Annotated in this window: 56 protein-coding genes, 1 tRNA gene and 1 pseudogene (1 of these 58 running past the window's edge); 32 read left to right on the top strand and 26 right to left on the bottom strand. The window is 71.7% G+C overall.

Features of this window, described 5'->3' with window-relative positions; all coding sequences use genetic code 11:
• The 3 genes from ACX6XY_RS11190 to ACX6XY_RS11180 form a co-directional block, all read left to right on the top strand.
• Positions 1-322, top strand: the 3' portion of a protein-coding gene (locus ACX6XY_RS11190) for a rodlin (RefSeq protein ID WP_460328791.1). It extends 89 nt beyond the left edge of the window; 322 of the gene's 411 nt are visible here — the last part of the coding sequence; the start codon falls outside the window, past its left edge; its stop codon occupies positions 320-322.
• Between the two features lie 101 nt (positions 323-423).
• Positions 424-924, top strand: a complete 501-nt coding sequence (locus tag ACX6XY_RS11185) for a chaplin (RefSeq protein WP_460328788.1) — start codon at positions 424-426, stop codon at positions 922-924.
• Between the two features lie 165 nt (positions 925-1,089).
• Positions 1,090-2,433, top strand: a complete 1,344-nt coding sequence (locus ACX6XY_RS11180) for a glycoside hydrolase family 26 protein (protein ID WP_460328786.1) — start codon at positions 1,090-1,092, stop codon at positions 2,431-2,433.
• A 57-nt stretch (positions 2,434-2,490) separates the two neighbouring features.
• Here the strand turns inward: ACX6XY_RS11180 and ACX6XY_RS11175 are convergent, their stop codons facing one another.
• The 8 genes from ACX6XY_RS11175 to ACX6XY_RS11140 all read right to left on the bottom strand — a co-directional run bounded on the left by ACX6XY_RS11175 (position 2,491) and on the right by ACX6XY_RS11140 (position 12,346).
• The gene (locus ACX6XY_RS11175; protein WP_460328784.1) at positions 2,491-3,636 is read right to left on the bottom strand and encodes a GNAT family N-acetyltransferase; all 1,146 of its coding nucleotides are present in this window, start codon (positions 3,634-3,636) and stop codon (positions 2,491-2,493) included.
• Positions 3,636-4,451, bottom strand: coding sequence for a YveK family protein (locus ACX6XY_RS11170; protein ID WP_460328782.1), 816 nt, complete (start codon positions 4,449-4,451; stop codon positions 3,636-3,638). Before ACX6XY_RS11170 ends, ACX6XY_RS11175 begins: the two co-directional genes overlap by 1 nt.
• On the bottom strand, positions 4,448-5,611 hold the full coding sequence (locus ACX6XY_RS11165) for a glycosyltransferase (RefSeq protein ID WP_460328780.1): 1,164 nt from the start codon (positions 5,609-5,611) through the stop codon (positions 4,448-4,450). Before ACX6XY_RS11165 ends, ACX6XY_RS11170 begins: the two co-directional genes overlap by 4 nt.
• The gene (locus ACX6XY_RS11160) at positions 5,608-6,336 is read right to left on the bottom strand and encodes a polysaccharide deacetylase family protein (RefSeq protein ID WP_460328871.1); all 729 of its coding nucleotides are present in this window, start codon (positions 6,334-6,336) and stop codon (positions 5,608-5,610) included. The genes ACX6XY_RS11165 and ACX6XY_RS11160 overlap by 4 nt, the downstream gene beginning before the upstream one ends.
• A 118-nt stretch (positions 6,337-6,454) precedes the next feature.
• Positions 6,455-8,212, bottom strand: a complete 1,758-nt coding sequence (gene murJ, locus ACX6XY_RS11155; RefSeq protein ID WP_460328778.1) for a murein biosynthesis integral membrane protein MurJ — start codon at positions 8,210-8,212, stop codon at positions 6,455-6,457.
• Entirely contained in the window at positions 8,209-9,669 is a 1,461-nt protein-coding gene (locus tag ACX6XY_RS11150; RefSeq protein ID WP_460328776.1) for an O-antigen ligase family protein, read from the bottom strand. Before ACX6XY_RS11150 ends, murJ begins: the two co-directional genes overlap by 4 nt.
• A 5-nt stretch (positions 9,670-9,674) precedes the next feature.
• Positions 9,675-11,159, bottom strand: a complete 1,485-nt coding sequence (locus ACX6XY_RS11145; protein ID WP_460328775.1) for a sugar transferase — start codon at positions 11,157-11,159, stop codon at positions 9,675-9,677.
• Positions 11,156-12,346 carry a glycosyltransferase gene (locus ACX6XY_RS11140; protein ID WP_460328773.1) on the bottom strand — a complete coding sequence of 397 codons (1,191 nt, stop codon included), beginning with the start codon at positions 12,344-12,346 and terminating at the stop codon, positions 11,156-11,158. The genes ACX6XY_RS11145 and ACX6XY_RS11140 overlap by 4 nt, the downstream gene beginning before the upstream one ends.
• Before the next feature lie 287 nt (positions 12,347-12,633).
• Here ACX6XY_RS11140 and ACX6XY_RS11135 point away from each other — a divergent pair, with 287 nt between their 5' ends.
• From ACX6XY_RS11135 to ACX6XY_RS11100, 8 genes are all read left to right on the top strand, one after another.
• Positions 12,634-12,873 carry a chaplin gene (locus ACX6XY_RS11135; protein WP_460328771.1) on the top strand — a complete coding sequence of 80 codons (240 nt, stop codon included), beginning with the start codon at positions 12,634-12,636 and terminating at the stop codon, positions 12,871-12,873.
• A gap of 159 nt (positions 12,874-13,032) precedes the next feature.
• On the top strand, positions 13,033-13,821 hold the full coding sequence (locus ACX6XY_RS11130) for a hypothetical protein (protein WP_460328768.1): 789 nt from the start codon (positions 13,033-13,035) through the stop codon (positions 13,819-13,821).
• A 222-nt stretch (positions 13,822-14,043) separates the two neighbouring features.
• Positions 14,044-14,331 (top strand): hypothetical protein, encoded by a 288-nt coding sequence (locus ACX6XY_RS11125; protein WP_460328766.1) that lies wholly within the window; start codon positions 14,044-14,046, stop codon positions 14,329-14,331.
• 103 nt (positions 14,332-14,434) lie between these two features.
• Entirely contained in the window at positions 14,435-14,674 is a 240-nt protein-coding gene (locus tag ACX6XY_RS11120) for a chaplin (protein ID WP_460328764.1), read from the top strand.
• 145 nt (positions 14,675-14,819) lie between these two features.
• The gene (locus tag ACX6XY_RS11115) at positions 14,820-15,323 is read left to right on the top strand and encodes a DUF5949 family protein (protein WP_460328762.1); all 504 of its coding nucleotides are present in this window, start codon (positions 14,820-14,822) and stop codon (positions 15,321-15,323) included.
• 146 nt (positions 15,324-15,469) lie between these two features.
• Entirely contained in the window at positions 15,470-15,973 is a 504-nt protein-coding gene (locus tag ACX6XY_RS11110) for a hypothetical protein (protein ID WP_460328760.1), read from the top strand.
• A gap of 146 nt (positions 15,974-16,119) precedes the next feature.
• Positions 16,120-16,581, top strand: coding sequence for a tyrosinase family oxidase copper chaperone (locus ACX6XY_RS11105; RefSeq protein WP_460328869.1), 462 nt, complete (start codon positions 16,120-16,122; stop codon positions 16,579-16,581).
• A gap of 25 nt (positions 16,582-16,606) precedes the next feature.
• The gene (locus tag ACX6XY_RS11100; RefSeq protein WP_460328758.1) at positions 16,607-17,479 is read left to right on the top strand and encodes a tyrosinase family protein; all 873 of its coding nucleotides are present in this window, start codon (positions 16,607-16,609) and stop codon (positions 17,477-17,479) included.
• Between the two features lie 166 nt (positions 17,480-17,645).
• Here ACX6XY_RS11100 and ACX6XY_RS11095 read toward each other — a convergent pair.
• A pseudogene (locus ACX6XY_RS11095) lies at positions 17,646-17,951 on the bottom strand (chaplin); the annotation flags it as partial.
• Between the two features lie 164 nt (positions 17,952-18,115).
• Entirely contained in the window at positions 18,116-18,829 is a 714-nt protein-coding gene (locus ACX6XY_RS11090; protein ID WP_460328756.1) for a DUF5324 family protein, read from the bottom strand.
• A 185-nt stretch (positions 18,830-19,014) separates the two neighbouring features.
• Here ACX6XY_RS11090 and ACX6XY_RS11085 point away from each other — a divergent pair, with 185 nt between their 5' ends.
• Entirely contained in the window at positions 19,015-19,548 is a 534-nt protein-coding gene (locus tag ACX6XY_RS11085) for a peptidylprolyl isomerase (RefSeq protein WP_460328754.1), read from the top strand.
• 110 nt (positions 19,549-19,658) lie between these two features.
• Positions 19,659-20,546 (top strand): rhomboid family intramembrane serine protease, encoded by an 888-nt coding sequence (locus ACX6XY_RS11080; RefSeq protein ID WP_460328752.1) that lies wholly within the window; start codon positions 19,659-19,661, stop codon positions 20,544-20,546.
• A 271-nt stretch (positions 20,547-20,817) separates the two neighbouring features.
• Here the strand turns inward: ACX6XY_RS11080 and crgA are convergent, their stop codons facing one another.
• Complete coding sequence (gene crgA, locus ACX6XY_RS11075; RefSeq protein WP_460328750.1) at positions 20,818-21,075, bottom strand: cell division protein CrgA; 258 nt, start codon at positions 21,073-21,075, stop codon at positions 20,818-20,820.
• Between the two features lie 156 nt (positions 21,076-21,231).
• Here crgA and ACX6XY_RS11070 point away from each other — a divergent pair, with 156 nt between their 5' ends.
• The 6 genes from ACX6XY_RS11070 to ACX6XY_RS11045 all read left to right on the top strand — a co-directional run bounded on the left by ACX6XY_RS11070 (position 21,232) and on the right by ACX6XY_RS11045 (position 25,542).
• Positions 21,232-22,011, top strand: coding sequence for a DUF881 domain-containing protein (locus ACX6XY_RS11070; RefSeq protein ID WP_460328748.1), 780 nt, complete (start codon positions 21,232-21,234; stop codon positions 22,009-22,011).
• Between the two features lie 36 nt (positions 22,012-22,047).
• Positions 22,048-22,752: a class E sortase gene (locus ACX6XY_RS11065; protein ID WP_460328867.1), complete on the top strand. Its 705-nt coding sequence runs from the start codon at positions 22,048-22,050 to the stop codon at positions 22,750-22,752.
• Positions 22,753-22,873: 121 nt separating this feature from the next.
• Positions 22,874-23,032: a hypothetical protein gene (locus tag ACX6XY_RS11060; protein WP_156727735.1), complete on the top strand. Its 159-nt coding sequence runs from the start codon at positions 22,874-22,876 to the stop codon at positions 23,030-23,032.
• On the top strand, positions 23,029-23,667 hold the full coding sequence (locus ACX6XY_RS11055; protein WP_460328746.1) for an aminodeoxychorismate/anthranilate synthase component II: 639 nt from the start codon (positions 23,029-23,031) through the stop codon (positions 23,665-23,667). Before ACX6XY_RS11060 ends, ACX6XY_RS11055 begins: the two co-directional genes overlap by 4 nt.
• Positions 23,664-24,764: a class E sortase gene (locus ACX6XY_RS11050; RefSeq protein ID WP_460328744.1), complete on the top strand. Its 1,101-nt coding sequence runs from the start codon at positions 23,664-23,666 to the stop codon at positions 24,762-24,764. The genes ACX6XY_RS11055 and ACX6XY_RS11050 overlap by 4 nt, the downstream gene beginning before the upstream one ends.
• A 40-nt stretch (positions 24,765-24,804) precedes the next feature.
• Positions 24,805-25,542: a class E sortase gene (locus tag ACX6XY_RS11045; protein ID WP_460328742.1), complete on the top strand. Its 738-nt coding sequence runs from the start codon at positions 24,805-24,807 to the stop codon at positions 25,540-25,542.
• Between the two features lie 73 nt (positions 25,543-25,615).
• On the opposite strand, the gene pknB is transcribed toward ACX6XY_RS11045, so the two are convergent.
• The 6 genes from pknB to ACX6XY_RS11015 form a co-directional block, all read right to left on the bottom strand.
• Positions 25,616-27,691 carry a Stk1 family PASTA domain-containing Ser/Thr kinase gene (gene pknB / locus ACX6XY_RS11040; protein WP_460328740.1) on the bottom strand — a complete coding sequence of 692 codons (2,076 nt, stop codon included), beginning with the start codon at positions 27,689-27,691 and terminating at the stop codon, positions 25,616-25,618.
• A 222-nt stretch (positions 27,692-27,913) separates the two neighbouring features.
• Positions 27,914-29,371: a peptidoglycan D,D-transpeptidase FtsI family protein gene (locus tag ACX6XY_RS11035; protein ID WP_460328738.1), complete on the bottom strand. Its 1,458-nt coding sequence runs from the start codon at positions 29,369-29,371 to the stop codon at positions 27,914-27,916.
• Entirely contained in the window at positions 29,368-30,777 is a 1,410-nt protein-coding gene (locus tag ACX6XY_RS11030) for an FtsW/RodA/SpoVE family cell cycle protein (RefSeq protein WP_460328736.1), read from the bottom strand. The genes ACX6XY_RS11035 and ACX6XY_RS11030 overlap by 4 nt, the downstream gene beginning before the upstream one ends.
• 23 nt (positions 30,778-30,800) lie before the next feature.
• Positions 30,801-32,351, bottom strand: coding sequence for a Stp1/IreP family PP2C-type Ser/Thr phosphatase (locus ACX6XY_RS11025; protein WP_460328865.1), 1,551 nt, complete (start codon positions 32,349-32,351; stop codon positions 30,801-30,803).
• Positions 32,352-32,449: 98 nt separating this feature from the next.
• The gene (locus ACX6XY_RS11020; RefSeq protein ID WP_460328734.1) at positions 32,450-32,956 is read right to left on the bottom strand and encodes an FHA domain-containing protein FhaB/FipA; all 507 of its coding nucleotides are present in this window, start codon (positions 32,954-32,956) and stop codon (positions 32,450-32,452) included.
• Between the two features lie 10 nt (positions 32,957-32,966).
• Positions 32,967-33,800 carry an FhaA domain-containing protein gene (locus ACX6XY_RS11015; protein WP_460328731.1) on the bottom strand — a complete coding sequence of 278 codons (834 nt, stop codon included), beginning with the start codon at positions 33,798-33,800 and terminating at the stop codon, positions 32,967-32,969.
• A gap of 406 nt (positions 33,801-34,206) precedes the next feature.
• Between ACX6XY_RS11015 and ACX6XY_RS11010 the strand changes: the two genes are divergently transcribed.
• From ACX6XY_RS11010 to ACX6XY_RS11000, 3 genes are all read left to right on the top strand, one after another.
• Positions 34,207-34,293 (top strand) — tRNA-Leu (locus ACX6XY_RS11010).
• A gap of 526 nt (positions 34,294-34,819) precedes the next feature.
• Positions 34,820-35,173 (top strand): hypothetical protein, encoded by a 354-nt coding sequence (locus tag ACX6XY_RS11005; protein ID WP_460328729.1) that lies wholly within the window; start codon positions 34,820-34,822, stop codon positions 35,171-35,173.
• 317 nt (positions 35,174-35,490) lie between these two features.
• Positions 35,491-36,114, top strand: coding sequence for a LysE family translocator (locus tag ACX6XY_RS11000; RefSeq protein ID WP_460328728.1), 624 nt, complete (start codon positions 35,491-35,493; stop codon positions 36,112-36,114).
• A 71-nt stretch (positions 36,115-36,185) separates the two neighbouring features.
• Here ACX6XY_RS11000 and ACX6XY_RS10995 read toward each other — a convergent pair whose 3' ends face one another.
• On the bottom strand, positions 36,186-38,600 hold the full coding sequence (locus ACX6XY_RS10995; RefSeq protein ID WP_460328726.1) for an ATP-binding SpoIIE family protein phosphatase: 2,415 nt from the start codon (positions 38,598-38,600) through the stop codon (positions 36,186-36,188).
• Positions 38,601-38,708: 108 nt separating this feature from the next.
• Here ACX6XY_RS10995 and ACX6XY_RS10990 point away from each other — a divergent pair, with 108 nt between their 5' ends.
• The gene (locus ACX6XY_RS10990; protein ID WP_460328724.1) at positions 38,709-39,548 is read left to right on the top strand and encodes a hypothetical protein; all 840 of its coding nucleotides are present in this window, start codon (positions 38,709-38,711) and stop codon (positions 39,546-39,548) included.
• Between the two features lie 73 nt (positions 39,549-39,621).
• A complete protein-coding gene (locus ACX6XY_RS10985; RefSeq protein WP_460328722.1) occupies positions 39,622-39,969 on the top strand; it encodes a rhodanese-like domain-containing protein in 348 nt (115 codons plus the stop codon).
• 40 nt (positions 39,970-40,009) lie between these two features.
• On the opposite strand, the gene ACX6XY_RS10980 is transcribed toward ACX6XY_RS10985, so the two are convergent.
• From ACX6XY_RS10980 to paaA, 6 genes are all read right to left on the bottom strand, one after another.
• Positions 40,010-41,143, bottom strand: coding sequence for an acyl-CoA dehydrogenase family protein (locus ACX6XY_RS10980; RefSeq protein WP_460328719.1), 1,134 nt, complete (start codon positions 41,141-41,143; stop codon positions 40,010-40,012).
• Between the two features lie 147 nt (positions 41,144-41,290).
• The gene (gene paaE / locus ACX6XY_RS10975; protein ID WP_460328717.1) at positions 41,291-42,367 is read right to left on the bottom strand and encodes a 1,2-phenylacetyl-CoA epoxidase subunit PaaE; all 1,077 of its coding nucleotides are present in this window, start codon (positions 42,365-42,367) and stop codon (positions 41,291-41,293) included.
• On the bottom strand, positions 42,367-42,942 hold the full coding sequence (paaD, locus tag ACX6XY_RS10970; protein ID WP_460328714.1) for a 1,2-phenylacetyl-CoA epoxidase subunit PaaD: 576 nt from the start codon (positions 42,940-42,942) through the stop codon (positions 42,367-42,369). The genes paaE and paaD overlap by 1 nt, the downstream gene beginning before the upstream one ends.
• Complete coding sequence (gene paaC / locus ACX6XY_RS10965; RefSeq protein ID WP_460328711.1) at positions 42,936-43,682, bottom strand: 1,2-phenylacetyl-CoA epoxidase subunit PaaC; 747 nt, start codon at positions 43,680-43,682, stop codon at positions 42,936-42,938. The genes paaD and paaC overlap by 7 nt, the downstream gene beginning before the upstream one ends.
• Positions 43,683-43,696: 14 nt before the next feature.
• On the bottom strand, positions 43,697-43,987 hold the full coding sequence (gene paaB / locus ACX6XY_RS10960; protein ID WP_460328710.1) for a 1,2-phenylacetyl-CoA epoxidase subunit PaaB: 291 nt from the start codon (positions 43,985-43,987) through the stop codon (positions 43,697-43,699).
• Positions 43,984-44,958, bottom strand: a complete 975-nt coding sequence (gene paaA, locus ACX6XY_RS10955) for a 1,2-phenylacetyl-CoA epoxidase subunit PaaA (protein WP_460328708.1) — start codon at positions 44,956-44,958, stop codon at positions 43,984-43,986. Before paaA ends, paaB begins: the two co-directional genes overlap by 4 nt.
• 200 nt (positions 44,959-45,158) lie before the next feature.
• Between paaA and ACX6XY_RS10950 the strand changes: the two genes are divergently transcribed.
• From ACX6XY_RS10950 to ACX6XY_RS10940, 3 genes are read left to right on the top strand one after another with little or no spacing between them, the layout of a single operon-like run.
• The gene (locus ACX6XY_RS10950) at positions 45,159-45,899 is read left to right on the top strand and encodes a DUF5819 family protein (protein WP_460328706.1); all 741 of its coding nucleotides are present in this window, start codon (positions 45,159-45,161) and stop codon (positions 45,897-45,899) included.
• The gene (locus ACX6XY_RS10945; protein ID WP_460328704.1) at positions 45,896-47,140 is read left to right on the top strand and encodes an HTTM domain-containing protein; all 1,245 of its coding nucleotides are present in this window, start codon (positions 45,896-45,898) and stop codon (positions 47,138-47,140) included. The genes ACX6XY_RS10950 and ACX6XY_RS10945 overlap by 4 nt, the downstream gene beginning before the upstream one ends.
• Positions 47,137-47,913, top strand: a complete 777-nt coding sequence (locus ACX6XY_RS10940; RefSeq protein WP_460328702.1) for a TrmH family RNA methyltransferase — start codon at positions 47,137-47,139, stop codon at positions 47,911-47,913. The genes ACX6XY_RS10945 and ACX6XY_RS10940 overlap by 4 nt, the downstream gene beginning before the upstream one ends.
• 65 nt (positions 47,914-47,978) lie before the next feature.
• On the opposite strand, the gene paaN is transcribed toward ACX6XY_RS10940, so the two are convergent.
• The gene (gene paaN, locus ACX6XY_RS10935; RefSeq protein WP_460328700.1) at positions 47,979-49,685 is read right to left on the bottom strand and encodes a phenylacetic acid degradation protein PaaN; all 1,707 of its coding nucleotides are present in this window, start codon (positions 49,683-49,685) and stop codon (positions 47,979-47,981) included.
• A 148-nt stretch (positions 49,686-49,833) separates the two neighbouring features.
• On the opposite strand from paaN, the gene ACX6XY_RS10930 reads away from it, so the two are divergent.
• Positions 49,834-51,351: a 3-hydroxyacyl-CoA dehydrogenase gene (locus tag ACX6XY_RS10930; RefSeq protein WP_460328699.1), complete on the top strand. Its 1,518-nt coding sequence runs from the start codon at positions 49,834-49,836 to the stop codon at positions 51,349-51,351.
• Positions 51,348-51,938: a TetR/AcrR family transcriptional regulator gene (locus ACX6XY_RS10925; RefSeq protein ID WP_460328696.1), complete on the top strand. Its 591-nt coding sequence runs from the start codon at positions 51,348-51,350 to the stop codon at positions 51,936-51,938. Before ACX6XY_RS10930 ends, ACX6XY_RS10925 begins: the two co-directional genes overlap by 4 nt.
• A gap of 36 nt (positions 51,939-51,974) precedes the next feature.
• Here ACX6XY_RS10925 and ACX6XY_RS10920 read toward each other — a convergent pair whose 3' ends face one another.
• Positions 51,975-52,529 (bottom strand): Lrp/AsnC family transcriptional regulator, encoded by a 555-nt coding sequence (locus tag ACX6XY_RS10920; RefSeq protein ID WP_460328694.1) that lies wholly within the window; start codon positions 52,527-52,529, stop codon positions 51,975-51,977.
• 174 nt (positions 52,530-52,703) lie between these two features.
• Here ACX6XY_RS10920 and pdhA point away from each other — a divergent pair, with 174 nt between their 5' ends.
• From pdhA to ACX6XY_RS10905, 3 genes are all read left to right on the top strand, one after another.
• Positions 52,704-53,846, top strand: coding sequence for a pyruvate dehydrogenase (acetyl-transferring) E1 component subunit alpha (gene pdhA, locus ACX6XY_RS10915; protein WP_460328863.1), 1,143 nt, complete (start codon positions 52,704-52,706; stop codon positions 53,844-53,846).
• A complete protein-coding gene (locus tag ACX6XY_RS10910) occupies positions 53,843-54,856 on the top strand; it encodes an alpha-ketoacid dehydrogenase subunit beta (RefSeq protein WP_460328692.1) in 1,014 nt (337 codons plus the stop codon). The genes pdhA and ACX6XY_RS10910 overlap by 4 nt, the downstream gene beginning before the upstream one ends.
• Positions 54,856-55,442 (top strand): biotin/lipoyl-containing protein (locus ACX6XY_RS10905; RefSeq protein ID WP_460328690.1); only part of this gene is annotated, 587 nt, incomplete at its 3' end. The genes ACX6XY_RS10910 and ACX6XY_RS10905, both read left to right, overlap by 1 nt.

The following is a 55,442-nucleotide window of genomic DNA, read 5'->3' as shown; positions in this document are numbered from 1 at the left end:
CAACGACGGCGGCACGACGTCCGCCAGCGGCAACGGCGCTATGCAGGCGTTCGGGAACTCCTCCACGTACGGCGACATGAGCCCGCAGCTCGGCCTCGTGCAGGGCTCGCTGAACAAGCCCTGCGTCGGCCTGCCGATCAAGGGCAACGCCGGTTCGATCGTCGGCCTCGTGCCGGTCACCGTCCAGGACATCAACGTCCTGTCCTCGCCGCAGAACCAGCAGTGCACCGAGAACTCCACCCAGGCCAAGGGCGACGAGCCGCTGTCGCACATCCTGGACGACCTCGCGCTGCTGTCCGGCAACGGCGCCGGCAACAGCTGATCCAGGACACCGACGGCTCGGGCCGCCCGCTTTCTCCAGTGCGGCGGTCCGGGCCCGTTTGGTTACCCGCTCATCCCTGAAGGAGAAGGAGAGGGACCGCTATGGCCCTGAAGACGAGTGCAACGTTGGTCGCCGGTGTGGTCGCGGGCCTCGGCATGGCAACACCGGCGTTCGCCGACTCCGGTGCCGACGGCGCGGCTTCCGACTCGCCGGGCATCCTGTCCGGGAACAGCCTGCAAGCCCCTGTCGAGGCGCCGGTCAACGCCTGCGGCAACACGGTTGACGCCGCCGCTCTGCTGAACCCGGCCTTCGGGAACGCCTGCGCCAACGCCTCCGACTCCACGGAAGAGGAACCGGGCGGCTACGGGGACGACGAGACCCCGCCCGCTCAGGAGCCGACCCCGCCCACAGAGCCCGAGCCGCAGTCGCCCCCGCCGGCCAGCCCGCCCGCGTCCGTACCGCCGCCCGAGCCCCAGCCGCAGGCGGAGCTGGCCGACACGGGCACGGACCCGCTCCTCATCGGCGCCACGGCCGCCGTCGGCGTCGCGTTGCTGGCCGGTGGCGGCGTTCTCTACCGCAGGGGGCGCACCACGTCGCGTTAGACGGAGGCGCGTGGTCGCCCGCCCGCGTCCGCGCCTCCCGCCGCGCCCGCCCTGTTCACTCGTTCGCGTCCTCTGTCGCCCTTTCAGATGGCGGCACCTCCATACATATGACTAAGTGTCAAGAATGGAGAGAGCGCGGTACAGAGGAACAGAGGAGTAGCGGGTATGGCCCCACTACGTCGAACGACGAAGCGCCGACGTCCCCTGCTGGCCGTGGCGGGGGTGCTCGCCGCGGCGGTGACGGTGTCCGGAGCCCTCTATATCGGGCAGGCGGGCGCGCTTCCCCCCACGCCCTCGGCCTCGGCTTCCCCGGCACCCTCCCCCACATCCGGGCCTATGGCCGCGCCCGCGTCCGGGCCTTCGCCTTCGCCTTCGCCCTCCGTCCCGCACCCGACGGCCTCCCCGTCTGCCCCGGTGTCCCCGGCCGTGTCTTCGCGGTTCCCCGCGTTCGGCGCCTATCTGCACTACGGGCCGCCCGGCATCGCCCGCATGGCGGAGCTGTCCGCCTGGCTGGACGACGCCGACCTGCGGGTCGGCCACACGTACCTCCCCTCAGACCGCTGGAGCAACATCGCGGGCGCGCCGAACTTCCTGGAGCCCTGGGCCCAGTGGCGGCGCGCGGACGAGGACCGGCTGTTCGTGCTCAACGTCCCCATGATGGAGCGCAACGAGGCCGGGGTGTCCGACACGGAGGTGCGCACCCTGCTGCGCCGCGCCGCCAAGGGCGCGTTCGACCGGCACTTCCACAGGCTCGCCGAGCGGCTGGTCGACCTCGGGGTGCCGGACACGGTCATCGTGCTCGGCTGGGAGATGAACGGCGTCACCTACACCCACCGCTGTGGTCCCGACCCGGACGCCTGGAAGACGTACTGGAGGCGGATCGTGGCCACGATGCGCTCGGTCGACGGCCAGGAGTTCCGGTTCGACTTCGCGCCCAACCGCGGCCGGGACGCGGTGCCCTGGACCCGGTGCTACCCCGGTGACGACGTGGTCGACATCATCGGGATGGACTCCTACGACCAGCCGACGGGCAAGAGCTTCGACGAGCAGGTCTCCGAGCCGTACGGCCTCCAGGCGCACGTCGACTTCGCGCGGCAGCGCGGCAAGCCCATCTCCTACCCCGAGTGGGGCCTGTTCCGCAACGGCGACAACGCGGAGTACATGCGGCGGATGCTCGCGTGGATCGACGAGCACGAGCCGCTGTACAACACCATCACCGACTACTGCCCGCACGGCGTGTGGCGCTGCTCCGAGAACCCGCGGGCATCGCGCGTGTACCAGTCGGTGCTCTCCGGCCGGAGTGACCCGACGCCCGTCGTGCCGACCCCGGTCGTACCCACGCCGGTCGTGCCGACCCCGGTCGTACCCACGCCGGTGGTGCCCACGCCCGAGCCGTCCCGCCCGACGCACCCGCCGCGCTGCTCGTACCTCGACCTGGGTGACTGGGTGGAGTACTGGATCGGCGGCAAGCTGTGCCTCCGCTTCGACTGGTGGGAGCGACGCTCCTAGGGCGTGTTCCACGTGAAACCGGCCGTGTTCCACGTGAAACACGGCCCCGGACAGGGCCTAGCCCTTGGCCGAGCTCTGGGAACGCTCACGCCAGGCGCGTACCGCCCGCCCCGCTCCACGGCGGGCGGTCGCGCCGGTCAGCACGGCGGCGAGCTGGGGCGCGGTGCGGCGGCGGGCGAGCAGGAGGCGCTGGTTGACGACGGGGTGCGGACGCCAGTGGCGCTTGTAAGGCTCGTCGCCGCGCAGCAGGCTGAGCACTCCGGGCGGGGTTCCCTGCCGGTCCCTCTCCTGTAGCTGGTCGGCGCAGGAGCGCAGCAGCAGGGTGGCGACGTCGGCCTTCCGCTCGCGCAGCGACGGGTCGGCGCCGTAGAGATAGCCACCGGCGAGTCCGGGTGAGCGCAGCGTGAGGTCGGCGGCCACCACGGTGTCGTCCAGGCGGAACTCCGTGACCACCGCGTCACCGTTCTGGGCCATCAGCGTGGCCGATCGGGCGAGGTGCTCGGCGAACCGCGGCCTGAGGTGTTCGCCCGTCACCTTGCGGCCCTGCCACTGGAGTCGGTGCAGGGCCAGCAGCCGATGGACGGACCGCGCCACATCGGGCGGCGGCACGATGCGCCGCTCGATGCCCAGCGCGTCGAGTTTGCGCATCTTGGCCCGCGCCCGCTGGGCGCGCGGCTTGGCGAGGCGGCGTACCAGCTCGTCCATCGGCAGGGCGGGCAGCTCCAGGCAGAGCGAGTCGGCCAGGCGTCGCCGGGGTCCGTGCCACCGGGCGTAGACCTGTTCCACCGAGCTGCCCGGACGCGCCTCGCGGAAGTCGATCACGGCGGTACGGGCGAGCTTCCGCAGGCCCGCGGTCAGCGCGTCGGCGGCGTCTTCGGCCAGGGCGGACGTGGTGTCGTCGATCAGTACGTCGCTGAAGTCGGAGAGCGCGCCGCCCAGCGGCACCAGGGTCGGCAGCGGACGCGGCCGACGCGTCAGCGGGGCCGCGGCGACGAGCCGGTCGCCGTCCCGTACGAGGACGACCCGCAGCCGCCCCGCGCCGCCGTACGAGAGCCACCAGGAGTGCAGCCAGGCGTGGCTCTGGAACGGGGTCGCTGTCCGGCAGCGCCGGTGCAGGAGGTTCCACTCGGCGCCGAGTGCGGCGAACTCCGCCGGGTCGGTGCACACGGCGACGCTCAGGGCGCGCGCGGCCCCGGTCGCCATCAGGCGCCGCCCCGCAGGTCACCCGCACCCGCACCGGCACCGGCGGCAGCGGGTGTGACGGGTGCGGCGGGTGCGGGTGCGGCAGCGGGTGCGGGGGCGGGGGCGGGGGCGGGCACCGTGGCGCTGGCCTCTTCGGGGGCCCGGCGCGGCCGTACCAGCAGCGCGAGTCCGCCGAGCAGCCCCCCGGCGCTGCCGCCCACCAGAGTGGTGACGGCCGTCGAGGCGGACGAGGGCGCGCTGGGCGGCACGGCGCGGGAGAGCCGCTGGAGCTCGATGTGCGTGTCGTCCTTCGTCTGGCTGGCGTTGAGGATCAGCGCACGGGACACGGCGTCGGCGATGCGTACCGCCTTGCGGGGCTCGTCGGATGTGGCCGCGATGGCCACCATCGGCGCGTCGGGCGAGGTCTGGGCCGTTACGCTCGCGCGCAGCGTCCGCACCGGCACGCCCGCGCTCACCTGGGCGTCGCCGAGGACGGCGAGCTGGGTGGCGACCCGGCCGTAGGCCTGGGCGAAGCCGAGCGCGGCGCCCGAGTCGGACTTCTCGGTGGGCACGGCGACGACATAGCTGGTCGCCGTGTACTCGGGCGCGCTGGCCACCCCGTACAGGCCGCCGGTGAGCGCGCCGAGCAGCGCGCAGGCGGGCAGCGGCCACCATCGGGGCAGTCGTCCGGTCAGCGCGGTCGACCGGGCGAGCAGGACGCTCGGGCCGGTCGCTCGGACGCCGGTGTCGGGACGGACGCCACCCTCGGGGCGGGTACCGGTGTCGGGGTGGGTTCCGGTGCGGGCGCCGGGGTCGGCGGGGGCGTCGGTGGTCATCGCGTACTCGCTCTCGGGGTCGATCCGCCCAGGGCCGCGGCGTACACCCGCATGTGCTGGGCGGCGCTGTCAGTGATGCTGTAGTGCAGTGCCGCCCGCGACGGCGCCCGGCGGCCGGTGCGCCCCGCGTGCCCCGTGTGCGTCGCGCGCACGCGCAGGGCCGCGCGGGCGAAGGACGCCGGGTCGCCGGGTACGCGGGTGGCGCCGGTGTCCGTGCCGGGCGGCAGGTCGTCGACCGCGGGGCAGGCGGCGTACAGGACGGGGAGCCCGGCCGCCAGGCCCTCCACCACGGCGAGGCCGAACGCCTCGTCGGCGGACGGGGAGGCCAGGACGTCCATCGCGGACAGCAGGTCGGGCAGTGTGGGTTCCTGGCTCCGCGCGGACGGCTCCGGACAGGGCCGCTCCCCGGCGAGTACGACGCGGTCGGTCACCCCGAGGCGCCGGGCCGCGCCCCGCAGCCGCTCCTCGTCGGGCCCCCCGCCCACCAGCAGCAGCCGTACGTCGCCCGGCAGTTCGGCCAGCGCCTCGACCAGGACCTCGAAGCACTTGCCCGGAACCAGCCGCCCGACGCCGCCGATCACGAACGCGTCCGACGGCAGCCCGAGCCGGTGGCGGGCCGCCGCACCGGCCGCCGCGTCATAGGCGAACTGGCCGATGTCGATGCCGTTCGGCACGACATGCACCCGCTGCGGCGGCACCCCCCACCGTCCGAGCCGGTCCGCGACGGACGCGGACACGGCGATCGTGGCCCGGCCGAGCCGCTCGCCCGCGAGGTACAGCGAGCGCACGCCGGGAGACAGTCGGCGCCCCTCGATCTGCGTCTCGCCGAGCGAGTGCTCGGTGGCCACCACGGCCCGCACCCCGGCCAGTCGCGCGGCGATCCGGCCGTACAGGCAGGCGCGGTAGAGGTGGGTGTGCACCAGGTCGTAGCGGCCCTGCCGGATGAGGCCGGTCAGGCGGGGCAGGGCGCGCGGGTCGCGGTTGCCCGCCATGCCCAGGCAGCTGACGCGTACGCCGTCCGCGGCCAGCTCGTCGGCGACCTGTCCCGGATTGGTCAGCGTGATCACGTCGCAGTCCGCCGGGAGGTGCCGCAGCAGGACGCGGAGCTGCCGCTCGGCGCCGCCCACGCCGAGCCCGGTGATGATGTGCAGGGCCCTCATCGCGTGCGCTCCGCTCGGGTGTGTTCCACGGAGTCGCACACGGTGGTCCACGAGCGGCGGCGGAACGGGTACACGCGCCGCTTGAGCTCCAGGCGGCCCGGAGAGTCGTTCTCGCCGATGTGCACCCGCGGCAGGGCGTACACGCCGGTGAGATACCGGGGCGAGATGGCGCACCCGTACCGGTAGCCCGCCTGGCGTACGGCGTCCATGAGCGGGCGGCTGACATCGCCGTACGGATAGCAGAAGCCCTGCGGCGTACGGCCGGTGAGCTCCTCGATCAGGGCCTTGCTGTCGCGGAGTTCGGCCCGCAGGAGACGCGCGTCGGCGTGGGCGAGGCGGATGTGGCTCAGGCCGTGTGAGCCGATCTCCATTCCGGCGGCCACGGCCGTGCGGATGCCCTGGGCGGTGAGCAGCGGCTTGCGCGGGCCGAGCGGATCCCAGGTGTTCTCGCCGCCGAGGCGGCCCGGCAGGACGAAGACGGTGGCACGGCAGTCGTAATGGCGCAGCAGCGGCAGCGCGTTGTCGACGAAGTCGCTGTACCCGTCGTCGAAGGTGAGGCCGACCAGGCCGCGTCCGACGCCGCGCGACAGGGCGTCCAGGAGCTGGGAGACGCTGACGCCGCGCAGGCCGCATCTGCGCAGCCAGCGCAGCTGCTCCTGGAGGCGTTCGGGCGAGACGGTGACCCGGTACGGGTCGTCCGAGCAGTCGTCGACCGAGTGGTACATCGCGACCCAGGGGGACTCACCGGGCAGCCAGCGCTGCGCCCGGCGGCTGATCCCGGTGTGGCGCGGGAGCTTTGTACCGGTGCGGGTATCGGGGGGCGGGACGGCGCGGGAGACGGATTCAACGGGCATGGCGCAGCTTTCTGGTCGCGGTTCGGACGGCAGGAAGAAGTGCCTGTGCTTTCAGGACCCACAGCAGAAGGACGAAGACCGCGCCGACCGCCGTGAGGCCCACGGCCGCGGCGGCCAGCGGCTGCTGCGCGCGCGCGGCGCACACCAGCCCGGCGCCGGTCGCGCAGACCGCGGCGAGCAGCGGTTTGGCCAGTTCGAGCAGCACCTTGGGGAGGCGTACGGGGATGCCGCGGGTGCCCATCGCGGCCAGCAGCAGTACGGCGGTGAGCGTGATGCCCAGGGCGTTCGCGGCGGCGATGCCGCGCACTCCCCAGGGGCCGACCGCGTACGCCCCGACGCCCGCGGTGGCGGCCATCCCGGCCGCCATCGTGAGCACCGGGTACCAGGTCGCGCGCCCGGCCGAGAAGTACGAGCGGACCAGCACGCCCACCAGGCAGTGGCCGAGCAGGCCCAGCGCGTAGACCCGCATCACGGCGGCCGTCGCGGCGGTGTCCTGGGCGGTGAACGCGCCGCGCTGGAACAGCAGCTGGATGATCTGCGGCGCGCAGGCGATGACGGCCGCCGCGCCGAGCAGGACGATGCAGGCGGCCGCGGCGAGGTCCCGTTCGACCCGGTCCCTGGCCCGGTCCAGGTCGCCGCGCGCCATGGCCTGGGCGACGACCGGGAAGGTGACCGTGGCCAGCATCAGCGACAGCACCATCGGCAGCTGCGCCACCTTCTGCGCGTAGTTGAGGTGCGAGATCGCGCCCGCGGGCAGGGAGGAGGCCAGGAATCGTTCGATGAGCACCTGCGACTGGCGGCACAGCGCGAACAGCAGCACGGCGGCGATCAGCGGCAGGGCCATCGCGTGTTCCCGGTCGCGGTCGCGGTCCCGGTCGCGGTCCTGGTCGCGGTCGCGTTGGCCGGCGCGCTGGTCTCCGCCGGGTGGGACGCCGCGTGGCGCGGCGACCAGTCTGCGCCGCAGCGAGGGCGCCTGGACGGCCACCATCAGGCAGCCGCCCACCGCCACGCCGACCGCGGCCGACCGCACGCCCCAGCGGTCGGCGAAGACCAGCATGGTGGTGATGATGCCGACGTTGTACGCGACGTAGATGGCCGCGGGCGGCAGATAGCTGCTGTGGGCGCGCAGCGCGGCGCCGCAGTACCCGGTGAGTCCGAAGGTCAGTACGCAGGTGGCGGTCAGCCGGGTGCAGTCGACGGCGAGCCCCGGATCGGGCAGCCCCGGTGCGAGCACCGCCACGAGTCCGGGCGCTCCCAGCATGAGCAGCAGGGCGGCGGCGACGCAGGCCAGCGTCAGCCGTGGCAGCGAGGTCGCGACCAGGGCCCGCACCGGATCGGGGGGAGTGGCGGTGGTGGTGGCGGTGGTGGCGGTGGAGGCGGCGCGACGGGCGAGCGCGGCGCTGAACGCGGGGACCAGGACGAACGCCAGGCCGTCCTCGATCAGCAGCGTGGAGGCCACCTCGGGCACGGTCCAGGCGACCAGGAACGCGTCGGTGTCGCTGCCCGCGCCGAAGAGATGCGCGAGCGCCTGGTCGCGGCCGAGCCCGAGCAGCGCCCCGGCCGCCGCGAGCGCGGCGGTGAGCAGCGCGGCCCTGGCCAGGAACCGGTTCGTCGGGCGCGGCGGCTCCGGTCCCGCCGCCGGGCTCGCGATCGGCGGCGCGGGGGTGGCGGCACGATAGGGCTGCGGCGGCACCGCGGGCATCCGCAGTGCTTTGGAGCCGCCGACGGCGGGGGTGAGCGGTCTCATGGCCTGGGCGCCTCTTTCGGGTGCGTCGGCGCGAGGGCCCACCAGGCGGCCAGGCCGAAGACGAGGCCGGTCAGCACGGTCGAGGGTCCGCCGATGTCGGCGTATGCGAAGTCGATCAGCTGCCAGACCAGCAACCCACAGCCCACGAGCCCGCACTCGACCCCCCGCCCGGCACCGGGCCCCGTGCCGGATGCTGTGCCGGGTGCCGTGCCGGGTGCCGTGCCGGGCCTCCGGCGGGCTCTGGCCAGGCGGCGCAGGCCGAGCGTCAGCAGGGCGGCCCAGGCGCCCGCCATGGCGCACAGGCCGAGCAGGCCCTGTTCGCTCAGTACGAGCAGGTACATGTTGTGCGGGGAGAGCAGCGGCTGGCGGCGGAACCCGGCGCCCGCGCCGGCGGTGTCGCTGCCCGACGAGAGCGCGAGCGAGGCGTGGCTGTCGCGGTGGGCGGGGAAGTCCTTCAGCCCCACGCCGGTCACCGGCCGCTCCTGCCACATGCCGACCGCCGCGGCCCACATCGTGTACCGGTCGGTGACGGACTGGTCCGGTGCGTCGGTGACCTGCGTGATGCTGCTCAGCCTCTCCTGGAGCAGCGCGGTGCCGACCCCGAGGCCGCCCACCAGGACCACCCCCGCGGCGGCGGCCGCCGCGAACAGCGCGACCGCCCGGCGCGGCCCCGCGAGCAGCACCTGAACGCCGCAGGCGAGCGCGGTCGCGATCCACGCGCCCCGGCTGAAGGACAGCGCCAGCGGCACCGTGAGGACCAGCGCGCAGACCATCGCCAGCACGCGCGCCCGGCCGCGGTCGCCGCCGAGCGTCAGCGCCGTCGCGCAGACGACCCCGTACGCCACCACCGTCGCCATGCCCATCACGTCCGACGGGCCGAAGGTGCCGACGGCGCGGATGTCCGCGCCCGCGTACGAGGCGCCGGTCCCGGTCAGGTACTGGTGGACGCCGATCGCCCCCTGCCACAGCGCGAGGCCGACGAGGGCCCAGGCCACCAGGCGGAAGTCCCGCCGGTCGCGGACGAGCAGCACCACCGCGACCGGGACGAGGACGAAGACCTGGCAGTAGCGCACCAGGCCGGTCACCGCGTCCGGCGTCGTGCTCGCGCCGAGCGCCGCCACGGCGACGCCGACGACCGGCAGCCCGAGCACGACGGCGCCGGTACGGGTCAGCGGCCGCTCGGCGCGCCGGACCGCGCGCAGCACGCACCAGACCACCGCGAGCCCCGAGACCGCGTCCGCCGGTGTCGCGCCGCCGCCTTCCGCCGTACCGGGCGCGACGGGCAGGCCGAGCGAGCCGATCAGCAGCAGGAGCGGCAGCACCGGGCCCGCGTCGCGCGGCACGCGCGACAGTGCGACCGCGCGGGCGGCCCGGCGCGGAGCGGCCCCGGCCCCAGGGGCGGCGGTCGCCGCCCTGGGAGCGGTGGCCGCGGGCGCGGGCGCTGCGGGCGCGCTCACCTGGGTCAGCTCCCCGTCGGGCGGATCAGCGCGGCGACCGTACGCAGCAGGATGCCGACGTCACGCCCCAGCGACCAGCTGTCGATGTACGCGTTGTCGAAGCGGCAGCGGTCCTCGATGGAGGTGTCCCCGCGCAGCCCGTGGATCTGGGCGAGGCCGGTGATGCCGGTAGGCATCCGGTGCCGGTCCGCGTAGCCGGGGTAGCTCTCGCTGAACTTCGCGACGAAGTACGGGCGTTCCGGGCGCGGGCCGACCAGGCTCATATCGCCGCGGAACACGTTCCACAGCTGGAGCAGCTCGTCGAGCGAGCTACGCCGCAGGAAGCGGCAGAACCACGCCATCTGGCCCTCGTCGGCGACGCTCCAGCGGGTCGCCGACTCCATCGGGTCGGCCGGGCGGTGGGTACGGAACTTCAGCAGCGTGAAGGGCCGCCCGTCCTTGCCGATGCGCTCCTGGCGGAAGACCACGCCGGGCCCCTCGCTCAGCCGCAGCCAGAGCGCGCACACCAGCAGCACCGGGCTGGTCAGCACCAGCAGCGCGCCGGACACCGCCAGGTCGAGCGCGCGCTTGCCGGGGTGGCGGCGGCGCGGCGCGACGTCCACCGGGCGGCAGCGGAAGCCCGCCAGATACCGGGGCGCGCCCCGGTCGGTGCGCGGCACGTACGGCGACGGGCGGGCGTCGATCTGCCAGACCTCGCAGCCGAGTTCGCCCAGCGCGCGCAGCCAGGCGCGGTGCTCGGGCGCGCTGGGGTCGCCCATCAGGAGGGCGCGCCCCACGCCGTTCTGGATGACCGCGCGGCGGAGTTCGTCCACCGTGGTCAGCAGCGGCGGCACCGGCCCGTCGGCGTGCGGGTCGCTGACCGTGTTCGCCGACGTTCCGACGATGGACGTTCCGACGATGCCGACCAGGCGTACGCCGCTGGCCCGGTGCCGCTGGAGCGCGGCGGCCACGCGGGCCGCCGTCGTCCGCGGGCCGATCAGCAGGGCCGTGACCGGGTGCCGTACGGCGGCGGCCCGCCGTCGCCGGTACACGAGACCGCGCCCGGCGAGCGCCAGCGCGCAGTGCAGCGCGCCGCCCGTGGCCAGCGCGGCGGCGGACAGCGGCGTCAGCCGCGGCAGGGCTCCCAGCAGGGCCGCGAGGCCGCACCAGACGACGGCGATCCGGGCGGCGACGGCCGGGCAGTCGTCGAGGAGCTGGCGCGGCTCGCCGCCGCCGTAGAGGCCCGCCCGCCCGTTCAGCACGGCGAGCGTGACGACGAGGGCGGCGAGCAGCGACGGGGGGCGCTGCGACGGCGTCAGCGCCAGCGCGCCGCCCAGCGCGGCCGCGCCGTCCACCAGGAGCAGGGGCGTACGCGAGGCGTGCGGCGGGGCCGGGCGGCGGCCGCCGACGCGGTGGGCGCCGCCCGCCGCCGTACGGGGCGAGATCACCGAGACGAGTGACGCGCCCCGCGGCAGTCGGGTGGGGGACGGGGCCGTACGTTCCGGGCTCACGTGGTGATCGACTCCCTGCGTCTGGTGGGCTCCACGCCCAGGAGTTCGAGGTACACGTCGGTCACCGCGGCGGTGGTGCGCCGGATGTCGTGCCGGGCACGGGCGTGGCGGCGTGCCCGTTCACCCAACGCGTCGCGGTGGCCGGGGTCACGCAGCAGGCGGATGAGGGCGTGCGCCAGCGCGTCGGGGTCACTCGGCGGCACCAGGCAGTGCGGTGCGAGGTCGGGCGGCAGGCTCTCGCGCGCGCCGTCCACGTCCGACACGAGCACCGGCCGCCCGCAGGCCATCGCCTCCAGCGGGGCGAGCGCCATGCCCTCCCAGCGGGAGGGCAGGACGACGAGGTCGGCCGCGTGGTACCAGTCGACGGTCTCGTCCACGGCGCCGACGAACCGTACGGACGCGGGGGCGTCCGCGCGCAGCCGCGCCGCGTCGGGCCCGTCCCCGACCAGGGCCAGCCGGGCGTCGGGGCGTGCGCGCAGCACCTCGGGCCAGGCGGCGAGCAGCACGTCCTGCCCCTTCTGGCGGCAGAGGCGGCCCACGCACACCACCAGCGGTCCCGCGCCGAACGCTGGCCCAGTGCCGGACGCCGGTTCCGCGTCGTACGCCGGTTCCGCGTCGGAAGCGGGGCGGTCCGGGCCCGGCGGGCGGAAGCGCTCCAGGTCGATGCCGTTGGGGACGACGGTCCAGGGCGCCTGGACGCCGCTCCGCCGCCCGGTCTCGCGCTCCGCTGCGCTGACGCAGACGACTCGCGCGGTCCAGCGCGCGGCGAAGCGTTCCCAGCGCAGCGCCAGCCGAGCGGTGCCGCCGCCGACGGCCTCGAAGGACCAGGCGTGCGGCTGGAAGACGGTGGGCACCCGGCCGCGCACCGCGAGCCGGGCCGCCAGACCCGCCTTGGCGCTGTGCGCGTGCAGGACGTCCGGACGGGCGGCGGCGACCACGGTCGCCAGGCGGCGCACCTCGCGTACCAGGCCGGGACCGGGGGAGCGGGACGCCCGCCAGGGGAGTACGGCGCACCCGACGCCGGTCAGCGCGTCGGCCAGCGGCCCGCCGGGCGGGCAGGCCACGGAGACCTCCATACCGGCGGCGACCTGGGCGCGCGCGAGGTCGGTGACGACCTGGGCCACGCCGCCTTCGACAGGTTGTGTCACGTGCAGCACGCGCGCGGAACGGCCCAGGGATTGCGCCATGACCCATGTCCCCTTCTGGGGTGTCGAAGGAAAATAAGAAAGTCGTATTTATTAACCGTTCTTCTCTCGCCCTGTATCGCCTGAGCGAGGAGAAAGCAAGAATAGCCACACGAGATCATCTGGTCCTGGATCGAGACGTGTGTCGGATTAGTGGAAAGGTGTGACCTTCGGTCATCCGGGATGTCTGTCACCCGAACGGGTGCGCAACTCCTCGCCAGCTAGACCGTTGCTCCAAAAGTCAGGGTTAAGCCTTGGCCGAGAACATCCATCCTCCGAGGAGTAAATTCATGTCGCGTACCGTGAAGGCCATCGCCTTCTCCGCCGTGGCCGCCGCCGCTCTGGCCGGGTCCACCGGCGTCGCCGCCGCCGACGCTGGCGCGCAGGGCACCGCCGCCCACTCGCCCGGCGTGCTCTCGGGCAACGTCATCCAGGTGCCCGTCCACGTCCCGGTCAACGTCTGCGGCAACACCGTGAACGTCATCGGGCTGCTGAACCCGGCGTTCGGCAACACCTGCGTCAACGACTGATCCGACGCACTCCGCCCCTTCCGCAGCCGCCCTCTCCAGGGGCGGCTGCTCCCGTTTGCGGGCCCTGTCTGCCCCGGATGGCCGTCACCCGGTTGCATGGTGAAGTCATCACTCGCACGGTGATCTCAAGATCGGACAAAACACCGAAAAGGAGACACCATGCCCGTCCTACCCGTACGGCGCCTAGCGACTTCGGCGCTGTGCGCGACACTCTTCCTCGGTGCGGCCGCGCCAGCGATCGCGGCCGAGGACAGCGTCGATCGCTCTCGCCGCACGGAGACGCAAGGCGCCCCGGTTCCCGGAGCGGATCGCCTGCTCGAACAGACCGAAACCCTCGGGGGCGTGGGCGACGTCCTCAAGCCGGTCACCGACCTGCTGGGCCAGGCGCTCAAGGCCGACGACGGGCAGCTGCCCGAGGCGGACGCGGAGCAGCTCGCCGAAGCGGTCAAGCAAGCCATCGATGCGGTCAAGGGCCAGGTCCCGGAGGTGCCAGAGGTCCCCGAGGCGCCTGAGGTACCCGAGACGCTTGAGGTACCCGAGACGCCTGAGGCCCCTGAGGCCCCTGAGGTCCCCGAGGCGCCTGACGTGCCGGACACCACGCTGCCCGGCGACGCGAAGAACGCCGCGAGGAACATGGCCCCGGTCGACCTCCAGGACGAGGCGCTGGACGCGCTCCTGGCCGCGGTCGAGGCCCTGGTCGAGTCGGTGACGTCCGGTGATGTCGCCGAGGTCGCCACGCAGGTGCCCGTCGTGCTGACCGGCCTGGTCAACTTCGTCGTGGCCACGCTGCTCGGCGGCGTACTGCCCGCCCCGGACCTGCCGGGCCTGCCCGACCTGCCGGAGCTCCCGGTGGACGCCCCCGAGCTGCCCGAGACGCCGGAGCTGCCGGTGGACACCCCCGAACTCCCGGTGGACGCCCCCGAGCTGCCCGTTCCCGGCCTCCCGTAGCGCCTCGGCGCCCGCCCGCCGCGTCGGCCTTCGGGCCGGCGCGGCGGGCTTTTATATGAAAGTCCGCCGCCTGACACGCGGGCGCGGCGAGAAATTCCGCGCCTCAGGGTTTCCGTAGCCGATGACGCTCGTTGAGCAGGAGGAAGCGAGACAGCGGGCATGTGAAATGTCCCGAATGGCGATTCTCATGGGTGACGCATTGTCGCCGAAGAAAGGAAAACGATGAAGGCTCTGAAGGCCGCTGCCGTCGTCGCAGGCTCCCTGGCCATTTCCGGTGCCGCCGCCCCCGCCTTTGCCGCGGACCTCACGCCGACGAGCCTCAACGGTGCGCTGGAGACCCTCGCCAGCCCGGCAGCCCTCGAACAGGCCCAGCTGGTGCACACCGACGCCCTCGACCCGCAGGACGCGAATTCCCTGGTGAACACCGTCACGGACGCGACGGGCGACCTGGACGTCGGCGGCCCGAACTCCCCCACCGCCCTCCTCGGCGGCCTGCCGCTCTCCAAGTAATCACCTCACCTCAAACGTCCGGGCGTGTTTCTGTGCTCAGTGCACGGCCCGGCCCCATAAGGTACGGAAATCCGTACGGGAATCCTGTAAGGAAGGTTTGGAAATGAATTCTGTCAAGAAGGCCGCCGTGGTCGTCATGGGCGCCGGGCTCGCCGCGGGCGCCGCCGCCGGTACCGCGTTCGCCGACGCGGGCGCGCAGGGCGCGGCCGTGCACTCGCCGGGCGTCGGCTCCGGCAACGTCGGCCAGATCCCGGTCCACATCCCGATCAACGTGTGCGGCAACACCGTCAACGGCATCGCGGCCCTCAACCCGACCTTCGGGAACACCTGCGTCAACGACTGAGACGGGTGCGCGATTTCCGGGCTTCGGTCGCCGGGTAAAGAAGGCTGGTCTGGTGGAACTCGTTCCGCTGAACCAGCCTTCGGCGTTTGAGCCAACCGGGTGACATTTTCGCGGGCGGGCCGCGCCGCGTGGCTAGGCTGCCGACGTGACTTCAACGCCGAGCACCGACACCGCATTTCAGCCCGCAGACCTGGGAACTCTCGCCGTCATTTCCTGGAGCGGCGAACATCCCGAAGAGGAGAAGGACATGCCCTTCCTCCTCGCCTACTCCCTGGGCGACGGTCCGGGAGGCCCCGAAGCCTCCGCCCGAGCGGTCCACGCACTGCTGAGCCAGACCGGACTGCCGGTCGGCGGCGATGTCCAGGACGGCGCGGACCAGCCCAGCTTCCCCGTGTCGCTACTGGTCCAGGCGGGGCAGGCCGTCATCACCATGCCGTATCTGAACGCCCAGTGCGTGGTGCCGCCGGAGTGGCTCCGCGCGGTCGAGGACCGCGGTTACGCCTACTTCGTGTTCACCACGCGCCCCTGGCCCGACGCGACGCCCGGTCAGCCGGTGACCGAGGAACAGCTCGCGCGGTTCGCGGGCGACGAGGAGACCCTCATCGCCGCGGCCCACTGCCGCCTCCCGGTACGGGAACTGCGCGGCTGAGCGACCGTCAGCCGAGCCGTCAGCAGAGCCGTCAGCAGAGCCGTCCGTATTAGTGCGGTCGGGGGAATTCTGCACTGATGTCGCGATCCGGGTCGTTAGCCCAGGTACGGCCACAACACGCAACGCCGAAAGGGTCCGTGCCCGAGATGAACATGAAAGCCAAAGGGGCGATCGCCGCACTGGTGAGCTCCGTCGCCGCGGCCGCCGGAGCCGGCTCCGCCGTCGCGGCGGAGCAGGTCCCCGTATCCGTTCCGCTGTCCGGAGTGGAGCACGCCCTGCACATGGAGGCCCCGAAGCTCAGCACCGGGGTGCCGCTCCCGATCCCCGGCGCCCCTGAGGGCCCGCGGTATGTGGAGGGGCAGCTGCTGCCGGACCAGGTGCTGCCGCAGCTGCCGATCAGCAGTGAGCTGCCCGCGACCGAGGCGGTGGCCCCGCTGCCGCAGCTGGTGCCGTCCGAGACCGTGGACCACCTCGGTCTGGTCACGGACGGCTCCGACGTCGCGGCCCGCACTCCGGGGGCCTCGGTGAACCCGCCGCTCACGGGCCCGCTGCGGAACCGCTTCGGACTGCCGGATCTGGTCATGCCGCAGGCGGCCCTGGAGACCCCGGCGCTCCAGTCCCAGCCGGGCGCCGAACTGGGCGTCAGCTAGGGCCGGACAGGCCTGGGGCCTGCCGGGCGGCGCCCCTCGGGCCCTGGCGAACCTCGGGGCCGGACGCACCTCCGCGTCCGGCCTCCGTCACCAAGGCGTCGGGGGCGGGACGGCAGACCAGCCGAGACCGTGAGGAGACCACCGCACTGACTACCGACCGGCGCGAACGTTCCGCGACTCCCGAGGCTCCCGAGGCTCCTGCGGCACCCGCGACTTACGTCACCCGCCGCAGCGCGCTGCTCGTCGCGCTCGGCGTCGTACCCGCCGCTGTCGCGGTCACCGTGACAGCCGTGCACCGCTCGTCGCGGTCATCCGGCACCGGCACCGGCCCCGAGGCGCGCGTACTGGCGGGCCCGGAAGACGAGGGCTTCGACGAGGTCTATCAGGGCCGACGCATCCGCGGCGCCCCGAGCACCGGCCGTACGGCGGCCACACCGGGCTCCTGGCAGGTCACCGTCGACGGCCGCCCGCTGCACCTGATGCGGCGCGCCGACGACACGTATATGAGCGCCGTCGACCACTACGCGGCGTACCCGACACCGCTGGCGGCCACCCGCGCGGCCGTCGACGAGCTTCGCGGTCAGCCGCTGCGGCTGCACACCAGCTGAGAGAGACGAAGGAGCGCGAGCGGACGTGGCGTACATACGGCAGAACCAGAGGACGCTCAGCGCCGCGCAGAAGAAGCGGTTCGTGGACGCCGTGCTCGCGATCAAGCGCAGGGGCGAATACGACGACTTCGTGCGGATGCACATCGAGTTCTATGTGAGCGACGGCGACGGCGGGCTGCGCGTGGCCCATATGACGCCCTCCTTCCTGCCCTGGCACCGCCGGTTCCTGCTGGAGTTCGAGCGGGCGCTGCAACGCGTGGATCCGGGGGTGTCGGTGCCGTACTGGGACTGGACGGCGGACCAGTCGCCCACCGGGTCCCTGTGGGCGCCCGACTTCCTGGGCGGCAACGGCCGCCGCTCCGACCGGCAGGTGACGACCGGGCCCTTCGCCTACCGGAACGGGGGCTGGACCATCACCGAGTCGGTGTCCGAGGCAGAGTTCCTCACCCGCGACTTCGGCCGCCCGCACGACCCCCTGGACCTGCCGACGCCCGCCGAGCTGGCCTGGGCGATGGACGACCCGCGCTATGACGCCGACCCGTGGAACTCGCTGAGCCGTACCGGCTTCCGCAACAAGCTCGAAGGCTGGACGTCCGGCTCGGGCAACGCCCGGTTCCGCAACCACAACCGGGTGCACCGCTGGGTGGGCGGCCATATGCTCGGCGCCGCGTCGGTCAACGACCCGGTGTTCTGGCTGAACCACGCGTTCGTCGACCTGTGCTGGTCGCGCTGGAGCGAGCGGCACGGCGCCGCCGAGCCGTACCTGCCGACCCGGCACCCTCCGCTCGGCCTTCCGCAGCACGGGCGGATCGTCGCGGCGCGCGAGTCGATGCCGCCGTGGGACGTACGACCGGTCGATCTGCTCGAACACCGGTCGGTGTACCGGTACGACGCGTGACAAAGCCCCCCAGCGTGGCACGCTGGGGGGCTTTTCGAGGTGCTCAGGCGCCGTAACCCTTGTCGCCGCCGTCGCCGTTGTGGCCGTCGCCGCTGTTGTGGTCGCCGCCGTTTCCGTCGCCGCTGTTGTGGTCGCCGTCGTTCCCGTTGCCGCTGTTGTGGTCGCCGCCGTTCCCGTAGCCGCCGTCGTCGCCGTTCCCGCCGTCGTCGCCGTTCCCGTTGTCCATGCCGTCGCTGACGTTCAGGCAGGTGTTGCCGAAGGCCGGGTTGAGGCCCGCGATGCCGTTCACGGTGTTCCCGCACACGTTGACCGGGATGTGGATCGGAACCTGCAGCAGGTTGCCCGACAGAACACCGGGCGAGTGCATGGCCTCGCCCGAGGCACCGGCGTCGGCCGCGGCCAGGCCGGCGCCGCCGAGCACCACAGCACCCGTGCCGAGAGTGACAGCGGCTGCCTTCGCGATGCGTGACATCACGTTCTCCTTTTGCTTGGCAGGTGCGGCTGCGTTCTCGCGGCCGCTCGGCTGTTCAACGGCCTCCCAAGCGGCAGGTAACGGCTGTGACAGGTACGCATGCGGCAAACCGGTCAGATTACCTCTGTCGGCGGCCCCTAATGGCCCTATTGGCCCTACCGGCGCTACTGGTCGCGCTCGTCCCGTTCCGCGGCCTCCGCCTCGGCCTGCTTGGCCCGCACCTCGGGGTCGAGCGTGGACTGGCCGCTGCCGTCGACCGAGGACAGCCGGGCGCCTTCGGAGGCCTCGGTCATCTCCGTGGGCGCGGGCGGCTCGACCAGCCAGTCCGGGTTGGCCTGCCGGTCCCACCACCGCCAGGCGGCGAACGCGGCGGCGCCCAGCACTCCGACGACGGCCAGCCGCTTGGCTGCCCGTCCGGCCCTGGCCCGGCGTTCGTGACGGCGTACGAGTCGCTGGATCTCCTTGGCCGAGACCTCGCCGCGCAGCGCGGCGAGCGCGGCGGTGCCCCGCGCCGCCGCCGCGCTGGCGGCGGGCTGGGCGGCGGCCACCGCGTGCTCGACCCGCGGCCGGGCCGCCGCGGCGGCGCTGCGGGCCGCGTCGCGGGTCCGGCAGGCGGCCTGGTCCACCTTGGGCGGCACATGAGCACGCGCCTGCTCCACACGGTGGGCGAGATGCGCGTCGTACTGGACGCGCGCCTGCTCGGCGGCCTGGTGCGCGGCGTCGCTCACCTTGGGAGCGAGCCGTGCGCGTGCCTCGTGTGCGTAGAGCGCCGCGCGGTCCCTGGCGGTCTCGGCATAGGGCACCACTGCCTCCGCAGCGTGGCGCACGCTGTCCTTCGCCGTACTGGTCGCGGCGCGCGCGCTGTCCTTGCGGGTCACGGGATCACCTTCCTCGTCGGTGCCGTACGGGGAGCTTGTGGACGACAATGCCACGGAACCGCTCGGTACGCGTCTCTTCGGCGGCGATGGGGCCTTCTCCTCCGTACGCCCCGATCCGTGCGAGGATGCGGGAAGCCGGAGCAGGCGCCGGAGCAGGCGCCAGGGAAGACGACGGAAGGCACATCGTGGCTGAGCAGCTCTACGCCACCCTGAAGACCAGCCAGGGCGACATCGAGGTACGGCTTCTGCCGTACCACGCGCCCAAGACGGTCAGGAACTTCGTGGAGCTCGCCAAGGGCGAGCGCGAGTGGACCCACCCGGCGACCGGGAAGCGGTCCACGGACAAGCTCTACGACGGCACGGTCTTCCACCGGGTGATCGGCGGCTTCATGATCCAGGGCGGCGACCCGCTGGGCAACGGCACGGGCGGCCCCGGCTACGAGTTCGCGGACGAGTTCCACCCGGAGCTGGCCTTCGACAAGCCGTACCTGCTGGCGATGGCCAACGCGGGACCGGGCACCAACGGCTCCCAGTTCTTCATCACGCTGGCCCCGACCGGCTGGCTGAACCGCAAGCACACCATCTTCGGCGAGGTCACGGGCGACGCGAGCAAGAAGGTCGTGGACGCCATCGGCGGCGCCCAGACCAATCCGCGCACCGACCGCCCGGTCAATGACATCGTCATCGAGTCGGTCGTGGTCGAGACCCGCGAGAGCTGAGCGCGTACGGGTTTCCCCAGGGGAACCAATCCGCCCCGCTCATCCGTAAGGATGGACGGGGCGGCGTTCGTGTTGAGCCGCCGCCGACCGGAGACGTCGAGGGGACCGTGATGGAGCAGGCGCCAGGGAGTCCACAGGGTGCGCGGAGCGGGCTGCCCGGCTGCTACCGGCATCCGGAGCGCGAGACGGGCGTCCGCTGCACGCGCTGCGAGCGGCCGATCTGCCCGGAGTGCATGGTGGACGCGTCCGTCGGCTTCCAGTGCCCTGTCTGTGTGCGCGAGGGGTCGGGCACCGGGCACGCGCCGACGGCCAACCGGCCGCGCACGCTCGCGGGCGGCACGGTCGCCGCCGACCCGCGGCTGGTCACGAAGATCCTGCTCGGGATCAATGTGGCGATGTTCGTCGCGATCCACTCGGTCGCGACGCTGCTCAACGACGTCGAGCTGATCGGTCTCGCCTGGGATCCCGAGGTAGGGGCGGTGGTCGGCGTCGCCGACGGTCAGTGGTACCGCCTGGTGACCTCGATGTTCGCGCACGAGCAGATCTGGCACATCGGCTTCAACATGCTGGCGTTGTGGTGGATCGGCGGCCCGCTGGAGGCGGCGCTCGGCCGGGCCCGCTACCTCGCGCTGTATCTGATCTCCGGCCTCGCGGGCAGCGGTCTGACCTATCTGCTGGCCGCCGCCAACCAGCCCTCGCTCGGCGCGTCCGGCGCGGTCTACGGCCTGTTCGGCGCGACCGCCGTGCTGATGCGCCGCCTCAACTACGACATGCGCCCGGTGCTCGCGCTCCTCGCGATCAACCTGGTCTTCACCTTCACCATCGCCAACATCGCCTGGGAGGCACACGTCGGGGGCCTGGTGGCGGGCGTCGCCCTCGCCTACGGGATGGTGCACGCACCGCGCGAGCGCCGCACCCTGGTCCAGGTCGGCACATGCGCGGCGGTCCTGCTGGCGGCGGTGCTGACCGTGGTGCTGCGGACCGCCCAGCTCACCTGATCAGCTCACCTGATCGGCCCACCTGGCGAGATGCTTGTCCACGGGCCGAGAGGCAGTTGTCCACAGCCTGTCCCCGAGCCTGTGCACGGTGTGGGGAACGACTTCGCCCCTTGCCGCTGACCTGGGTTTACCCAGGAAGGGCAAGGGGCGAACGAGTGTCCGGTGCGCGCGCGATCCGTCATACCGGTGTCAACCGGCGAGGAGTTATCCACAGATCGTAGTAAGTTATCCACACGGGTCCACGCGGCTCCTGTGGACACTCTGTGGACGGCTACTTCCACTGCGTGGAGACGCCGAACCCCGCCGCGATGAAGCCGAAGCCGACCACGATGTTCCAGTTGCCCAGGGCCTCGACGGGCAGACTGGTGTCCGTGACGTAGAAGACGACGATCCAGGCCAGCCCGACCAGGAAGAGCGCCAGCATCACCGGCGCCACCCAGCTGCGGTTGGTCAGCTTCACGGCGGCCGCCTGCTTGGACGGCGGCGGGGTGTAGGCGTCCTTCTTCTTGCGGATACGTGACTTCGGCACGAGGGGGCTCTCCTGTCGATGCGCTGCATGGCCGCGCGGGAACGGTGTCGGGAACGGTGTGTCGGCTGGCGCCGGTCAGGCGCGACGGGGGATCCGTGCTCCCCCGAGCGTCCGTTAGCGTAGTACTTTCGCGGCACCGTAAGGAGTAAGGGTACGTTGAGCAATCCCGCCGACTCCCCCGACCCGGACACCAGGCCTGCCCGCCGGTTCGGCGGACGCCCGGTGCGGGTGCTCACCGCCGCCGTCTTCGCGCTCGCGGGGCTCATCTTCGCCACCAGCTTCAACACTGCCAAGGGTACGAACATCCGGACGGACGCGTCGATGCTGCGGCTGTCCGATCTGATCCAGGAGCGCAGCGACAGGAACGGCGACCTGGAGCAGTCCAACGGCGCCCTGCGGGACCGGGTCGATGCGCTCACCGCGGGCCAGAAGGGCAGCACCGAGGCCGAGAAGGCCAGGCTCAAGGCGCTGGAGAAGGCCGCGGGCACCCAGTCGCTCAAGGGCCAGGCCGTCACCGTGACCCTCACGGACGCCCCGCCGGACGCCACCGCCAGGCTCCCCGGCTACCCCGAGCCACAGCCCAACGACCTGGTCATCCACCAGCAGGATCTTCAGGCCGTGGTGAACGCCCTGTGGGTGGGCGGGGCCGAGGGCATCCGGGTCATGGACCAGCGGCTGATCTCCACCAGCGCCGTCCGCTGCGTCGGCAACACCCTGATCCTCCAGGGCCGCGTCTACTCACCGCCGTACAAGGTCACCGCGGTCGGCGACCCCGGCAAGCTCAAGAAGGCACTCGCCGCGTCGCCCGCGATCCAGAACTACATGGTGTACGTCAACGCCTACGGGCTCGGCTGGGAAGTCGACGACCACAAGGCGATGACTCTGCCCGGCTACTCGGGCACAGTAGATCTCCAGCACGCGAAGCCTGTGGAGTAGGCAGGGCGTCAGGGCGGGGGTGGCTGGCCGGTGTCGGTGCGAGCGGTCGTCAGGACCCTCAGCGAGCTGTGCGTCACCGTCGGCGCCGTGATCGTGCTGTTCGTCGTCTACGTCGTGTACTGGACCGGGGTACGGGCCGACAGCGCGATGGACGGCCAGCTCGACCAGCTCCAGGACCGCTGGTCCCAGGGCAGCGTCGCCACGCCCCCCGGCGACGCCACAGCCACCGACGACCGGCCCGTGCCCGAGCCGCCCCCGCCGCCCGCCTACCGGGACGGCGAGCCCTTCGCCGTCATGTACATCCCCCGCTTCGGCGACGACTGGAGCAAACCGGTCCTGGAGGGCACCAAGACCGGAACCCTGAGAAAGGGCCTGGGCCACTACGCCGAGACCGCCCCGCTCGGCGAGCGGGGCAACTTCTCCGTCGCGGGCCACCGCCGCACCTACGGCGACCCCTTCAAGGACTTCCCGAAGCTGCGCCCCGACGACGCCGTCGTCCTCACCGACGGCACCACCTGGTTCACGTACCGCGTCGCGAACAAGCCCTACAAGACCGTCCCGACCGATGTCGCGGTGGTCGACCCGGTGCCCGAGAAGTCGGGCTTCACCGGGCCGGGCCGCTACCTCACGCTGACGACCTGCGAGCCGGAGTGGGGCAGCAGCCACCGGCTGATCGTCTGGGCCCACCTCGACGCGACCCAGCCCGTCGAGCGGGGCAGGCCGAAGGCGCTGCGCGGCTGACCCTCGGACACCGGCCACGGGACCACCCCCCGCCCCGTACTCTGGTGACCGCACAGGCGGACAGCGGACCGAGGAAGCAGACGGGCCGAGGAACGGGCAGAGGAAAGGGGCTACGGACAGTATGTACGGCTGGATCTGGCGGAAGCTGCCGGGCAACGCGGCGATCAAGGCGGCCATCTCGCTGCTGCTCATCCTCGGCGTGGTCTACGCGCTCTTCCAGTACGTCTTCCCGTGGGCGGAGCCGCTGCTTCCCTTCAACGACGTGACGGTGGACCAGTGAGCGCGCGCATCCTCGTCGTCGACAACTACGACAGCTTCGTCTTCAACCTGGTCCAGTACCTGTACCAGCTGGGCGCCGAGTGCGAGGTCGTCCGCAACGACGAGGTCTCCACCGCGCACGCCCAGGACGGCTTCGACGGCGTGCTGCTGTCGCCCGGACCCGGCACGCCCGAGCAGGCCGGGGTCTGCGTCGAGATGGTCAGGCACTGCGCGGCCACCGGGGTCCCGGTCTTCGGGGTCTGCCTCGGCATGCAGTCGATGGCGGTGGCGTACGGCGGTGTGGTGGACCGCGCGCCCGAGCTGCTGCACGGCAAGACCTCCCCCGTGACGCACGACGGCGTCGGCGTCTTCGCGGGGCTCCCCTCGCCCTTCACGGCGACCCGGTACCACTCGCTCGCCGCCGAGCCGGGCACGGTGCCCGCCGAACTGCGGGTCACCGCCCGTACCGACGACGGCATCATCATGGGGCTGCGCCACCGTGAGCTGCCGGTCGAGGGCGTCCAGTTCCACCCGGAGTCGGTGCTCACCGAGCACGGCCACCTGATGCTCGCCAACTGGCTGGCCGAGTGCGGCGACACGGGCGCGGTGGCGCGCTCTTCCGGGCTGGCCCCGGTGGTCGGCAGGGCCTCGATGTGACGCCCGCCCGCCCCGGAAGCGATCCCGAGTTCCCGTACTCGCACGGCGCGTACGGGGAACCGGGCACTTTCGAGGCGGCCGTCGAACAGCTGGCCGATCCGCTGAGCGACCCGCTTCCCGGCCAGCAGCCGACCCAGGATCCGGCTCCGGAGGAGTGGTACGCCCCGCAGGCCTACCAGCAGCAGTGGTACGGGGACGAGCGGTACCAGCAGCCACAGCCGTACGAGCAGCAGCCGTACGAGGCGCGGTACGAGGCGCGGTACGACGAGCCCCCGCAGCCGTACTACGAGCCGCTGCCGGAGCCCGTACCGGAGGAGCCCGCCCCGGAGCCGATCCCGGAGCCGGTCCCGGAGCCCGCGCCGGAGCCTGTGCGGCGCGCCCCCGGCTCGCGGCTGGAGGCCCGCCGGGCTGAGCGGGCCAGGCGGCCGGGTCCCGCCGTGGTCGCCAGCCGCGTGCTGGGGGAACTGTGCATCACCTTCGGCGCGCTGATGCTGCTGTTCGTCACGTACCAGCTGTGGTGGACCAACATCGCCGCCGACATCGAGGCGGGCAAGGAGCGCGACCGCATCCAGCAGAGCTGGGCGGACGGCGCGGGCAAGCCGGACGCCTTCGAGCCCGGCCAGGGCTTCGCGATACTGCACATCCCCAAGCTGGACGTCGTCGTCCCGGTGGCCGAGGGCATCAGCAAGAAGGGCGTCCTGGACCGCGGCATGGTCGGGCACTACGCCGAGGACGGCCTCAAGACCGCGATGCCCGAGGACGAGCAGGGCAACTTCGCGGTCGCCGGACACCGCAACACCCACGGCGAGCCGTTCCGTTACATCAATCGGCTCAAGCCGGGCGATCCGATCGTCGTGGAGACTCGAGACACGTACTACGTCTACGAGATGGCGAGCATCCTTCCGCAGACGAGCCCGAGCAATATCGACGTCATCGCCCCGGTGCCCAAGCAGTCCGGCTTCACCGAGCCGGGCCGCTACCTCACCATGACCACCTGCACCCCCGAGTTCACCAGTACGTACCGGATGATCGTCTGGGGCAAGATGGTCGAGGAGCGGCCCCGTGACGAGGGCAAGCCGAAGGCGCTCGTACGCTGAGCGCGACCGGACAGCGGCACGAGAAGCGGGGCGAGAAGCGATGGCAGCGAGCACCGAGCAGGAGGAGCGGGCCGACGACGGCCTGACGCCCGCACCGAGACGGCGCTCACGCCGCGACGCACTCCTCACGGCCGTCAGCGTCTTCGGCGAGCTGCTGATCACCGCGGGCCTGGTACTCGGCCTCTTCGTCGTCTACTCGCTGTGGTGGACCAACGTCCTGGCTGACCGCGAGGCGAAGAAGCAGGGCGACGAGGTGCGCGAGACCTGGGAGGAGTCGGGTCCCGGTGAGCTGGACACCAAGGGCGGCCTCGGCTTTCTGCACGTCCCGGCGATGGGCGAGCGGAACATCCTCGTCAAGAAGGGCACCGGCACCGAGGACCTCAACGACGGCACCGCCGGGTACTACACCGAGCCGGTCAAGTCCGCGCTGCCGCAGGACGACAAGGGCAACTTCACGCTGGCCGCGCACCGCGACGGGCACGGCGCGAAGTTCCACAACATCCACAAGCTCAAGGACGGCGACTCGATCGTCTTCGAGTCCAAGGACAAGTGGTACGTCTACAAGGTCTTCGCCAAGCTGCCGTCCACCAGCAAGTACAACGTGAACGTGCTGAAGCCCATCCCCGAGGGCTCGGGCAAGAAGCAGGCCGGGCGGTACATCACGCTCACCACCTGCACCCCGATCTACACCTCCAAGCACCGCTACATCGTGTGGGGCGAACTGGAGCGCGTCGAGAAGGTCGACAGCGACCGGACCCCACCGGCCGAGCTGGGCTGAGCCCCCAGGAGTCCCAGGGGGCTCAGTAGCCCAGCCCAGCCCAACCCAGCCCAGCCGAGCCCGGCCTTGAGGCTCAGCCTCCTATGCCGCCGAAGAGGCCGCTCTGCTCCTGGCCGTCCGGCTGCTGCTGGCCGCCGGTCGTCCGGAGGATGACCCGCTGGCCCGGCTGCACCTTCTTGCCCGCGCGCGGGTTGCTCAGCACGACGCGGGCGTTGTCGTCCTGCGGGCCGTCGATGCGGGCGAGCTGGAGCTGCCTCTGCGCGAGGATCTGCTTCGCCTGGCCGAGGGGGACGCCGGTGAGCTGGGGCATGTCGAACTTCCCGTCGCCGGGCTCGTTGTCGTCCCCGCCGTCGTCGCCGTCCTGGTCGCCGTCGTTGTTCTGCTCCGGTGCCTTGGCGATCTTGACATTGACCGTCGTGTCGGGGTCGACGTCGTTGCCGCCGGGGAACTGCTGCTCGAAGATCTTGCCCTCGGGCTGCGCCTCCGACTCCTCCTGGGTCTGGGTGCCCAGGACCAGGCCCTTGGCTTCCAGGGCCTCCTTGGCCTGCTGCGGGGTCATGCCCAGCAGGTTGGGGACGGTGACCACCTGCTTCGCCATGGCCACGGTCAGGGTGATCTCGGAGCCCTTCTCCAGCTCGGTGCCGGACTTCGGATCCTGCTCAAGGACTTCGCCGGGGGTGACCGAGCTCTCCTTCTTCTCGATCGTGACCGTGAACTCGTAGTCCTTGCCCTCAAGCTTGGCCCTGGCGTCGTCCTCGGTGTCTCCGATGACGCTCGGCACCGCGACCTTCGGCGCCCCGGTGGAGACCACCACCTGGACGACGCTGTCCTTCTCGACCTCGCCGTTCTCGGGGTTCTGGCTGCAGATCTTGCCCTCGGCCTGGTTCTCGCAGGGCTTGTCCGTGCGCTGGAGCTTCACTCCGCCGTTCTCGGCCTGGCGTTCGGCAGCCGCGTACTCCTCGCCGATGAAGTTCGGCACCGCGACCAGCCCGTCGTCGGCCTTCTTGTCGCCGAACACCCACATACCGATGGCGATCGCACCGGCCAGCACCAGCACGGCCGCCGCGATCAGCAGCGCCGTGGAACCGCCGCCGCCCGACTTCTGCTGGCGGCGGCGCGGCTGCTCGTCGTAGCCGTAGCCGCCGTCGTCCGGGTTGGCCGGGGGCAGCATCGAGGTCTGCTGGGCGGCGTGCTGCTGGGGCAGCATCGCCGTCTGCTGCTCGTCGGGGTACTGGCCGCCGCCGTACGCGGCGGCCGCGCCCATCGCCGCGGCCGCCGCCACCGGCTGGCCGTCCAGGCTCGCCTCGATGTCGGCGCGCATCTCGTCCGCCGACTGGTAGCGGTAGTCCGGGTCTTTGACCAGGGCCTTCAGGACGATGGCGTCCATCGAGGGGGTGATCTCGGGGTCGAAGACACTCGGCGGCTGGGCCTCTTCGCGGACATGCTGGTAGGCGACCGCGACCGGCGAGTCGCCGACGAACGGCGGGCGCACGGTCAGGAGTTCGTACAGCAGACAGCCCGTGGAGTACAGGTCGGACCGGGCGTCGACCTGCTCGCCCTTGGCCTGCTCGGGCGAGAGGTACTGGGCGGTGCCGATGACGGCCGAGGTCTGGGTCATGGTCATGCCGGAGTCGCCCATGGCGCGGGCGATGCCGAAGTCCATCACCTTGACCTGGCCGGTGCGGGTCAGCATGACGTTCGCGGGCTTGATGTCGCGGTGGACGATCCCGGCCCGGTGCGAGTACTCCAGCGCCTGGAGAATGCCGATGGTCATCTCCATCGCGCGCTCGGGGAGCAGCTTCCGCCCGGAGTGCAGCAGCTCGCGCAGCGTGGACCCGTCCACGTACTCCATCACGATGTACGGGATCGAGATGCCGCCGCCCGCGCCGGAGGCGGCGTCGTACACCATGTCCTCGCCGGTGTCGTAGACCGCGACGATCGCCGGATGGTTGAGCGAGGCGGCGGACTGGGCCTCACGGCGGAACCGGGCCTGGAACGACTCGTCGCGGGCCAGGTCGACCCGGAGCGTCTTCACGGCGACGGTGCGGCCGAGGCGGGTGTCATGGGCGAGGTAGACCTCCGCCATGCCACCGCGGCCGAGCACCTGACCCAGCTCGTACCGGCCGCCGAGGCGACGCGGCTCTTCCATAGCTACCTACCAGCCCTCTCCGTCGGTCCCGACCGCACCCATGTGAGGTCCGGCGGTGTGCTGCTTCGGCATACCGTACCGGCCTGATCCGCCGTGATCCGGCCGCAACTGATACCTGATACAGGACCGGTACCACCGTGACCGACGTCACTCGGGGCTGCCTGCGGGCAGCCGTCCGCGTCGGGCCGTGCCTCAGTTCTCGCTAGTTCTCGCTAGTTCCCGCTAGCTCTTGCTGTCGATGACCGCCTTCATCACGTCCTTGGCGATCGGGGCGGCGAGGCCGCCGCCCGTGACGTCGGTGGCGTCGCTGTCCTCGATGACCACGGCGACCGCGACCGGGGCGCCGGTGTCGGTCTTGGCGTACGAGACGAACCAGGCGAACGGCGTGCCCTCGTTGTTCTCGCCGGTCTCCGCGGTGCCGGTCTTGCCGCCGACCGTCACGCCCTTGATCTTGGCGTTGGTGCCGGTGCCCTCGTTGACGGTGGTCTCCAGGGTCTGCTGGAGCTTCTGGGCGTTCGGCTTGGAGAGCGGCTCGCTCAGGCTCTTCGGCGAGGTCTTCTTGACCGTGTCCAGGTTGGGGGCCTTCAGCTCGCTGACCATGTACGGCTGCATCAGCGTGCCGTCGTTGGCGATCGCGGCGGTGACCATGGCCATCTGGAGCGGGGTGGCGCGGGTGTTGTACTGGCCGATCGAGGACATCGCGGTCTGCGAGGGGTTGATATCGGTGGGGAACTCCGACGCCACGGCGCGTACCGGGGTGAACTGCTCCTCGTTGAAGCCGAACTTCTTCGCGGTCTCCAGCATCTTGTCCTTGCCGAGATCCGAGCCGATCTTGCCGAAGACGGTGTTGCAGGACACCCGCATGGCCTCGCGCAGGGAGGCGTCCTCGCAGCTGCTGACGCCGTGGTTGGGCAGCTTGGTCGTGGTGCCCGGCATCTCCCAGGGCTCGGGGGTGTCCGTCTTGGCGTCCACGTCGTCGTACAGACCGTGCTCCAGCGCGGCCGCGGCGGTGACCAGCTTGAACGTCGAGCCGGGTGCGTAGGTCTCGCGCAGCGCGCGGTTGAGCATCGGCTTGTCGGGGTCCTTGGTCAGCCGGTTCCAGGCGTCGCCGTCCTTGTTGGTGCGTCCCGCGAACTCGGACGGGTCGTACGACGGGGTGGAGGCGAGGGCGAGGATCGCGCCGGTCTCGGGGTCGATGGCGGCGACCGCGCCCTTCTTGTCGCCGAGGCCCCGGAACGCGGCTTCCTGGGCCGCGCCGTTGAGGGTGGTGACGACGTTGCCGCCCTCCTCCTTCTTGCCACCGGTGATCATGTCGATGGTGTTGCTGAAGAAGAGGCGGTCGTCGGTGCCGGTGAGGATGCCGTCCTCGAGGTTCTCCAGCTGGCTGGAGCCGAAGACCTGGGACGCGTACCCGGTGACGGGGGCCCACATGGGGCCGTTCTTCCAGGTGCGCTTGTACTTGTAGAAGGTGTCGCTGGTCTCCTTCGAGCCGGTGATGGCCTGGTCGCCGACGATGATGTCGCCGCGCTTGATGCTGTAGCGCTCGATCTCCACGCGCTTGTTCAGCTGGTGCGTGCTCAGCTCGTCGGCGTCGACGTACTGGATCCAGTTGCTGCGGACCAGCAGGGCGAGTATCAGGATGCCGCAGAAGACGGCGATGCGGCGCAGGGGCTTGTTCATGGCCGTACCACCTGGGTCATCTCGGCGTCCGGGGACGGGGCGGGGGAAGGGGCGGGGCGGCGCGCGGTGTCGCTGATCCGGATCAGGATGCCGATCAGCGCCCAGTTGGCGATCACGGACGAGCCGCCCGCCGCGAGGAACGGCATGGTCATGCCGGTCAGCGGGATGAGGCCCATGACGCCGCCCGCCACCACGAAGACCTGGATGGCGAAGGCCCCGGAGAGGCCGATCGCGAACAGCTTGCCGAACGGGTCGCGGGCGGCCAGCGCCGTGCGCACGCCCCGCTCGATGATCAGCGCGTAGAGCAGCAGGAACGCCATGACTCCGGCGAGACCCAGCTCCTCGCCGACGGTGGCGAAGATGAAGTCGGAGTTGGCGGCGAAGCCGATGAGGTCGGAGTTGCCCTGGCCCCAGCCGGTGCCGAGCACGCCGCCGGAGCCGAAGGACATCAGCGACTGGGCGACCTGGTCGCTCTTGGCCAGCGTCTCGTCGGCGAAGGGGTGCAGCCAGGCCTGGACGCGGTCCTGTACGTGGGACGCGAAGCTGGCGACGCCCACCGCGCCGGCGGCGGACATCAGCAGGCCGATGACGATCCAGCTGGTGCGCTCGGTGGCGACGTACAGCATGACGACGAACATGCCGAAGAACAGCAGCGAGGTGCCGAGGTCGGTCTCGAAGACCAGGATCAGCAGGCTGACCAGCCAGATCGTCACGATCGGCCCGAGGTCGCGGCCGCGCGGCAGGTACAGGCCCATGAAGCGGCGGCTGGCGAGGGCGAGGGCGTCGCGCTTGACCATCAGATACCCGGAGAAGAAGATCGCGATGATGATCTTCACGAACTCGCCGGGCTGGATGGAGAACGGGCCCAGGCTGATCCAGATCCTGGCGCCGTTCACCGCCGGGAAGAATATCGGCAGGATCAGCAGCACCAGCGCGACCACCATGGAGATGTAGGTGTAGCGCTGGAGGATGCGGTGGTCCTTCAGCAGCAGCAGGATCGCGGTGAACAGGGCGATGCCGACGGCCGAGTACATCAGCTGTTTGGGGGCGTCCGGGGTGAACTTGCCGAACAGGGTCTCGGCGCGCTGGATCAGCCGCTGGGACTGGTCGAGCCGCCAGATCAGCACCAGGCCGAGACCGTTGAGCAGGGTCGCCAGCGGCAGCAGCAGCGGATCGGCGTACGGGGCGAATCTGCGGACCACCAGGTGGCCGACCCCCGCCAGCAGGCCGAGCCCCGCGCCGTAGCCGAGCATGCCGGTGGGGACCTCGTCGTTGATGGCGAGGCCCACGTTGGCGTAGGCGAAGATCGGGATGAGTACGGCGAACACCAGGAGCGCGAGCTCGGTGTTGCGTCGGCTCGGTGCGCCGATCGCGCCGATGGTGGACGTGTGCGTGGAACCGCTCATGGTGTTGGACAGACCCCCCGCGCCTATTGCTTACCGCAGTTGGCGACGAGCGGCTGTTCGTCCTTGGTGAAGGCGGAGCTCGGCGCGGGGGTCGGGGACGGGGCCTGCGCGGCGTCGCCCTTCGCCTCGTCCTCGGCGTCCTTCTTCGCGTCGTCGCCGGCTCCGAAGCCGTCGGAGCCGCCCGCCTCGCCCTCGTCGGCGCCGGCGTTGTTCTCCCGCTCGGCCTTCTCGTTGGCCTCGTGCTTCTTGCAGGCCGACGCCTGGAGGCTGAGCTCCTTGATCTTCGCCTCGGCGCCCTTGCGGCCGCCCTCGGCGATCGCGCCGCCCTTGACCAGCTTCTGCTGGTACTGCGGGAGGTAGTCCAGCTCGATGTCGGGGTGGTCCTCCTCGACGTCGGAGAGCGACACCCAGGCCAGGTCCTGGCTGATGCCCCGGTAGAGCGCGATGTGGTCGCCGTTGGCGCTCACGTAGTACTGGGTCTGGGTCCAGCGGTGGGCCCCGTACAGGCCGCCGCCGAGCACCGCGAGCGCCAGCAGCGCGTACAGCGTTCTCTTCAGCCACTTGCGGCCGCCGGGCGGGCCCTCGTAGTCCTCGTCGGAGTACGGGCCGAAGCCGCCCTCAGGGGCGTACGCGTCGGGGGCGGCGCTGTCCGGCGGGCCGAAGGCGCCGCTGGGCTGCTCGGGCACCTGGCGGCCGAGACCGGCCGCGCGGCCCGCGGGCGTCTGCATGGCGCCGCTGTCGTGCGACGGGAGCGGGTTCTCGGCGACCGCGCCCACCACGACGGGGGTGTCGACGAGCTGCCCGGCGAGGGTGTCGCCGCTGTCGATGTCCAGGACGTCGGCGACGATCACGGTGATGTTGTCCGGGCCGCCGCCGCGCAGCGCGAGCTGGATCAGCTCCTGCACGGTCTCCTCGGGGCCCTGGTAGCTGGCGAGCGCCTCCTCCATCGTCTGGTGCGAGACCACGCCGGACAGGCCGTCCGAGCAGAGCAGGTACCGGTCCCCGGCCCGTACCTCCCGGACGGACAGGTCGGCCTCGACGTGGTCGGCGCTGCCCAGCGCGCGCATCAGCAGCGAGCGCTGCGGGTGCGTGGTGGCTTCCTCTTCGGTGATCCGGCCCTCGTCGACGAGGCGCTGCACCCAGGTGTGATCCTGGGTGATCTGGGTCAGCACGCCGTCCCGCAGCAGGTACGCGCGGGAGTCGCCGACATGCACCAGGCCGAGCCGCTGGCCGGTCCACAGCAGGGCGGTGAGCGTGGTGCCCATGCCCTCCAGCTGGGGGTCCTCCTCGACCATGACGCGCAGCTGGTCGTTGGCGCGCTGCACCGCGTCGCCGAGCGAGGTCAGCAGGTCGGAGCCGGGAACGTCGTCGTCGAGCTGGACGAGGGTGGAGATCACCTCGGAGCTGGCGACCTCGCCCGCCGCCTGGCCTCCCATGCCGTCGGCGATGGCGAGCAGCCGCGGACCGGCGTAGCCGGAGTCCTCGTTGCCCTCGCGGATCATGCCTTTGTGCGATCCGGCGGCGAAGCGCAGTGACAGACTCATGCGCACCTCGCCTGTCGGCTCCGGGTACATCCGCACGGTGCCCACCCTCCGGTCGGGAGCGTGCCCAGGCCCGTTGTGGGGGCCGCGTCGGCTCGCTCGCTCCGCTCGCGCTTGTTCATGACGTAGTACTACTTCCGCAGCTCGATGACGGTCTTGCCGATGCGGATCGGCGCACCCAGCGGAACTGGCGTCGGCGTGGTGAGTCGGGTCCGGTCGAGATACGTGCCGTTGGTGGACCCGAGGTCCTCGACGATCCACTGACCGTCGCGGTCCGGGTAGATCCGGGCGTGTCTGCTGGAGGCGTAGTCGTCGTCCAGCACGATCGTGGAGTCGTGGGCCCGGCCGAGGGAGATGGTCTGGCCCTGGAGCGCCACCGTGGTTCCGGCGAGAGTGCCCTCGGAGACGACCAGCTTGGACGGGGCGCCCCGGCGCTGCCGACCGCCCCCGCCCTGGCGCGGTGCGGCCGCCGACTGACGGTCCGGCGACTGGCGTGCCTCCGCGCTGCGGCGTCCGGCGCGCTGGGTGACGCGGGTGCCGAACAGGTCGCTGCGGATGACCTGTACGGCCACGATCACGAACAGCCACAGGACGGCCAGGAAACCCAACCGCATGACCGTCAGGGTCAGCTCTGACATTGCCCCCGCTTCACCCTTCGGCTTGCCGGTAAATGATGGTCGTGTTGCCCACGACGATCCGCGAGCCGTCGCGGAGCGTAGCGCGAGTGGTGTGCTGTCCGTCTACCACGATGCCGTTGGTAGACCCGAGGTCCGCGATCGTCGAGGGCGTTCCGGTCCGGATCTCGCAGTGCCGACGGGATACGCCGGGGTCGTCGATCCGCACGTCGGCTTCGGTGCTGCGGCCCAGCACCAGCGTCGGGCGGGAGATCTGATGGCGGGTGCCGTTGATCTCGATCCAGCGCCGCGTCTGGGCGCCTGGCACGGGACTGGCGCCCGGCGGCGGCCCCGCGTGCGGGGCCCTGGGCGCCGCACGGCCGCCCGGCGGCGGGGTCGGGGGCATGGGAGGCGCGCCAGGGGGCGGCTGCGGGGCGCGTCCCGCAGCGGGCGGGGACGTGGGCGCGGCGGACGGCGGGGGTGACTGTGAGGTGCTGGACGCCAGGGTCCTGCTGCGTACCCGGTACAGGCCGGTGTCGAGGTCGTCGGCCTTCTCCAGATGGACCTTGATCGGGCCCATGAAGGTGTAGCGCTGCTGCTTGGCGTACTCGCGGACCATGCCGGAGAGCTCGTCGCCGAGCTGGCCCGAGTAGGGGCTGAGGCGCTCGTAGTCGGGTGCGCTCAGCTCGACGATGAAGTCGTTGGGGACGACGGTCCGCTCACGGTTCCAGATCGTGGCGTTGTTGTCGCACTCGCGCTGTAGGGCGCCGGCGATCTCGACCGGCTGGACCTCGGACTTGAACACCTTGGCGAAGGTGCCGTTGACCAGGCCTTCGAGTCGCTGCTCGAACTTCTTCATGACTCCCATGGGGGCACCTCCTCCGTCGCTGTCACCTTGGTACTGCTTACTGATCGTATCCACGCGTGGGGAAAACGGCTGGTTCCCCTTGTGTGCCCGGCGGCCGGGTGTTGCCTCTCACATGCCCTCCAGGGGGGAGTTTTCATGCGGATCGTAGAGGTGAGCTCAAGCCAGTGTCCCGCACCTGAGGGACTGCCCACACGGGCGGCCGGGTCCCGGTCGGGTCGAGACCGGGTCGCGGCCGTGTCCCGGCCGTGTCCCGGCTGGGTCTTGGCTGGGTCTTGGCTCGGGGCCGTGGTGGCGGCCGCCTGCGGATACGGATGTGAACCCACCCTCCGCAACGTGCTAATCTTCTGGATGTCGAGAGGCGCTCGCCCCCCCCAGCCGGGGCGGACACCGAACGGCGACACCCAATGCGCGGGTGGCGGAATAGGCAGACGCGCTGGATTCAGGTTCCAGTGCCCGCAAGGGCGTGGGGGTTCAACTCCCCCCTCGCGCACCACGACGAAACGGTCGGCATCGTGATCACGATGCCGACCGTTTCGCTATGCCTGGGTGGATCTGGGCTGGTCAGGCGTGAGTGTGCGGTTGGTCACGCAGGGCTGCCAGCGGCTTGAGGGCCGCTGGCAGTCGTTGGTTCGGGATCTTCGGTTGTGTCTCGGGCTCTTGCTGTGACCGGGGTCAGGTCTCGTTCTTGTTCCCGCAGACCTTGTGCGGTGAGCGGGGCACATCATTCGGCGGTGCCTTCGGCGTCGGCGGCCTGTTTGGGCAGGAACAGGTACGGGGGTGCGCTGACGGACGCGTGCGAGCCAGGTTCCTTGTCGATGCGCTTGACGCAACCGGTACCACCGTATTCGTCGACGGTGGAGGCGTGATCGCGTGAAGCTCTGCCGAAGGACTGTCCCGTAACTGCTGGTCACGGAGCTGCCCGGAGTGCGGAAACTGCGTAGCTGCTGAGTTCGCGGTGCGGGTACCGTCCGGTCTCCCGACCTGCCGTACCAGCGGCCTACGTTCAGAGAGCGACGCACATGACCAGCCGGCAAGCAACGACGACCCTGTGGCGCCCCACCGGCTCCAAGGAGCTGGATCTGGTTCGGGAGCTGAACTGGCGTGCGTGGCCGCCCCGGCTGCCTGAGCAGCCGATCTTCTACCCGGTCCTGAACGAGGACTACGCGATCAAGATCGCTCGGGACTGGAACGTGAAGCACGACGGCGCCGGCTTCGTGACTCGTTTTGAGGTCGAGCCGGAGTTCTTGAGCCGGTATCCCGTCCAGCAGGCCGGTGGGCAGACGATACTCGAGCTCTGGGTTCCGGCCGAGGATCTGGACGACTTCAACGCCCACATCGTCGGCGAGATTCAGGTGGTCCACGAGTTCCGCTGAGGCGGGAGGGATGCTGGGGGGGGGCACGCCGGGCCGGTGCGATGATCCCGGCGTGACTGGTGTGATCGACCATGTCGGTCCCATGCTCGCGATGCAGCCGTGCAAGCGGTTTGCTTCGATCCTTGCCGACGGAGAAGGGCCGGACCAGAGGTCGACGCGCTCGAAGGGGGCACGCATTGCTCCTGACCAGCCCGTTTCGCGTGTCTGGGCAGGTGGTGGGAGCTCTTGGCGCCGAGTCCGCGATGAGAGCGCTCCTGGCACAGTAGTGCCGTCGACAACGCAGGAGTACTGCTCGTCCCCCAAGGGAGCGGCCGTTCATGAGTGTTGAGTTCTTCATCACCGCGTTCATCATCGTGGTTTCTCCGGGAACCGGCGCGGTGTACACCGTCGGCATGGGGCTGACTCGTGGGTTCCGCATGTCAGTCGTGGCGGCTTTCGGCTGCACCCTCGGCATCGTTCCGCACCTGGCCGCGGCCATCGCGGGACTGGCCGCGATTCTTCACACCAGCGCGCTGGCCTTCGAGAGCTTCAAGTGGGCCGGCGTCTGCTACCTGCTCTTCCTCGCCTGGCAGACCCTGCGCGAGAAGGGGGCGATGAAGATCGAAGCCGAGGGCGGGACCCAGGCGAGGGACAGGTCGGCAGCGGAGGTCACGTGGACCGCCATTCTGATCAACGTCCTGAACCCGAAGCTGTCCATGTTCTTCTTGGCGTTCCTGCCGCAGTTCGTCCCGGCCGGTAGGACCAACTCCCTGCCGCACATGCTCGAGCTCTCGGCCGTTTTCATGATCATGACGTTTGTGGTGTTCGTGATCTACGGCGCCTTCGCCGCAGCCGTCCGCGACCACATCGTCTCCCGCCCGAAGGTCCTTGCCTGGATGCGTCGGACCTTCGCTGCGGCCTTCGTCGGCCTGGGCTGCCAACTGGCCCTCGCCAGCCGCTGACACCCGGTCTCTCGCCCCGCGTCCCTCTCCCTCCCCTTCTCCCTCTCCTCCCCCTCTCCGTTTTCGGTGGGCTAGTGCTGTGTGGGTGTGCTCGGGAGGGGCTGCTCGGCCCAGATCGTTTTGCCGTGCCGGGTGTAGCGGCTGCCCCAGCGCTGGGCGAGCTGTGCGACCAGATAGAGGCCGCGGCCGCCCTCGTCGGTGAGACGGGCCCGGCGCATCCGGGGCTGGGTGGCGCTGGGGTCGGAGACCTCGCAGGTCAGTTCGCCCGCGCGGATCAGCCGGACCTGGACCGGCCCGCCGGCGTACCGGATCGCGTTGGTGACCAGTTCGCTCAGGACCAGCTCGGTGGTGGAGACGAGTTCCTCCAGGCCCCAGGCGAGCAGCTGCCGGGCCGCTTCCCGCCGTACTCGGGCGACGGCGGCCGGGGTGATGTCCACCGGCCAGACGGCCGTGTCCTCGGCGCGTACGGCGTGGGTGCGGGCGAGCAGCAGGGTGACGTCGTCGGCCAGCTGGTGCACGGGGCGGGCGGAGACGATGGCCCGGCCGAGTTCGCGCAAGGGCGATGCGGTGGCGCCGGGGCGGGCCAGGCGTCGGCTCAGCTCGGCCATGCCCTGGTCGAGGTCGCTGTCGCGCCCCTCGACCAGGCCGTCGGTGTAGAGCGCGAGGACGCTGCCGGGGGCGAGCTCGACCTCGGTCACCTCGAAGGGCAGGCCGCTGACGCCCAGCGGCGGGCCCGGATTCAGGGCCGCGTAGCCGACGGTTCCGTCCGGGCTGGCTACGGCGGGCGGGGGATGTCCGGCGGAGGCCATCGCGCAGCGCCGTGAGACGGGGTCGTAGACGGCGTAGAGGCAGGTGGCGCCGATGGGGTCGGACGGACGGTGGACGGTTGGGTCGGTTGGGTCGGTTGGGTCGGTTGGGTCGGTTGGGTCGACTGGTTCGGTCGGGTCGGTCGGGGCGCTGGGCTCGTCGCGGAACTGGGTGACCAGGTCGTCGAGGTGCACCAGCAGCTCGTCGGGCTCCAGGTCGAGGTCGGCGAGGGTGCGTACGGCGGTGCGCAGGCGCCCCATGGTGGCGGTCGCCCCCAGCCCGTGGCCGACCACGTCCCCGACGACCAGGGCGACGCGGGCGGAGGACAGCGGGATCACGTCGAACCAGTCGCCGCCGACGCCGGTGGCCGTGTCGGCGGGCAGATAGAAACCGGTGGTGGTCACGGCGGCGGTCTCGGCCTGCGCGGGCGGCAGCAGGCTGCGCTGGAGGCCTACGGCGGAGCGGTGCTCACGGGTGTAGCGGCGCGCGTTGTCCAGGGCGAGGCCCGCGCGGGCGGCGATCTCGCGCAGGAGGTCCAGGTCCGCCTGCCGGTAGTCGGACCCGTCCGGGCCTCGGTGTACGGTCACCCGGCCGAGGACGATGCCCCTGGCGCGCAGCGGGGCGGTCGCCGAGTCCGAGGTGTGACCGGCCGTCGGCGGCGTCTGGGTTCCGGCTGTGGCGGTTCGGCGCAGTGACGGTCGGCCGTTCTGGTCGGGGGGTGGTTCGTCGCCGGTGAACACCGCCTCCGCGATCTCCACCACGGCGAAGTCGGCCAGTCCCGGCACCAGCACGGCGGCCAGTTCCTCGCTCGTGCCGACGACCGAGAGGGAGGTGCCGACGGCCGCCGTGGCGCGGTGCAGCAGCGCCAGGCGCTCGGCGGCGCGGCGAGTCTCGCTGATGTCGGTGAAGAGGGCGGTGACCCCGAACACCTGCCCGTCGGGGGCCTGGAGCCGGAACGCCGATATGGCCATCACCGCTCCGGTGCGGGGGTCGTCGAGGGTCCGTACCGTCTCCTCCGCGCGGATCAGCGGTCGGCCCGTCCGGAGTACGTCGCGCAGCAGCCGTTCGACGGCGGCGGCGTCCTCGGCCTGGAGGAACTCGCCCAGGCGGCGGCCGCGCAGGTCCGGCCGCAGGCCGGTGTACGGGAGCAGATGGGTGTTGGTCCGCACCAGGTGCAGCTCCTCGTCGAACACGGCGAGGCCGATCCGGTCCTGGAGGAACAGTTCGCGGGTGAACGCCTGGTCCTGCCGCCACCGGGCGACCGTCCCGGAGGGGACCCCGAGCACGAAGTGCCCGGCGGGGGCGTTGGAGGTGGCGGCTTCGGTGGTGGTGGCTTCGGCGGCGGCTTCGGCGGTGGTGAGGGGGAGGACTTGGAAGGCGATGCTCAGCGGCTCGTCCCGGCCGGTGCGTACCACTGCCTCGCCCGACCAGCTACCCGCGCGCCGTCCGGCCAGCAGGCCGGGCCAGCTGTCCGGGTCGGCGAGCAGTTCCCTGACGTGTCGGTCGCGTACGGCGTCCGCCGGGAGCGCGAGGAGCGCCGCGGCCGCGGGTGTCCAGCTGACGACCCGCCCGTCAGGGGCGAGCAGGGCGCCTGCCGTGTCGTCGGTGAACGGGAGCCCACTGCCCTGCGGCGCATGCGGGAGGGCCTCACCGTCCACCTGGCTCTCAGCTCCCTTCATGGCGCCGTCCGCGGGAACCTCTCCATCATCCCGCCGCGCGCACGGGCCGCCAGTCGTGTGCGGCTTCCGGGTTGGAGAGGCCCGGTCGTGGTGGCCTAGGCTGGGCGGGTGACGACCCCGCAAGCCGGCCCGCCCGCATCGGACGAGCCGCGCGCCGAGACCCCGGAGGCGGCCGCGCGGCCCGAAGAGCGGCTGGAGCGGGCCGTACGGGCCGCTGAGCAGGCGCTGATCGAGTACGAGATCGCGATGGAGACCTTCCGGGTCGAGGTGGACAACTTCTCCCGGCTGCACCATCAGAAGCTCGGCCCCATGTACGCGCGGCTGGAGGAGCTGGACGCCCAGATCGCGGAGGCGCGGGCGGCCAGGACCGGGGACGCGGAGGATCTGCGGGTAGCCCAGGAGCTGCGGGCCAGGGTGCTGCCGATGCCGGACGTCGCCGAGCTTTTCGAGGACTGGATGGACTCGGACGGTCTCTCGCCCGAGGCCACGGCGATGCTGACCGATCTGCCGGTGCGCGCCCCGCGGCGGGTGCGGCCGAGCGACGAGGCGCGTCGGCTCTTCCGCGAGCTGGTCCGCCGGGCCCATCCCGACCTGGCGCAGGACGACCGGGAGCGGGAGCGACGGGACGCGTTCATCGTGCGGGTCAACGCCGCGTACGCGCTGGGCGACGAGGCGGGGCTGCGCGAGCTGTCGGATGAGTGGGCCGCCGGGCCGGTGGCCGAGGAACAGGGCCCGAGCAGGACCGAGGAGCTCTATGCACGGCTCGAGTGGCTGGCCGAGCGCAAGGAGCTGATCACGGTGGTCGCGCGGGAGCTGGAGGAGGGCGCGATCGGGTCGATGCTGCGGATGGCGCCGGACGATCCGGACCGGCTTCTGGAGGAGATCGCCGAGCAGCTGCTCGCCCAGGTCGCCGAGCGCGAACGGGAGCTGGCCGAGCTCGTCGCCTAGGGCGTTCAGGCCGCTTAGGCCGCCGCTTAGGGCGCCACTTAGGGCGCTTCGGGTTTTCGGGTAGCGTCGAGGCATGGCTTTTGGATCTGGTATGCCCACGGTCGGCGTCGACGCGCTGGCGGACGGTGACTTCCTGCTGGACGTACGCGAGGACGACGAGTGGCGGGCCGGGCACGCCGCGGGGGCGCTGCATGTGCCGATGAGCGAGTTCGCGGCCCGGTACGGCGAGCTGACCGAGGCGGTGCCGCAGGACGGCACGGTCTATGTCCTGTGCCGGGTAGGGGGCCGTTCGGCACAGGTCGCGCAGTACCTCATCCAGCAGGGGGTGAACGCCGTGAACGTCGACGGCGGCATGCAGGCCTGGGCGGCGTCCGGCCGCCCCGTCGTGGACGACCAGGGCCAGCCCGGTGCCGTCGTCTGAGGTCCACGCCGTCGTCTGAGGTTCACACGCCCTCTGCGGCTCAGCCGAGCGGGTGGGCGGCGAGCAGGTCGCCGAGTGCCTCCTCGTGGGCCGGTGCCGGGCCCAGTGAGAGCTCCAGCTGTTTGGCCCAGGCGTGGTAGCGGTGCAGTGGGTACTCGACGTCGGCGCCGAAGCCGCCATGCAGGTGCTGCGCGGTCTGGACGACGCGACGCACCCCCTCGGACGCCCAGATCTTGGCGACCGCGATGTCTCCGGCCGCGGGCAGCGCGCCGCCCGCGCCGGTGGAGATCCGCCAGGCCGCCTGCCAGAGGGTGACCTCCATCGCCCGCAGGTCGACATAGCGGTCGGCCGCCTGCACGGCCACCGCCTGGAAGGTGGCGATCGGGAAGCCGAACTGCTCCCGCTTGCCGGTGTACTCGCCGGTCATGGCGAGCACGGACTCGCCGAGCCCGAGCGCGAGCGCGCAGGTGCCGGTGGCGAGCAGCTGGTGCAGCCGCTCCCAGGCGCCGTCGGCGTCGATCAGCTCGCTCGACGGGATCCGTACGGCGTCGAGGCGCAGCTCGCCGAGACGCTCGCCGCTGGTGGAGATCTGCTCGGCGATCCGGAGCCCTTCCCGGACACGGGGGACCAGGGCGAGCACCGTACGGCCGTCGGCCGTGTGCGCGGGGACGACCAGCAGGTCGGCGCTCTGCGCCCAGGGCACGGCCGTCTGGACGCCGTCCAGCACCCAGGACGCCCCGTCCCGCCGTGCGGTGACGGACCGCTCGGCCGCGTCGTGCCCGGTGCGGCCGTTCGCCGCGACGGTGAGGACGAGCTCGCCACGGGCGACCCTCGGCAGCACCCGCCGCTTCACCTCCGCACCGCCGAAGGTCTGTACGGCGTACGCGCCCGCGCTGCTCTCCAGCAGCGGAACGCGCGCCAGCACCCTCGCGGACTCCCGCAGCACCAGGCACAGCGCGACGGCGTCCAGGCCCGCCCCGTCGTACTCGGGCATCAGCAGCAGACTCAGCAGGTCCGCGTCGGCGAGCCGCGCCCACAGCGCGCGGTCGAAGTCCTCGGCCACGGCTCCCTCGGTGAGCGCCGGACTGGGGACTGAGTCCGGTGCTACCGGGGCGAAGACCGCCTTGGCCGCCTCGACAGCCGCCTGTTGCTCCTCGGTGAAGGTGAAGTCCACTGCCTGTCCTCCCGCTTCCAGCCCGTCTGCCCGTCTGCCCGTCTGTACCTCTGCCCGGCCGCTGTCCGTCCGCGTATCTGACGGGTCGTCAAGATAGAACATGTTCTACAGGAAGGGAATGGCGAGGCGGGGCTCAGTGGTCCGATCTCAGCGGTCGAAGTCGAGTTCCACCTTCTCGGTCGTCGGGCGGGACTGGCAGGCCAGCACATAACCGGCGTCCGTCTCCTCGGGCTCCAGCGCGAAGTTCCGGTCCATCCGTACCTCGCCGTTGACGAGGAAGGCCCGGCAGGTTCCGCACACCCCGCCCTTGCACGCGTAGGGGGCGTCGGCGCGGTTGCGCAGGACCGTCTCCAGGAGGGATTCGCCGTCCCGCACGGGCCAGCTGCCCGAACGGCCGTCCAGCGTGGCGGTCACCGTGCTGTGCGCCGGAGCCCGCGCCGCCGCGGGGGGCGCCTGGGCGGCGCCGTCGTCCACGTGGAAGATCTCCTCGTGGATCACGGCACGGCGCACCCCGAGCGCGCGCAGCGCCCGCTCGGCGCCCTGTACCAGGCCGAAGGGCCCGCACAGGAACCACCCGGCGATCTCCTCGACGGGCAGCAGCTCGGGCAGCAGGGCCGTCAGCCGCTCCTCGTCGAGCCGCCCGGACGGCAGGCCCGCCTGCTGCTCCTCGCGGGAGAGCACCGTGACCAGCTGGAACCGGTCGGGGTAGCGGTCCTTGAGGTCGGCGACCTCCTCCAGGAACATCGTCGAGGCGGTGGTGCGGTCGCTGCGTATCAGGCAGAAGTTCGCGTCGGGTTCCCGCGCCAGCAGGGTCGAGACGATCGACAGGACCGGTGTGATGCCACTGCCGCCGACCACCGCCGCGTAGTGCCCAGGCCGCGGCTCCAGCGTGAACCGTCCGGCCGGAGTCATCACCTCAAGCTCGTCGCCGACGGCGATCTCCTTGTGGGCGTACGTCGAGAACGCGCCTCCCTCCACCAGCCGCACGCCCACCCGCAGCGCGCTCGGCCCCTCGGGGGCGAGCACCGGGGAGCAGACCGAGTACGTGCGCCGGATCTCGGCACCGTCCACGACGCGGCGCATCGCGAGGTGCTGGCCCGGTGCGTAGCGGTACTCCGCCCGCAGGTCCGCGGGGACCTCGAGGGTCAGGGCGATGGAGTCGTCCGTGAGCTGGTCGAGGGCCGTGACCCGCAGAGGGTGGAAGCGGGCCGGGGTGCCGGCCATCACAACTCCTTGAAGTGGTCGAAGGGTTCACGGCAGCTGACGCAGCGCCGCAGGGCCTTGCAGGCGGTCGACGAGAAGCGGTTCAGCAGCTCGGTGTCGGTCGAACCGCAGTGCGGGCAGCGCACGGACAGGGCGAGGGGTATCGGCCCCTGTGCGGGATGGGGGCGGGGTGGCGCGATGCCGGCCTCGGCGAGCTTGCGGCGGCCGTCGGGCGAGATGTCGTCCGTCGTCCAGGGCGGTGCGAGCACCGTGCGGACCGTGACATCGGCGATGCCGTCCTCATGCAGTACCCGCTCGATGTCCGCGGCCATCGTCTCGACGGCGGGGCAGCCGGTGTAGGTGGGGGTCAGTTCGACCTCCACGCTGCCCGGACCGCGCACCCGTACACCGCGCAGCACGCCCAGCTCCTCAAGGGACACCACCGGCAGCTCGGGGTCGGGCACCGCTCCGGCCAGCGCCCTCAGCCGCTCCTCCAAGGCGGTGGGCCCGAGCGGGGCCGCCGGTGCGGCCGAGGCCGGTGCTGCTGCCGGTGCCGGTGCTGCTGCCGGTGCCGAGGCGGAGGTCGGAGTCACCATGTCGCCCCCGGATGGCTGCGGTGCAGATGCTGCATTTCGGCGAGCATCCGGCCGAAGGACTCGGTGTGCAGCCCCTCGCGGCCCGCTCCGGCCGACCAGGCCCCGCTCCGCGGGCCCTCCGGCACGGTCAGGGTCGCCCTCGTGATGACCTCGGTCACCGATGAGCGCCACTCCTCCTCGAGGGCCTGCCAGTCGATGTCCAGGCCGTCGACCGGCCGGAACGGCTCGCCGGTGAAGCGCCACAGCGCCTCCAGCGCGCGCTGCATCCTGCCGTGGCTCTCGTCGGTGCCGTCGCCGAGGCGTACGGTCCACTGCTCGGCGTGGTCCTGGTGGTATGTCACCTCCTTGACGGCCTTGGCCGCCAGGGGGGCCAGGGGCCCCGGTGCGCTCGCCAGCCGCTCGTACAGCAGCCGCTGATAGGTGGAGAAGTACAGCTGGCGGGCGATGGTGTGGGCGAAGTCGCCGTTCGGCTGCTCGACCAGCTGCAGATTGCGGAAGGCGCGCTCCTCGCGCAGATAGGCCAGCTCGTCCTCGTCCCCGACCAGGGACAGCAGTACCCGTGCCTGGCCCAGCAGGTCCAGGGCGATGTTGGCCAGGGCGACGTCCTCTTCCAGGGCCGGGGCGTGTCCGGCCCACTCGCCCAGCCGCTGGGCGAGCACCAGCGCGTCATCGCCCAGCGCGAGCGCGGCGGGGGGTGCGTCGCCTCGCGTGGTGGCGGGGGCCGGGGGCTGAGTCGTCACAGGGCCTTGCGCGGTCACAGGTGCTTCACCCCTTCCGGGATCTCATAGAACGTCGGGTGGCGGTAGGGCTTGTCGGCGGCGGGCTCGAAGAAGGGGTCCTTCTCGTCCGGCGATGAGGCGGTGATCGCGGTGGACGGCACCACCCAGATGGAGACGCCCTCGCTGCGCCGGGTGTAGAGGTCGCGGGCGTTGCGCAGGGCCAGCTCGGCGTCCGGGGCGTGCAGGCTTCCGGCGTGGGTGTGCGAGAGCCCGCGGCGCGAGCGTACGAACACCTCCCACAGGGGCCAGTCGGTGGAGCTGCTCATGCCGTCGCCTCTTCCTCGGGGTCTGCTGGCCGGTCTGCTGGCCGGGTGTGCTTCGCGGCGTACGCGGCCGCCGCGTCCCGCACCCAGGCGCCCTCGTCGTGGGCCCGTCTGCGCTGGGTGATCCGCTGTTCGTTGCAGGGGCCGTTGCCCTTGAGTACCGCCCAGAACTCGGTCCAGTCGATCGGGCCGAAGTCGTGGTGGCCGCGCTCCTCGTTCCACTTCAGATCCGGGTCGGGCAGGGTGAGCCCGAGCGACTCGGCCTGCGGGACACAGATGTCCACGAAGCGCTGGCGCAGTTCGTCGTTGGAGTGGCGCTTGATCTTCCAGGTCATGGACTGCTCGGAGTGCGAGGACTCGTCGTCCGGCGGGCCGAACATCATCAGGGACGGCCACCACCAGCGGTTCACCGCGTCCTGGGCCATCTCGTGCTGGGCCGGTGTGCCGCGGCTCAGGGCGAGCAGCGCCTCGTACCCCTGGCGCTGGTGGAAGGACTCCTCCTTGCAGATCCGCACCATCGCCCGCGCGTAGGGGCCGTAGGAGCAGCGGCACAGCGGCACCTGGTTGGTGATCGCGGCGCCGTCCACCAGCCAGCCGATGGCGCCGACGTCCGCCCAGGTCAGCGTGGGGTAGTTGAAGATGGACGAGTACTTCTGGCGGCCGGTGTGGAGCTTGTCGAGCAGTTCGTCCCTGCTGGTGCCGAGGGTCTCGGCGGCGCTGTACAGATACAGCCCGTGTCCCGCCTCGTCCTGGACCTTGGCCATCAGGATCGCCTTGCGGCGCAGGGAGGGCGCGCGGGTGATCCAGTTCGCCTCCGGCTGCATGCCGATGATCTCGGAGTGGGCGTGCTGCGCTATCTGCCGCACCAGCGTCGCGCGGTAGGCGTCGGGCATCCAGTCCCGCGGCTCGATGCGCTCATCGGCGGCCACCGCGGCGTCGAACGCCGCCGTGTGGTCCGTTGTCACCGTCGACATGCACGGCCCCCTCGGTTCGAGATGGTGACCCGACGACCAGCCTACCTACCGACCGATCGTTCGGTTCGTCGATTTCAATGGTGGGTCTGGCGGCCTTAAGCTGTCAACCCTGTGGATAACCTCACGGACGCTGTGCGAGAAGGCCGCGCCTGAGTACCGTTCCGGAGCGGAGCAGCGAGGCGGAACGGGATCGGGGCGTCATGGACTCGTACGACAAGAGCGCGGGCGCGCCGTCCGCCGCTCCTGCCGGGCCGCCCGCGGCGGGACCGATCGCGGCGGGGCTGTCCGACGCATCCCGTGCCCGCGTCGGTGTCGCCGCGCTCTCCGCCCCGTACCAGGTGGTGGTCGCCCTCGTGCTCGCGCTGGTCGCCGTGCTCGCCTGCGTGCATCTCACGATGGTCTTCCTGCACGTCGCGCCCTCGAACACCGTAACCCAGCAGCACGGCCGGGTGGTCTATCGCTGGATCTACCCCGAGTTCGAGCAGAACTGGAAGCTGTTCGCCCCCAACCCGTTGCAGCAGAACGTGGCGGTGCAGGCCCGCGCCCAGATCCGTACCGCCGACGGCGCCACCCGGCAGACCGGCTGGTACGACCTCTCGGCTCGGGACGGCGCCGCGATCCGCGGCAATCCGCTGCCCAGCCACACCCAGCAGAACACGCTGCGCCGCGCCTGGGACTTCTACACGGGCTCGCACGACGACGAGAACCGCCCGAACGGCATGCGCGGCGAGCTCTCCGAGCGCTATCTGCGCCGCATCGTGGTGCAGCGCCTGGCGGACGACGGGCCCGACGGCACTGTCCGGCGCGTACAGTTGCGCGCCAAGACCACCCGCGTGCAGCCGCCGTCGTGGAGTGACGAGAAAGTCGACAAGAAGCCCGTCTACCGTCAGCTCCCCTGGTGGCCCGTCACCTCGCGTGACCTGGAGGTGCGTTCCCGGTGACGCGTTTCGTCCGAGTGAGCGCCCGCGCCGCGCGCGGCCTCGCCCATGTCACCGGCTCCGCGCTCGGCCCGTACCAGAGCGCCGTGGTCCGCATCGGATTCGCCGCCACCTGGCTGTTCTTCCTGTTGCGCGAGATCCCGTACCGCCATGAGCTCTACGGTCCCGACGGGCCGTGGAGCTGGGATATGGCGGAGCGGCTGATCGCGAACAGCGAGGCCTTCACCGTACTGCTGTGGTCCGACAGCCACGGCTGGTTCGAGGCCGTGTACGTCCTGGCGATCGTCTCCAGTGCCTTGCTGCTGGTCGGCTGGCGCACCCGGACGATGTCCGTGCTGTTCATGGTGGGCGTGCTCTCGTTGCAGAACCGCAGCGTGTTCATGGGAGACGGCGGCGACAACGTCATCCACCTGATGGCGATCTATCTGGTGCTGACCCGCTGCGGGCAGGTCTGGTCGCTGGACGCCCGCCGCGCGGCGCGTCACGTGGCCCGCGCGGAGGCCCGCGAGGACGGATCGGAGCGACGGGAGCGCGACTGGGCGGGCCCCGCCCTGTGGTCCGTGCTCGGTCTCGTCCTCCTGGTGGCGGCGGTCACCGACCGGCTCGGCGGGAAGCCCTGGCTGGCCGTGCTCTTCTGGGGACTGTGGCTGTCACAGGGCCTGTGGTGGGCGGTGTGCCGCTACTGGCCGTACGGCCAGGCGCGCATCCTGCTCGACGTCATCGCCAACCTCGTCCACAACGCCGCACTGGTCGTGATCATGGCCGAGGCCTGTCTGATCTACGCGACCGCGGGCTGGTACAAGATCCAGGGCAGCCGGTGGCAGGACGGCACCGCGGTCCACTACCCGCTGCACCTCGACTACTTCTCCCCCTGGCCAGCTCTTTCCGAGCTGCTCGCCGCCCAGGGCACGGTGCTGCTCCTGGTCACCTACGGCACGGTGATCACCCAGGTCGCCTTCCCCTTCACGCTGTTCAACCGCCGGGTCAAGAACCTGCTGCTCATGGTGATGATGACAGAGCACGCGGTGATCGCCGTCGTCCTCGGGCTGCCCTTCTTCTCGCTCGCGATGATCGCCGCCGACGCGGTCTTCCTGCCGACGTCCTTCCTGAAGAAGGCCGGTGAGCGGGTCGCCCGCGTCCGCGGACGGCTGCTGGCCCGTACGCCGCTGCCGCGGCAGCGCGGCGAGGACGAGAAGCGCGACCCCGAACCGGCCGAGCCCGCGCACGTAGGCTTCAGACCATGACGGCGGACGGCTCCGAACGGGCGGCGACGGACGAGGCGGTACGGCGCTGGCGGGAGCTCAGCGCGGCCTGTGTGCTGCTTGACGGCTTCCACGCCGTCAAGCACGCCCTGCGCTTCGACGCCGGTATCCCCCTCGTCGTCACCAGCGACAAGGCGGCCGCCCTGGACCTGGCGGCCGAACTCGCCCCGGATGTCTCGGGACCGCTGGCCGCGCGCGCCGTCGAGATTTCCCGCGAGGCCCTGCGCGACCTGGTCCCGCGGGTGCACCCGACCGGGGTCGCAGCCCTGGCGGTGCGCCCCGAACGCGCCGCCAACCTGGCCGCGCTGGCCCGTACCCCACGCCGGGCGCCGGTGGTCGTCCTCGACAACCCGCGCAACCTCGGCAACGCGGGCGCCGTGATCCGCCTCGCGGCGGGCTTCGGGGCGACCGGCGTGGTCACCACGGGCACGCTGGACCCCTGGCACCCCAATGTCGTACGCGGAGCGGCCGGGCTGCACTACGCGACGGCGGTGGAGGGGCTGACCGTGGACGAACTGCCCGCCGGGCCGATGTACGCCCTGGACCCGGAGGGCGAGGACATCCGCTCCCTCGCCCTGCCCGACGACGCGCTGCTGGCCTTCGGCTCGGAGCGCAGCGGGATCTCCGGCGAGCTGCGCGCGCGTGCCGACGCGCTGGTCTCGCTGCCGATGCGGCCGCAGGTGTCCAGCTACAACCTGGCGACGAGTGTGGGGATGACCCTCTTCCACTGGTCGGCCGGGTCGCGCCTCCCCTAGGTCCCGGCGCATAGGTCCCGGCGAACCCTCTGGGCCCTGGGCGAGGCGCGACCCCGGAACCGTTCTCACGCCTCTCTGCGCACCTCCACCACCCGGAACCGGTTGGCCACGAACGCGCCGTCGCACAGCGCGGCGTTCGCCGCGGGGTTGCCGCCCGAGCCGTGGAAGTCCGAGAAGGCCGCGGTCTGGTTGACGTACACCCCGCCGGTCAGGTTGAGCGAGAGCTGGGCGCACTCCTCGAGGCAGACCTCCTCCACTGCGCGCTCGGTCTCATCGGACGTGGTGTACGCGCCGACCGTCATCGCTCCCTTGTCGCGCACGGTGCGCCGCAGCAGCTCCACCGCGTCCGCGGCCGAGTCCACGGCCACCGCGAACGACACCGGGCCGAAGCACTCGTTCAGATAGGCCGCCTCGGAGTCCGCCGCCTCCCAGTACTTGCGCGCCCCGTCGAGCTTGACGATGACCGGGGTCCGGACCACGGCGTCCGGGAAGTCCGGGTTGGCGACCTCGCGCGAGGCGAGGGCGACCTCGCCGAATCCGGGCGCCGCGTCGAGGCGGGTGCGCACATCGGGGTTGACCAGGGCGCCGAGCAGGGCGCCCGCCCGTGTGTCGTCGCCCAGGAGACCCGAGACCGCGCCCGCCAGGTCGGAGACCACCTCGTCGTACGACTTCGCTCCGGCGTCCGTGGTGATGCCGTCGCGGGGGATCAGCAGGTTCTGCGGGGTGGTGCACATCTGGCCGCTGTACAGGGACAGCGAGAAGGCGAGGTTGGCCAGCATGCCCTGGTAGTCGTCGGTGGAGTCGATGACGACGGTGTTGACGCCCGCCTTCTCGGTGTAGACCTGCGCCTGGCGGGCGTGGGTCTCCAGCCAGTCGCCGAATGCGGTCGACCCCGTGTAGTCGATGATCTTGATTTCGGGGCGTACCGCCAGCGTCTTGGCGATGCCCTCGCCGGGCTGCTCGGCGGCGAGCGCCACCAGGTTCGGGTCGAAGCCCGCCTCGGCGAGCACCTCGCGCGCGACCTGGACGGTCAGCGCCAGCGGCAGCACGGCGCGCGGGTGCGGCTTGACCAGGACCGGGTTTCCGGTGGCCAGGGAGGCGAAGAGTCCCGGATAGCCGTTCCACGTCGGGAAGGTGTTGCAGCCGATCAGGAGGGCGATGCCGCGGGGGACGGGAGTGTACCGCTTGCTCAGGTTGAGCGGGTCGCGCTTGCCCTGGGGCTTGCTCCAGTCCGCCGTGTCCGGCGTGCGGACCTGCTCGACGTAGGCGTACCCCACCGCTTCCAGGCCGCGGTCCTGGGCGTGCGGGCCGCCGGCCTGGAAGGCCATCATGAAGGCCTGGCCGCTGGTGTGCATGACCGCGTGCGCGAACTCGTGGGTGCGCGCGCTGATCCGCGCGAGGATCTCCAGACAGATCATCGCGCGCAGCTCCGCACCCGCCTCGCGCCAGGACGGCATCGCCGCGCGCATGGCGGGCAGCAGGACGTCGACATCCGGGTGCGGGTACTGGACGCCCAGCTCGATGCCGTACGGCGACAGCTCGCCGTCGGTCCAGCCGTCCGTGCCCGGCTGGTTCAGGTCGAGGCGCTGGCCGAGCAGCGCGTCGAAGGCGGCCTTGCCGTCCGCCGCGCTCAGGCTGCCGTGCTCGCCATACGCCTTGGGGTGCTCGGGGTGCGGGGACCAGTACGCACGCGTGCGGATGGTTTCGAGCGCCTGGTCGAGAGTGGGCCGGTGCTTCTCGATCAGCTGCTGCGCGGTGAGTTCGACGGCCATGGAAGGACCAACTCCTTGTAGGGCTGACTCGACGGTGAGTCGGCGAGCTGGGCAGGAACAGGCTGGCACAGCTAGAGTAACCGAACGATCGGTCGGGACAAGGGGGCCGGGCGAACCTGTGGATAACTCGTGCGGAAGGATCGCGAGCATGACAGCCATTGACCGCAGCAGCCCCGTCTCCGTGGTGGGCACCGGCACCATGGGCCAGGGAATCGCGCAGGTCGCACTCGTCGCCGGTCATCCCGTGCTGCTGTACGACGCCGCGCCCGGCCGCGCGAAGGCGGCGGCCGACGCGATCACAGCCCGCCTGGACCGGCTCGTCGAGAAGGGCAGGCTCACCGCGGCCGACCGCGACGCCGCGACGGCCCGCCTCGGTTCGGCCGAGAGCCTCGCCGAACTCGCCGGGTCCGGACTCGTCGTCGAGGCGATCCTGGAGCGGCTGGACGTCAAGCAGCGCCTCTTCGGCGAACTCGAAGACGTCGTGTCGGACGACTGCCTGCTGGCCACCAACACCTCGTCGCTGTCCGTCACCGCGATCGGCGGCGCGCTCAGGAAGCCCGGCCGCTTCGTCGGGCTGCACTTCTTCAACCCCGCGCCGCTCCTCCCCCTCGTCGAGGTCGTCAGCGGCTTCGCCACGGACGAGTCCGCCGCCACGCGCGCGCAGGAGACGGCACAGGCCTGGGGCAAGACCCCGGTGCGCTGCGCCGACACTCCGGGCTTCATCGTCAACCGCGTCGCCCGCCCCTTCTACGCCGAGGCGCTGCGGGTGTACGAGGAGCGGGCCGCCGACCCCGCCACCATCGACGCCGTGCTGCGCGAGTGCGGCGGCTTCCGGATGGGTCCTTTCGAGCTGACCGACTTGATCGGCCAGGACGTGAACGAGGCCGTCACCCGCTCGGTGTGGGAGTCCTTCTTCCAGGACCCGAAGTTCACCCCGTCGCTGGCGCAGCGTCGGCTGGTCGAGTCGGGCCGCCTGGGGCGGAAGTCGGGGCGCGGCTGGTACGCGTACGAAGCGGGCGCCGAGCGCCCGGAGCCGTCAACGGAACCCGCCTGTGACGCCCCGGACACGGTGGGCGTCCAGGGGGACCTGGGTCCCGCCGAGCCGCTGCGCGCGATGCTCGCCGAGGCAGGGATCACGGTCCAGGAGCACGAGTCCGACCAGCCGGACGGCTTCGCCCTGCCGCACGGGGCCGCGCTGGCGCTGACCGACGGGACGATCGCCACCGGCCACTCGGACGGCGAGTGCATCCACTTCGATCTCGCCCTGGACTATCGGACCTGCACCCGGATCGCCCTCGCGCCCGGCGCGGATGTCGATCCACGGGATCTGCGGGCCGCTACCGGACTCTTCCAGCGGCTTGGCAAGCAGGTCAGTGTCGTCGGTGACGTGCCGGGCATGATCGTGGCGCGGACCGTCGCGATGCTCGTCGACTTCGCCGCCGATGCCGTTGGTCGTGGCGTGGCGAGCGCGGAGGACATCGACACGGCCATGAAGCTCGGAGTCAACTATCCCCGCGGACCCTGGGAGTGGGGCCAGGGCCTCGGCCCCAGCTGGGCCGGGGAGCTCCTGCTGACGATGGAGCTCAGCCACCTAAGCGGCCGGTATGCCCCGTCCCTGGCACTACAGCGCCAGGCCAGCTTCCACGAGAATCGGTCAGGCGCATGACCACCCCCAGACGCGACACCTACACCCCCGAGACGCTTCTCGCCGTCGCCGTGGAGATCTTCAACGAGCGCGGCTACGACGGCACCTCGATGGAGCATCTCTCCAAGGCCGCGGGAATCTCCAAGTCCTCGATCTACCACCACGTCACGGGCAAGGAGGAGCTGCTGCGCCGCGCCGTCAGCCGCGCGCTCGACGGACTCTTCGGGATTCTCGACGAGGACCGCGCGCGTGCGGGGCGTGCGGTGGAGCGCCTTGAGTACGTCACCCGGCGCATGGTCCAGGTGCTGACGGCCGAGCTCCCGTACGTCACCCTGCTGCTGCGGGTGCGGGGCAACACCGCCACCGAGAAGTGGGCCATGGAGCGCCGCCGCGAGTTCGACCACCAGGTGGCCGAGCTGCTCAAGGCGGCGGTCGCGGACGGCGACCTGCGGACGGACGTCGAGGTCAGGCTGGCGACCAGGCTGCTCTTCGGCATGATCAACTCGATCGCGGAGTGGTACCGGCCCGAGCATCAGGGCGCCGACGACCAGGAGGTCGCCGACGCCGTCGTCCAGCTGGCCTTCAGCGGGCTGCGGACGGCTTCCTGAGCCAGGCCTCAGCCAGGGACCCAATCAGGCTCGCGGTCAGGCCTGGGGGTCCAGGTCGGTCTCCTCGAAGACCAGCAGCGTACGGGTGCTGAGCACCTCGGGGATCGACTGCAGTCGGGTGAGCACCAGCTCGCGCAGGGTCCGGTTGTCCGGCGTGTGCACCAGCAGCAGGACGTCGAAGTCGCCGCTGACCAGCGCGATATGGGCCGCGCCCGGCAGCGCCCGCAGCTGCTCGCGGACCGTGCGCCAGGAGTTCTGCACGATCTTCAGCGTGATGTAGGCGGAGGCTCCCTGGCCCGCGCGCTCGTGGTTGACCCGCGCGCCGAAGCCGCGGATCACGCCGTCCTCGATGAGCCGGTTGATGCGCGCGTAGGCGTTGGCGCGCGACACATGGACCCGCTCGGCCACGGAGCGTATCGAGGCGCGGCCGTCCGTCTGCAGAATCCGCAGGATGTCCCGGTCGATGGAGTCCAGCTGGCGGGGCGGGTGCTCCACGGCGGAGCACGGAGCGGAGCCCGCCGTGGGACCGGCGGGGGAACCCGCCGTGGCGGCGGTGGTGCCGCTGTCGTCGGCCATTCGTTCAGATGCCATGTCCCCCCACCTCTCTACCATGGACGTACTGCCCCTATCCCAGGCTGTGGAAAACCGTTTGTCCACAGCCTGGCGGTGCCTGTAGCCAAAATGTGCCGACGACCGAACAATCGGTAGGTGAGGCGCATCACACGCCGCGCCTCTCCCGATCGCTCCTACGAGGAGGTGCACGCGGTGAAGAAGCACAGCACGACGGTCGTGGCGGAGCGAGGGGCCTACCAGCCCACCCCGCCGCCCGCCTGGCAGCCCCGTACGGACCCCGCGCCACTGCTGCCGGACACTGAGCCGTACCGCGTCCTGGGCACGCCGGCCGCGGCCGACGCCGACCCCGAGCTGCTGCTGAGGCTGCACCGGGAGCTGGTACGCGGCCGGAGATACAACGCGCAGGCGACCGCCCTCACCAAGCAGGGCCGCCTCGCCGTCTACCCGTCGAGCACCGGACAGGAGGCCTGCCAGGTCGCCGCCGCGCTGGCACTCGAAGAGCGCGACTGGCTGTTCCCCAGCTACCGCGACACCCTCGCCGCCGTGACCCGCGGCCTCGACCCCGCACAGGCGCTCTCGCTGCTGCGCGGCGACTGGCACACCGGGTACGACCCGCACGAGCACCGGATAGCACCCCTGTGCACTCCGCTCGCCACGCAGCTCCCGCACGCCGTGGGGCTCGCGCACGCCGCCCGCCTCAAGGGCGACGACGTGGTCGCGCTCGCCCTGGTCGGCGACGGCGGCACCAGCGAGGGCGACTTCCACGAGGCGCTGAACTTCGCCGCGGTATGGCAGGCGCCGGTGGTCTTCCTGGTCCAGAACAACGGCTTCGCGATCTCCGTGCCGCTCGCCAAGCAGACCGCCGCGCCGTCACTCGCCCACAAGGCCGTCGGATACGGCATGCCAGGCCGCCTGGTCGACGGCAACGACGCGGCGGCCGTCCACCAGGTACTGGCCGAAGCCGTGCACCGCGCGCGCGTAGGCGGCGGCCCGACCCTCGTCGAAGCCGTGACCTACCGCATCGAAGCCCACACGAACGCCGACGACGCCACCCGCTACCGGAGCGACGGCGAGGTCGACGCCTGGCGCGCGCACGACCCGATCACCCTCATCGAGCAGGAGCTGACCGGCCGCGGCCTGCTCGACGACGACCGGGCACAGGCCGCGAAGGACTCCGCCGAACAGCTCGCCACGGAGCTGCGCGCCCAGATGAACGAGGACCCGACCCTGAACCCGATGGATCTGTTCACGCACGTCTACGCCGAGCAGACCACGCAGCTGCGCGAGCAGGTCGCACAGCTGCGCGCCGAACTGGACGCGGAGGCCGAGCGATGACCGCCGTGGCCGAGAGCCGCACCAAACCCGCCACGATGGCGCAGGCGCTGCAGCGCGGCCTGCGGGACGCGCTGGCCGACGACCCCGCCGTTCATGTGATGGGCGAGGACGTGGGCACGCTCGGCGGTGTCTTCAGGGTCACCGACGGGCTGACCAAGGAGTTCGGCGAGGACCGCTGCACGGACACCCCGCTCGCCGAGGCGGGCATCCTGGGCACGGCGGTCGGCATGGCCATGTACGGGCTGCGGCCGGTCGTGGAGATGCAGTTCGACGCGTTCGCGTACCCCGCCTTCGAGCAGCTGATCTCGCATGTGTCGCGGATGCGGAACCGCACCAGGGGGGCGATGCCGTTGCCGATCACGATCCGGGTGCCCTACGGCGGCGGGATCGGCGGCGTCGAGCACCACAGCGACTCCTCCGAGGCGTACTACATGGCGACGCCGGGACTCCATGTCGTCACGCCCGCCACGGTCGCCGACGCCTACGGGCTGCTGCGGGCCGCCATCGCGTCGGATGACCCGGTCGTCTTCCTGGAGCCGAAGCGCCTGTACTGGTCCAAGGACTCCTGGAACCCGGACGCGCCGCCGTCCGTTGACCCGATAGGCCGGGCCGTGGTGCGGCGCGCTGGACGCAGCGCGACCCTCATCACGTACGGCCCGTCCGTACCCGTCTGCCTGGAGGCGGCCGAGGCCGCGCAGGCCGAGGGCTGGGACCTGGAAGTCGTCGATCTGCGCTCCCTGGTGCCGTTCGACGACGAGACGGTCTGCGCCTCGGTGCGCAGGACGGGACGCGCGGTCGTCGTACACGAGTCGGGCGGCTTCGGCGGTCCGGGCGGGGAGATCGCGGCCCGTGTCACCGAGCGCTGCTTCCATCACCTGGAGGCGCCGGTGCTGCGGGTCACCGGATTCGACATCCCCTACCCGCCGCCGATGCTGGAGCGGCACCATCTTCCGGGAGTCGACCGCATCCTGGACGCGGTGGCGCGGTTGCAGTGGGAGGCGGAGAGCTGATGGCCCAGGTGTTGGAGTTCAAGCTGCCGGATCTCGGTGAGGGCCTCACCGAGGCCGAGATCGTCCGCTGGCTGGTGGCGGTCGGCGATGTGGTGGCGGTCGACCAGCCCGTGGTCGAGGTGGAGACGGCCAAGGCGATGGTCGAGGTGCCCTGCCCGTACGCGGGCGTGGTAACCGCGCGGTTCGGCGCGGAGGGCACGGAACTCCCCGTGGGCGCGCCCCTGTTGACCGTCGCGGTGGGCGCGGCCGCCGAGGCCGCCGACTCCGGGCGGCCGGACGCGGGCCCCGGCGCTGGCGTCACGGACGCCGGGCGGAACTCCGGCGCGACGGACCAGGCGGGGCACGCGCCGGGACGTAAGGCGGGGGACGAGCCGGGGGGCGAGGCCGAAGGGTCGGGCAATGTCCTGGTCGGCTACGGCACCGGAACGGCGCCCGCCCGCAGGCGCCGGGTGCGGCCCGCCAGCGCCGTGGGAACGCCCTCCGCACCGGCCGCGCGACCGGACACCGCACCAGGTGCACCGGCTGGGCGGTCGGACGCCGGACCGGGTGCACTTGCCGCGCGGTCGGACGCCGCACTGGGCGCACC

The sequence above is a fragment of the Streptomyces sp. O3 genome (genome assembly GCF_054788135.1).
Note: the sequence above shows the minus strand (reverse complement) of the source record. Positions and strands in the feature narration are given on the sequence as shown.

Bases quoted from the DNA above. Each gene is read 5' to 3' on its own strand.
- ACX6XY_RS11185 (WP_460328788.1), top strand. From the start codon at position 424: ATGGCCCTGAAGACGAGTGCAACGTTGGTCGCCGGTGTGGTCGCGGGC.
- ACX6XY_RS11180 (WP_460328786.1), top strand. From the start codon at position 1,090: ATGGCCCCACTACGTCGAACGACGAAGCGCCGACGTCCCCTGCTGGCC.
- ACX6XY_RS11175 (WP_460328784.1), bottom strand. From the start codon at position 3,636: ATGGCGACCGGGGCCGCGCGCGCCCTGAGCGTCGCCGTGTGCACCGAC.
- ACX6XY_RS11170 (WP_460328782.1), bottom strand. From the start codon at position 4,451: ATGACCACCGACGCCCCCGCCGACCCCGGCGCCCGCACCGGAACCCAC.
- ACX6XY_RS11165 (WP_460328780.1), bottom strand. From the start codon at position 5,611: ATGAGGGCCCTGCACATCATCACCGGGCTCGGCGTGGGCGGCGCCGAG.
- ACX6XY_RS11160 (WP_460328871.1), bottom strand. From the start codon at position 6,336: ATGTACCACTCGGTCGACGACTGCTCGGACGACCCGTACCGGGTCACC.
- murJ (WP_460328778.1), bottom strand. From the start codon at position 8,212: ATGAGACCGCTCACCCCCGCCGTCGGCGGCTCCAAAGCACTGCGGATG.
- ACX6XY_RS11140 (WP_460328773.1), bottom strand. From the start codon at position 12,346: ATGGCGCAATCCCTGGGCCGTTCCGCGCGCGTGCTGCACGTGACACAA.
- ACX6XY_RS11135 (WP_460328771.1), top strand. From the start codon at position 12,634: ATGTCGCGTACCGTGAAGGCCATCGCCTTCTCCGCCGTGGCCGCCGCC.
- ACX6XY_RS11130 (WP_460328768.1), top strand. From the start codon at position 13,033: ATGCCCGTCCTACCCGTACGGCGCCTAGCGACTTCGGCGCTGTGCGCG.
- ACX6XY_RS11125 (WP_460328766.1), top strand. From the start codon at position 14,044: ATGAAGGCTCTGAAGGCCGCTGCCGTCGTCGCAGGCTCCCTGGCCATT.
- ACX6XY_RS11120 (WP_460328764.1), top strand. From the start codon at position 14,435: ATGAATTCTGTCAAGAAGGCCGCCGTGGTCGTCATGGGCGCCGGGCTC.
- ACX6XY_RS11110 (WP_460328760.1), top strand. From the start codon at position 15,470: ATGAACATGAAAGCCAAAGGGGCGATCGCCGCACTGGTGAGCTCCGTC.
- ACX6XY_RS11080 (WP_460328752.1), top strand. From the start codon at position 19,659: ATGGAGCAGGCGCCAGGGAGTCCACAGGGTGCGCGGAGCGGGCTGCCC.
- ACX6XY_RS11060 (WP_156727735.1), top strand. From the start codon at position 22,874: ATGTACGGCTGGATCTGGCGGAAGCTGCCGGGCAACGCGGCGATCAAG.
- ACX6XY_RS11045 (WP_460328742.1), top strand. From the start codon at position 24,805: ATGGCAGCGAGCACCGAGCAGGAGGAGCGGGCCGACGACGGCCTGACG.
- pknB (WP_460328740.1), bottom strand. From the start codon at position 27,691: ATGGAAGAGCCGCGTCGCCTCGGCGGCCGGTACGAGCTGGGTCAGGTG.
- ACX6XY_RS11035 (WP_460328738.1), bottom strand. From the start codon at position 29,371: ATGAACAAGCCCCTGCGCCGCATCGCCGTCTTCTGCGGCATCCTGATA.
- ACX6XY_RS11030 (WP_460328736.1), bottom strand. From the start codon at position 30,777: ATGAGCGGTTCCACGCACACGTCCACCATCGGCGCGATCGGCGCACCG.
- ACX6XY_RS11025 (WP_460328865.1), bottom strand. From the start codon at position 32,351: ATGTACCCGGAGCCGACAGGCGAGGTGCGCATGAGTCTGTCACTGCGC.
- ACX6XY_RS11020 (WP_460328734.1), bottom strand. From the start codon at position 32,956: ATGTCAGAGCTGACCCTGACGGTCATGCGGTTGGGTTTCCTGGCCGTC.
- ACX6XY_RS11015 (WP_460328731.1), bottom strand. From the start codon at position 33,800: ATGGGAGTCATGAAGAAGTTCGAGCAGCGACTCGAAGGCCTGGTCAAC.
- ACX6XY_RS11005 (WP_460328729.1), top strand. From the start codon at position 34,820: ATGACCAGCCGGCAAGCAACGACGACCCTGTGGCGCCCCACCGGCTCC.
- ACX6XY_RS11000 (WP_460328728.1), top strand. From the start codon at position 35,491: ATGAGTGTTGAGTTCTTCATCACCGCGTTCATCATCGTGGTTTCTCCG.
- ACX6XY_RS10995 (WP_460328726.1), bottom strand. From the start codon at position 38,600: ATGAAGGGAGCTGAGAGCCAGGTGGACGGTGAGGCCCTCCCGCATGCG.
- ACX6XY_RS10985 (WP_460328722.1), top strand. From the start codon at position 39,622: ATGGCTTTTGGATCTGGTATGCCCACGGTCGGCGTCGACGCGCTGGCG.
- paaE (WP_460328717.1), bottom strand. From the start codon at position 42,367: ATGGCCGGCACCCCGGCCCGCTTCCACCCTCTGCGGGTCACGGCCCTC.
- paaD (WP_460328714.1), bottom strand. From the start codon at position 42,942: ATGGTGACTCCGACCTCCGCCTCGGCACCGGCAGCAGCACCGGCACCG.
- paaB (WP_460328710.1), bottom strand. From the start codon at position 43,987: ATGAGCAGCTCCACCGACTGGCCCCTGTGGGAGGTGTTCGTACGCTCG.
- paaA (WP_460328708.1), bottom strand. From the start codon at position 44,958: ATGTCGACGGTGACAACGGACCACACGGCGGCGTTCGACGCCGCGGTG.
- ACX6XY_RS10950 (WP_460328706.1), top strand. From the start codon at position 45,159: ATGGACTCGTACGACAAGAGCGCGGGCGCGCCGTCCGCCGCTCCTGCC.
- ACX6XY_RS10940 (WP_460328702.1), top strand. From the start codon at position 47,137: ATGACGGCGGACGGCTCCGAACGGGCGGCGACGGACGAGGCGGTACGG.
- paaN (WP_460328700.1), bottom strand. From the start codon at position 49,685: ATGGCCGTCGAACTCACCGCGCAGCAGCTGATCGAGAAGCACCGGCCC.
- ACX6XY_RS10930 (WP_460328699.1), top strand. From the start codon at position 49,834: ATGACAGCCATTGACCGCAGCAGCCCCGTCTCCGTGGTGGGCACCGGC.
- ACX6XY_RS10925 (WP_460328696.1), top strand. From the start codon at position 51,348: ATGACCACCCCCAGACGCGACACCTACACCCCCGAGACGCTTCTCGCC.
- ACX6XY_RS10920 (WP_460328694.1), bottom strand. From the start codon at position 52,529: ATGGCATCTGAACGAATGGCCGACGACAGCGGCACCACCGCCGCCACG.
- ACX6XY_RS10910 (WP_460328692.1), top strand. From the start codon at position 53,843: ATGACCGCCGTGGCCGAGAGCCGCACCAAACCCGCCACGATGGCGCAG.